Source organism: Pseudotamlana haliotis, assembly GCF_008806375.1.
GTDB lineage: Bacteria > Bacteroidota > Bacteroidia > Flavobacteriales > Flavobacteriaceae > Pseudotamlana > Pseudotamlana haliotis.
In genome coordinates this window covers 46,290-90,288 of the sequence record NZ_WAAT01000044.1, presented here as the reverse complement: position 1 = coordinate 90,288, position 43,999 = coordinate 46,290, and the positions used below count along the sequence as shown (strand labels likewise).

25 protein-coding genes are annotated in these 43,999 nt (G+C 32.7%); 1 reads left to right on the top strand and 24 read right to left on the bottom strand.

The genetic code is table 11. The features are described from left to right. The 24 genes from F6U93_RS09015 to F6U93_RS08900 form a co-directional block, all read right to left on the bottom strand. Positions 1-674, bottom strand: a 674-nt coding sequence (locus F6U93_RS09015) for a S1 family peptidase (RefSeq protein WP_150939286.1), incomplete at its 3' end; no start/stop codon positions are given. A 52-nt stretch (positions 675-726) separates the two neighbouring features. Beyond that, complete coding sequence (locus tag F6U93_RS09010) at positions 727-2,712, bottom strand: protein-disulfide reductase DsbD family protein (protein ID WP_150938992.1); 1,986 nt, start codon at positions 2,710-2,712, stop codon at positions 727-729. A 234-nt stretch (positions 2,713-2,946) separates the two neighbouring features. Then, positions 2,947-4,323 carry a TlpA family protein disulfide reductase gene (locus tag F6U93_RS09005; RefSeq protein WP_150938990.1) on the bottom strand — a complete coding sequence of 459 codons (1,377 nt, stop codon included), beginning with the start codon at positions 4,321-4,323 and terminating at the stop codon, positions 2,947-2,949. Positions 4,324-4,463: 140 nt separating this feature from the next. Then, positions 4,464-5,525: a DUF4465 domain-containing protein gene (locus F6U93_RS09000; RefSeq protein WP_150938988.1), complete on the bottom strand. Its 1,062-nt coding sequence runs from the start codon at positions 5,523-5,525 to the stop codon at positions 4,464-4,466. Positions 5,526-5,540: 15 nt separating this feature from the next. Continuing rightward, complete coding sequence (locus tag F6U93_RS08995) at positions 5,541-7,040, bottom strand: RagB/SusD family nutrient uptake outer membrane protein (RefSeq protein ID WP_191963490.1); 1,500 nt, start codon at positions 7,038-7,040, stop codon at positions 5,541-5,543. A 12-nt stretch (positions 7,041-7,052) separates the two neighbouring features. Next, complete coding sequence (locus tag F6U93_RS08990; RefSeq protein WP_191963489.1) at positions 7,053-10,472, bottom strand: SusC/RagA family TonB-linked outer membrane protein; 3,420 nt, start codon at positions 10,470-10,472, stop codon at positions 7,053-7,055. Positions 10,473-10,611: 139 nt separating this feature from the next. Further along, positions 10,612-11,763 (bottom strand): FecR family protein, encoded by a 1,152-nt coding sequence (locus F6U93_RS08985; RefSeq protein WP_150938983.1) that lies wholly within the window; start codon positions 11,761-11,763, stop codon positions 10,612-10,614. 123 nt (positions 11,764-11,886) lie between these two features. Further along, positions 11,887-12,447: an RNA polymerase sigma-70 factor gene (locus F6U93_RS08980; RefSeq protein WP_150938981.1), complete on the bottom strand. Its 561-nt coding sequence runs from the start codon at positions 12,445-12,447 to the stop codon at positions 11,887-11,889. A 486-nt stretch (positions 12,448-12,933) separates the two neighbouring features. Beyond that, on the bottom strand, positions 12,934-13,635 hold the full coding sequence (locus F6U93_RS08975; protein ID WP_150938979.1) for an ABC transporter ATP-binding protein: 702 nt from the start codon (positions 13,633-13,635) through the stop codon (positions 12,934-12,936). A gap of 3 nt (positions 13,636-13,638) precedes the next feature. Continuing rightward, a complete protein-coding gene (locus tag F6U93_RS08970) occupies positions 13,639-14,946 on the bottom strand; it encodes an ABC transporter permease subunit (protein WP_150938978.1) in 1,308 nt (435 codons plus the stop codon). After that, positions 14,943-16,328 carry an ABC transporter permease subunit gene (locus F6U93_RS08965; protein ID WP_150938976.1) on the bottom strand — a complete coding sequence of 462 codons (1,386 nt, stop codon included), beginning with the start codon at positions 16,326-16,328 and terminating at the stop codon, positions 14,943-14,945. Before F6U93_RS08965 ends, F6U93_RS08970 begins: the two co-directional genes overlap by 4 nt. A gap of 429 nt (positions 16,329-16,757) precedes the next feature. Then, positions 16,758-17,528 (bottom strand): T9SS type A sorting domain-containing protein, encoded by a 771-nt coding sequence (locus tag F6U93_RS08960; protein WP_150938974.1) that lies wholly within the window; start codon positions 17,526-17,528, stop codon positions 16,758-16,760. 923 nt (positions 17,529-18,451) lie between these two features. Then, on the bottom strand, positions 18,452-20,563 hold the full coding sequence (locus tag F6U93_RS08955) for a M43 family zinc metalloprotease (RefSeq protein WP_191963488.1): 2,112 nt from the start codon (positions 20,561-20,563) through the stop codon (positions 18,452-18,454). 932 nt (positions 20,564-21,495) lie between these two features. After that, a complete protein-coding gene (locus F6U93_RS08950; protein ID WP_225312630.1) occupies positions 21,496-24,615 on the bottom strand; it encodes a M36 family metallopeptidase in 3,120 nt (1,039 codons plus the stop codon). Between the two features lie 48 nt (positions 24,616-24,663). Continuing rightward, a complete protein-coding gene (locus F6U93_RS08945) occupies positions 24,664-25,572 on the bottom strand; it encodes a S1 family peptidase (RefSeq protein ID WP_150938968.1) in 909 nt (302 codons plus the stop codon). A gap of 280 nt (positions 25,573-25,852) precedes the next feature. After that, on the bottom strand, positions 25,853-28,324 hold the full coding sequence (locus F6U93_RS08940) for a T9SS type A sorting domain-containing protein (protein WP_150938966.1): 2,472 nt from the start codon (positions 28,322-28,324) through the stop codon (positions 25,853-25,855). Between the two features lie 468 nt (positions 28,325-28,792). Next, complete coding sequence (locus F6U93_RS08935) at positions 28,793-31,264, bottom strand: T9SS type A sorting domain-containing protein (RefSeq protein ID WP_191963487.1); 2,472 nt, start codon at positions 31,262-31,264, stop codon at positions 28,793-28,795. Positions 31,265-31,918: 654 nt separating this feature from the next. Beyond that, on the bottom strand, positions 31,919-32,668 hold the full coding sequence (locus tag F6U93_RS08930; protein WP_191963486.1) for a T9SS type A sorting domain-containing protein: 750 nt from the start codon (positions 32,666-32,668) through the stop codon (positions 31,919-31,921). A 229-nt stretch (positions 32,669-32,897) separates the two neighbouring features. Continuing rightward, positions 32,898-34,310, bottom strand: coding sequence for a TlpA family protein disulfide reductase (locus tag F6U93_RS08925; RefSeq protein WP_150938960.1), 1,413 nt, complete (start codon positions 34,308-34,310; stop codon positions 32,898-32,900). A gap of 121 nt (positions 34,311-34,431) precedes the next feature. Further along, entirely contained in the window at positions 34,432-35,472 is a 1,041-nt protein-coding gene (locus F6U93_RS08920) for a DUF4465 domain-containing protein (protein ID WP_150938958.1), read from the bottom strand. Positions 35,473-35,488: 16 nt separating this feature from the next. Then, positions 35,489-36,991, bottom strand: coding sequence for a RagB/SusD family nutrient uptake outer membrane protein (locus F6U93_RS08915; protein WP_150938956.1), 1,503 nt, complete (start codon positions 36,989-36,991; stop codon positions 35,489-35,491). Positions 36,992-37,002: 11 nt separating this feature from the next. Then, positions 37,003-40,422: a SusC/RagA family TonB-linked outer membrane protein gene (locus F6U93_RS08910; RefSeq protein WP_225312628.1), complete on the bottom strand. Its 3,420-nt coding sequence runs from the start codon at positions 40,420-40,422 to the stop codon at positions 37,003-37,005. Positions 40,423-40,556: 134 nt separating this feature from the next. Then, positions 40,557-41,708, bottom strand: coding sequence for a FecR family protein (locus tag F6U93_RS08905; protein WP_150938952.1), 1,152 nt, complete (start codon positions 41,706-41,708; stop codon positions 40,557-40,559). A 197-nt stretch (positions 41,709-41,905) separates the two neighbouring features. After that, the gene (locus tag F6U93_RS08900) at positions 41,906-42,469 is read right to left on the bottom strand and encodes an RNA polymerase sigma-70 factor (RefSeq protein WP_150938950.1); all 564 of its coding nucleotides are present in this window, start codon (positions 42,467-42,469) and stop codon (positions 41,906-41,908) included. Positions 42,470-43,093: 624 nt separating this feature from the next. Here F6U93_RS08900 and F6U93_RS14655 point away from each other — a divergent pair. Continuing rightward, positions 43,094-43,999: leucine-rich repeat domain-containing protein (locus F6U93_RS14655; RefSeq protein ID WP_191963485.1), on the top strand; the 906-nt coding region annotated here is incomplete at its 3' end.

Below are 43,999 nucleotides of genomic sequence, written 5' to 3'. Positions count from 1 at the left end.
CTAGAAATGATTCCTTTGGTCATAAAGAAGGTGTTTTTAAATGGATGCCCCATCATATACACATCTTCTCCAACAAGTTCTGTTTCTGCCAATGGTAAGGCATTCAATTTATCTCCTTTTGTGTCCACTTTCAGGATTGCTAAGTCGTTAGCTTTACTTGCAGACAATACTTCGGTCACCACATAAACAGTACCTTCATGGTCTATTGCAAAAAGACCATCATATTTAATAGTATCTTTAGGTGCGATAACATGATAGTTTGTTATAATTATTCCATCTTCACGAATAACGAAACCTGATGCCGCGCTTAAATGCACGTTGGGGCATTTATCGCATAAATACGACGACCCTATGTACATGGTGCTTTTTTGCAGATGATGATACATTTGGTTACCTGTCTTTTTATCAGATTGAGTATACGCAATTTCAACACCTGAATTGACTTCAAAGTTCTTGTCTCTATCTTCCTCAAGTTTTGTAAAAGGCGTATGCATATTGGCAGCTACCAACTTATCGACCCCTGCACTTGCTGCACTAACAAACTCTGAAGCATTTTCGGATTCTTCTTCTATTATTTCTACTTCTGTTTCTATCGCATTTGAAGTGTTTTTAGTAGAATTACAACTATTTAAAACGCATATTAATGATAGGTAAAGAATATAATTGATTTTCATTTTTTCTTTTATTTTGAATTGTTCGATTATGAAATATTAAGGGCTTACAGGTTTAAAAGTTTGAAATCCCTTCTTTCAACCAATTGTAATATGCATCGGCATCAGGCATATAAGCTACTGGATCTAAAAGATTCTCTTCGTTATGATCCATCAACACATAAAAGGGTTGCGAATTGGTTTTGTATTTAATAGTTTGTAATTCACTCCATTTTTGTCCGATGTATTTAAGTTTTTTCCCTGGTTTTAATTTAGACTCAACAACATCATCATCTTCTAACTTACGTTTGTCATCTACGTATAAAGAAATTAGGATGACATCATTCTTCAAAATATCAAGCACCTTAGGTTTAACCCAAACATTTTGCTCCATCTTACGGCAGTTTACACAAGCGTGACCTGTAAAATCGATCATGACCGGTTTCCCCACTTTTTTGGCGTAGGCTAAACCTTTATCATAATCGTTAAAAGCTAAGATATTGTGAGGAGGCATGAGGTGTGCGCCTTCTGGAATTTCGTTATGTTGGCCTCCAGGAACTTGACCGCTACCTAGTTGGGTATAGCCTACACCATAAGGCGACTCACTGTAATGTTGAGGCGGTGGGAAGGCACTAATTAAATTTAATGGTGCACCCCAAAGCCCTGGAATCATGTATATAGTAAAGGATAATACGATAAGCCCTAAACTTAAACGCCCTACTGAAATATGTGTTAAAGGTGAATCGTGTGGCAACTGTATTTTCCCGAATAAATAAAATGCTAATGCTCCAAAAACAGCAATCCAAATCGCGATAAACACTTCACGCTCTAACCAATGTAATTGTAAAACGAGATCGGCATTCGATAAGAATTTAAAAGCTAATGCTAGCTCTAAAAATCCTAAAACTACCTTTACGGTATTTAACCAGCCTCCAGATTTCGGTAAAGAATTTAACCAACCAGGGAAGGCTGCGAATAAGGCAAACGGCAATGCTATAGCACATGAAAAGCCTAACATACCAACAATTGGTCCTATTTGGCTTCCTCCAGCAGCAGCTTGAACTAATAAGGTACCTACAATAGGTCCAGTGCATGAAAAGGAAACAATAGCTAGTGCTAAAGCCATAAAAAAGATGCCTATTAATCCGCCTCTATCAGCTTGACTATCTACTTTATTAGCCCAAGAATTAGGTAACATAATCTCAAAAGCTCCTAAGAAAGACGCAGCAAATACTAATAAAAGTAAAAAGAAAATGATGTTAAACCATACGTTAGTTGATAACGCATTTAAAGCATCAGCACCAAAAACTAAACTCACTAAAATACCGAGTAGCACATAAATAACGATAATGGATAGGCCATAAATAATAGCATTTTTAATTCCGGCTGCTTTATTTTTACTTTGTTTGGTAAAGAAACTTACCGTCATCGGAATCATTGGAAACACACAAGGTGTTAATAAGGCTGCAAAACCAGAAAAGAAAGCGATAAAAAAGATTCCCCATAAACTCTTATCGGTTTGTTCAACCGGGTTTGAATTAGCTTCTTCGTTTGAGAGGTTTTCAACAGTGTTAACTTCTTCTTTAGTTGAAGACTCAGAGTCTACAATTTCTTTTTCCAAAAGGGTAAAAACTAAATCAACTTCAGTTGGAGGCAAACATCTGGTATCATCACAAACCATAAATTCTACAACCCCAGAGATGGTTGCAGTCTCTTTTGAAACTGTTATATTTTGAATAAATTTTGCTTCACCATCAAAATATTTAATTTCCATTTCGAAAATAGGATCTTGAACGGTATGCCCTTCAGCCTCAACTGTATTTCCATTTAAAGTGACATTTTCTTCCGAATTATCAAACGTAAATGTAGTAGGGATTGGCCCACCTTCAGGTACGGTTTGTGAATACAAATGCCAACCGGCATCTATATTTGCAGTAGCAATTAAATTATATTCTGTATCAGATATTTTCTCTACAGAAGTCGACCAGCTAACAGGATCTAAGACTTGGCTATTTAAAAAGCCAAAAGTAAATAAAGCGAGTGCTATTAGTATGTTTTTCATTAAATAGATATTTAATTTATTGCTTTAGTTAAAGAACTACTTGATTATTTTTAGTTGGTATGCTTAACATGTTTTGATAAACTAAAAAGGGTTATTCTTTCAAATAACCCCTTAACCTTTCTAAACTTTGGTCTTGACTAACTCAAATGTTTATATAAGAAAGAATAGAGTAACTATGTTAAAATTACTTTTTACTATAAACCTATCGGTTACAAGGATTACCTCAATTAAAATTTAAATATCGAGTGCATTAAAAACTTCAATTAATTTAGGGTCAGATGGTCTTGGAGCATTAGCATCAACAATGTTTCCATCTGGACCTATAAGGATAAAACGCGGTATTCCTTTAATTTGATACTCTTTTATAAAATTACTTTTCCAAGCGGCATCTGCAAGCAATTGAACACCGCCAAGTTCTTTTTTAGTGACCATTTTCTTCCAAGATTCATGGGCTTTCTCAACATCTATAGAAATACTAAGAAATTCAATATTTTTATTATGATATTGTTTTTCAACTTTTTTAAGTGATGGTATTTCCTTTATACAAGGAGCGCACCAAGTTGCCCAAACATCAATGTACACATACTTTCCTTTAAAATCACTTAAAGAACTTGTACCTCCGGCATGATTGACATAATCTGTAAAAACAGGTGAAGGCTGACCTTTAGCCAACTTCATTAAATTTTCATATTTCTCTGTAATTCTTTCATTATTTTTTTGAGAAGTAGAAACAGAAAGGAAGGTGTTATAATATGCTTCTATTTTATCGGTATTACCTAGATCACGGTTGGCTGCTGAGAATAACAAACTATTCTTTATAGTCTCTTTAGGGATTGCTCCGAACACTTTTAATTTAGCAAAAGATTTATCTAAACCTTCTTCTTCAGCTAATTCTTCAGCTTTACGACTAAAATGCAGCGCCACTAAATCATCATAAGATCCGCCTGCTTTATAGGCAGCTTCATTGAGATAATCTAACGACTCTATTTCATTAAAGAACTCTTCTGAAACCTTAAAATCAGCTTGCTTTGTATAATACCTATGCATGCTAGGGTATTTAGCAATAGTTAAATAGTGATAATACTCTAATTCTTTTCGTTCAGATTTTTTAAATGCTTCTGGCAAATTTTGAAAACTATCTAAATAACTAACATACTTTTCTTTAAGTTCGGCTTCTCTAATTTTAAAATCAGATTCACTCAACGAATTAAACACAGAATAATTCCCTCTAACTTTTTTGATGTTATCTACTTTAGTGAATAGATAATTTGAGGCGTCCACATCTGTTCCTGTTAACTTTGCTGTTTTTTTAAAATTTTTCAAATCTGCAGTCAAGTGATATTCTCCTCCGTTAGTAAAATAAAGGTCGAATCTATTCCTAGAGTCAAAAAATATGTAACGACCTTCTCCTGTTCGCAAGGTGTCTGAGAATGATCCATTTTCGTCTAATTCGATAGTTGTTGCCGAAAGATTAGTACCACTTAGCATGAATTTTTTGGAGGGCACATTATCAATAGTTCCAGAAAATATTATATAATCTTTAGTTTGTTTTTTGTCTGTGCAAGACGCTATGGATAACGCTAAAAGCAATAAAGCAATACATTTTTTCATTATAGAAAATTTAGAAATTTGAAAATAAGAATCTGTTAAATATTGAAATCTACATACGACATGTCGTTTTAGTTAAATTTCTATACTCTTTTTACGAATGGAAAAATTAATTCCCTGTTTTATAATTAAATCATCAGTTTTTACTGAAGTCGAATGCCATCAAGACAGAATATACTTGGGTAAATCATTTTTCCCTGATCATCAACATAAGAAGATGTTAAATTAAATAATACTTTGTCTACCTCACCTAAAGAGGTTAAATCTACTTTTTTCCAGTCATTTAAAATATAATTGTGTTCTGGATTTTCTAAATCAACACCTTCCCTAACTGCTAAATAATACTCTACTTGGCCTTTAGTACTTCCTCCTAAAGAACCTTCGATAATTAATTTTACAAAACCTGTAACAAACGTTCCATAAGCCTCATCATAGGCATCCTCATAAGCAACTTCTGCTTCTTCTTCAGTACCTCCAGCATTTAAAACGGCTTGTTTAGCACGTTCACCTGCAGCTTCACCAACCTCACGTCTAGCCAATTCTCCGTGACCTCTTAAGCTTACAGCATCAACATTACCCGGTGCAGGCAAAGAAAATGTACTAAAATATTTTGGGTTTGGGTTTGATATTTGGTGGTTTTGTATACTTAAACCATCAAATTTATAGGCTTGAGTATCAGAGTCATATGACCTAGAATAAATAGATCCGTAACTCGATAAAAGATAATTATAAGAAGTATTTGCTACTAACACATGCTCTACAATTCCTGGTTGTGCTAATGTAAAATAAGCATTATCTCCTGAGGTATTTCCTACTAGATAATTTTCTGTTCTATTTATCTCATCTGTGTATACGCTAAAAGCCGTTGAATCTATGGCTTGCTGCTTCTCTTCAGGTGTTAATCCAGCAGCTGGAGCAAAATCTCTACTTAAACTCCAAGGGTAAGAACGGAAATTTTTATTAGATAATGCAAAACCACTAAACTGCCCATCATTGGAATTAGATACATTCACAGTGATGACTCCTGACTCCTCATTACCAACTTGAAATGGTTCGTCATAAATTTCATATGTAAAACGATCTAAATCTATCGCATTAAAAGTGATATCATTTGGGTATGGTATTTTCACCTCTAATTCATCATCGCAAGCATAAAATAAAGTTATACAAACTAGAGTAGCTATATATTTTGGAATAAATTTCATATAATATAAATTAAGTTATTGTAAACCAGTATTTTGCGTTATTAATTTATTGTATTGCATCTCGACAGCAGGGATAGGGTAACATAAGCGATTTTCATCAATAGGCTTTCCTTTTATAGATTCCATCCAAAGTTTTCCTGAACCATCTTTAAATCGTAAAGACGCAAAGTATTCACTACCGTTCTCAACAAATGTTTCTAAAAAATATTCTTTAAATATCATGTCCATCAATTCTTGTTGTGTAGTAGGGTTTAAGCTTTCCAAAACAGGATTTGTTCTTTTAGAGCGCATCTCATTAATTGGAGCAATCGCTTCTGAAACAGAAGCTCCTGTTCTAGCTAATAATTCTGCTTTTAGAAGATATAATTCTGAATATCTAAAGAAATAGGTATTATATTTAAGATCTTCTGGACTCACTAGTTGCCCTGCAAATTGGCCTAACCTTGCAACTTTAGTAAATGTAAATCTTAGATCTGTATCCCATGCAATAGGCGCTCTCGCCTCTCCCGTAACAATATCCCAACGCGGATCACCTTTAAACCAATCTAAACCAAAATTTAATCCTGCATCTAATTGATCATACGGAGCAACAGGTAACTTGGTTGCATAGTACATGATCATAGAAAATGAGTATGTATAACTTATGTTATCAATTCGATCCTCATTATCAGATACATAACTACAAAATAAATTTTCCTCAGAATCCCAAGAATCTTGATAGACCTTAGCTAAATCGCTTTGCATGGAAAAACCTGAAATAGGTGTATATAATACCTCATCTATTAACTTAATCGCTTCATTTAGATCTGCTGTTCCGTCGTTATATCCATTTCTGTATAGTATAATTTTAGCCTTTAAAACTTTTGCAAATTCTTTAGACATATATCTATTATTGGTAAAATTCTCTAAGTGTTCAATAGCGAAATCAAGATCTTTAAATATTTTATCATAACTATCGCCTACATTAAGGCGTTCTTGTTCAACCTCTCCTAGAGTAATTGGTTCTTCACGGAAAATTATACCATTTGGGTTACTATCGTCACTAGACCACCAATGTCCATAATTCCAAAACACAAACATATTTGCAAATGCTCTTATACATCTTGCTTCTGCTAATAAAACATCCTTTTCCTCAAGGTTTATTTGATCTATAGTTAATTTACCAATATTGCTTATTGCAAAATTTGCTGCATTTAAAGTCTTATAATAGTCTAACCATCTATCTGATATGTTTGAAGTAGTCTCGTTTGATTGTGAGTACTCCATATCGAAATCGCCACTAGACCAATCAACAAATCCAGACTTAGAAGCTAATGAAACAAAAAGCCTACCCGAGAAATGATCTGAATTCACTATGGCTGCATACGCTCCATTAACAGCTGCATGTGCATCTTCAGCATTAGTTATAGCGTTTAACTCATTTAAAGAATAATTAGGTGTTAAGTTTAAATCGTCTTCACAAGAACTCATTACAAGCCCAACAACAATTAACGTTATATAAAATATCTTTTTCATGTGTGTCATTTTTTATTGTATATTCATTCTAACCCCAAGGCTGTAAACTTGTGCTGAAGGATATCTACTAGAATCTATTGACATTCCTGAACCAATAGACGTAGTCGTCCAATTCCCTTGAGGATCGAACCCTGGATACTTTGTAATTGTAAATAAATTGGTTGCCTGCAATGTTAATTCTATTCCTTTTATTGCCGAAGCAGAAAGCACTTTACTGGGTAGCCTATAGCCAATATTTAGAGCATTTAAACGAACATAAGATGCATCGTGTAAATAGAAATCTGAAAATTTGTTATTTTGTCCAAGTCCACCTGGAGCCATTCTTGGATAAAGTGCATCATACGGATTGTTTAGAATAGTACTTTGTCCTGCTATTAAATTACTTTGGTTATAATTTCTAGTGTTTGCAACATCTGTATATGGTAAATTCCAGAATCTTTTATGTCCATAAGCATAGCTAAACGTTGAATTGAAACTAAACCCTTTGTACTGATAGGTTAAACCAAAACCCCCAAAACCTTTTGGTGTTGAGCTTCCTATATTTACACGATCCTCATCGTTTATTTGACCATCTTCATTTTGATCAATGAAAATAAGATCACCTGTTGTTTCTGTAGATGTGTTAAAATATGATGGTTGTCCCGTAGATGCTATATTTTCAACAAAACCATACGTATCTTCCGCATTTACATAAAAACGACCTGCAGTTTCTAATCCATACCATTGTCCAATTTCGCCACCTTCAACTAATCTAATATAAGGCGAATAACTTCCTGGATAATAAATTTCCTCGAGTGAACCATTAATCTTAGTTACTTTTGTTAGATTTTTAGAAAAATTGAAATCAAAAGCCAAGCGATTATTTGTAGATTGAATGATGTTGTATGTAATATCAAATTCGAAACCTTTATTACTAATAGTCGCGACATTAGATGTTACATCTTTAAACGATGAACTCCAAGCAATAGGCCTATCGTAAATTAAGTCTTTACTTTGTTTTTCATAGAAACCAACAGTGCCAGAGATACGGTGATTTAGCAATCCAAAATCTAAACCTAAATCAAACATCTGGGTTTGTTCCCATCCTAAGTCTGGGTTTCCAATTGTTGTTGGAGATAATCCAGGACTATCATCATAAATTGTAGAGCTAATTATCGTTATCCAATCAAAATTTCCAAGATTTTGAGAACCTGTAACACCTAAAGATGTTCTTAGTTTTAAATAAGAAATGTAATCTTTAATTTTATTGTCTTTTATGAAATTTTCTTCTGAAATCAACCATGCGAAAGCTCCAGATGGAAAAATTCCAAAACGATTATCTTCACCAAAACGAGAAGAACCATCTCGACGAACTGTTCCAGAAATAATATAACGGTCATCAAATTTATAATGAAAACGTGCAAATTGAGAAATCAATGCATTCTGTGTCCCAGTTTCTGTTACATCGGTAATATCTGCTGCAGAACTAAAATTAACAAGAACATCGTCATCAGGAAAATCTTCAGCTCTTATAGAATAATTACTACTCTTGCTTCCTTCTCTAGAATACCCGAATAAAAGATTAAAATCGTGTTTGTTAATGACTTTAGCATAAGACAACGTCCCTTCCAGGACATTAAACGTTCTTTTAGTACTAAACCAAAACCTGTTATTAAAAGGATTATTATCACTACTCCCTAAACGGTGATAGCTTAATGATTCATTATCAGAATAATTATTTGTATAAGCTCCTCTTAACGTTAAACCTTCAATTATTTCATAATCTAAATACCCTGTTGCATTAAATATAAAATTCTTTCCTGAATTCGTATTTAGGAGTGTAGTATAAGGATTTTCAGTATATATATCTGCCGTAAATATTGAACCATCATCATTGAAAGGCGGAAGGTCTGGACGCGTATGTTTCAAAGAAGTTAACATGCTATCCTTATTGTCTGTTGTACGTGAACTCGCATTTATATTTAAACCAAATGTAAATTTATCGCTAATTTTTGTATCAAAATTCATACGACCACCATATACCTCACTCTGCCCAGATTTAACAATCCCATCTCTATCATTATAGTTAAACGAGATAAAATATGTGTTTGCTTCTGAACCACCACGAATAGAAAAATTATATTGCATGGCTAATGGGTTTTGTGTCATTTCATCTTGCCAATTGGTATTGGAATCATAAAAAGCACCTGGTAACACTTGTAAATCTGAAGCGTCATATTCACTAGTATTTAAATTGAAAAAGGCCGATTCGTCTAAATAGGGTTCCACAAAATAATTAAAGTGACCATTACTAATAACCGACTCCTTACTCGCTGCTATAGTAAAGTTTTTATATGCATCAGTTTCAAATAATTGGTAATCGTTAAAATCCATTATTGTTTGTCCAACTCGAGATGTTAGTTCAATAATAGGTTCTGAATTATGTTTCCCTTTTTTTGTTGTAACAAGCACTACACCATTAGCTGCTCTTGAGCCATATACAGCCGTTGCCGAGGCATCCTTTAATATATCGATACTTTTAATATCGTCCATATTTAAATTATTTAGAGAATTGTAAACATCTCCAGAAGTTGCAGTAGTATATTGTGGCACACCATCTATAACCCATAGAGGTTGGTTATCTCCAGATAATGAAGATTGCCCCCTAATAATAACACTAGTAGGCGATGTTGGTGAAGCTGATTGCATTTGAACACTTACCCCTGCAGCTTTACCCTGCAGCGAACTTTCAATAGTAGCTTCCATGGGAGCATTATCTATGTCTTCAGATGTTATTCTAGCAATTGACCCCGTAGCATCTCTTACTTTAGAGGTTCCATAACCAATCACAACCACCTCATCTAAATCATCAAGATTTGGAATCATTTTTACATTAATGAATTGTTTAGAACCAATGACTACCTCAATTTTTTCATACCCCATATAACTAAAGATCAATGTTGTATTTTCGTTCTTTCCATTTAATTTGACAACAAAATTTCCATCATAATCTGTATACACCCCGGTTTTAGTGTTTTTTACTAGCACACTTACTCCGGCTAGAGGTACTCCATTTTCATCAATAACACTTCCGCTTACTGTTTCCTGTAATGCTTCATTGTTTTTTGAGGCTAAACTTTTAGACTCCTTGCTACTAATAACAATAGTATTTTCATTAGAGAATTTATAGTCAAAGTCTCCTTTTGACAAGGTCATCTCTAAGAGTTCACCTACTTCGATTATGCCTTTTTTTAAAGTTGTTTTTGGATAGTTATCAAACAAACCTGTTCTGTAAATGAATGCATAATCTGTTTGGTTCTTAATCATTTTAAAGACCTCATCTACTGAAACAACTTGATTATCTTTAATTGTAATTTTAGCATTTTGCGAAAATCCGTTTTTAGGAGACAAACTAAAGACGAACATCGAAAAAAGAAAAATAAATGTTTTCATGATAAGGATTAAAAAACTCCTCTTAGGAAAGAGTAGTCGGTTAGTAATATTTTTTTTCATAAATTTATCTTTTGGTTTTTCAATCAATTACACTGGGGGATATCACTGGCGGTCAGAGGTTTAGTTTTATCCCTTTTTTTTATTCAATAATTATATATTCATTTTCAATTTTATAATTCATATTATTAGTACTTTTTATAATTTCTAGTATATTCTCTATAGACTGTTGTTTATTTAAAACTCCAGTAAAAGCAATATTCTCCATGTCTTCATTAGCTATTAGAATACCAACATCATACCACCTTGACAAAACTTTCATAATATCTTTTAAGGGTTTATTCGCAAAGCTAAATACACCTCTATGCCAAGAAATATAATCTTCTACTTCAACTGTAGCAATTTCAAAATCATTGTTGGCTTGCGTTAATTTTGATTGTTGTTTTGGTTTTAATATGACTTCATTAATTGTATTGCTTACCGAAACACTACCCTCTACTAATGTGGTAATAATTTCAGTTTCATCTTTATAGGCCTTAACATTAAAAATGGTACCTAATACGGTCAAACTTTGTGCATTTGTTTTTAAAGTAAAAGCATCACCATTATGTTTTGAACTTTTTGAAACTTCAAAATAGGCCTCTCCATAAACTAACTCTACCTCTCTTGGGTTTCCTCTAATAAAACTAACAGGATATTTAAGTTGTGATTCTGAATTTAACCAAACTTCGGTACCATCAGATAATTTCACATGGTACTGTCCGCCTCTTGGAACTGTTAAATAGTTAAATTCTAATTCATCTATATTCTGTTCTGCTATTTCGTAAATAACTTCCTTTCCGTTTCCTTTTACGTTCTTACCTTGATAGACATTTGTACTATCTAATAATACAGTAGTCCCATCAGCAAGTGTTAATACGGCTTTATCTGTACCTATTTCAATTTTAGTATCAACTAAAACAGGTTCGGTATAGTCATCATCATTGTTATTTAATAGGAATGTTAAAGCCACAATCAATGCTATAGATGCTGCTGTAGCATATTGCCAGTAATACGTTTTCTTAGGCACATGTAACTTCGATTTTAAAGATTCCCAATCTTTCTTCTTGTCAATTTCAATTTTTGATTGCAATCGAGATTCAATTTCTGTGTTATCTGTTAATCTTTTTAAAATATTATCTTTTTCTTCTTGAGAAAACAGATCTAAAGGTTCTAGCGACTCTACCTTTTCATCTTTTAAAAGTGACGCAGCTATTTGCTTAGATAATAATATAATTTTATTAAAATTGATCATTAGATGTTGCTGGTGTTTATTATGAAGACGACAAAACTCTTTGATAGGGTTAAAAAAATCTTAATTTTTTATTATAAAATCTTAACCACTGTTATAAATAGATGTGTCGTGTAATTATTTTTTTTAATCGGAAAAATTGAAAACAAAGGCTATAAAAACGAAGTAATCCTTTAGTAATGGCCTTAACCTTTTATATGCTATCTTTTTTTGTGCCTTAACCGTATTTACAGAAATCTCTAAATGCGTAGCTATTTCATTATTTGAATATTCTTTTATGCTTAACCTGATAATTTGAGCACATTTATTCGGGAGCGTATTGATGGCCTCTTCAATTCGAGATGACGCTTCTTCTATAACGACTTCCTTTAAATAAAAGGATTCTTTATTTAGAACGTCCAATTCAATAACAGACATATGGTCTGTTTCTTTATACCGTTTACTTTTTAAATAATCTAAGGCCCTATTTTTAACAGAAGTGTATAAATAGGATTTAACAGCGAGTTCATTTTTAAATGCTATTTTATCTTCCCAAACTTTTATAAATACATCTTGAACTAAATCTTTCGCTATATCTAGGTTATTAACATAGCTTTTTGCAAAAATGCATAATGAAGCATATAATGAATCGAAGACATCCTTATATGCTTTTAATGATAAATTATGTACCTCTTTCGTTTGAGACAATGCGCTTTTACTTAATTTAGGAATCCAAATCTACTTAAAAAGTAATCAACAGAAAAAGAGAACTTCCCTTTTTGTATTTTAACTAAAAAATAAAGTCAAAAACCATATTATTCATTTTTATTTATAATTATTTCCTGATTCCAATCTGCAATTAAAAAACCAATGATAAAATAGTCATAAGCACTAAGCGTACCTTGTATTAGATAACTGACATGGCCACCTTCTAAAACGGTTAACTTACAACAACAAACTACCATTTTTTACATGTGCTACTACCAATACTTCCCATTAATAAATTAAATAGCAAACACTGTAAAACTTATATTTCTATTTTAAAAAAACAGTATAAAAAAAGCTTACAACATCAATGACTTGAATTTGTAAGCTAAAAATAATATTGTCTAATATTTTTGAAGTATAGACTTGTTTTTATCTCAGTTCTCTGTATTGAAAGTAATTTGACTTTCAGAGTTCCGTGTATTTTGTTTAAGAATCTATAGTTTCTAAGTATAAATCTTCCAACGCTTTTAAGGTAATATCTTCACTTCTAAAAGATTCTACCAAATTCCCTTCTTTCATAATTCCAATATGCGTTGCAATTTGTTTAGCTCGAAAGATATCGTGAGTAGCCATAAGTGTTGCTACACCTTTCTCTTTAAGCCTTAGAAGTAAGCTTGAAAATTCATTACTTGCTCTTGGGTCCAGTCCAGATGTAGGCTCATCTAAAAGCAATACCTTAGCATGTTTAGCTAAAGCAATGGCAATACCTACTTTTTGACGCATCCCCTTAGAGTAGGCAGATACACGTTTCAAATGTGCATTTTTTTGTAGTCCTGCTTCTGTTAGAAAAGCAACAAACTCGTCTTTAGTATATTTTTTATTTGCTAAACCTACAAAATACTCTAAGTTTTCTAAACCTGTTAACGTAGGATAGAGCATCAAGTTTTCTGGAATATAAGATAAGTATTTTTTAGTTTCCATGTTCTTTTTACTAACATCTAAACCGTTTATGCTAACATGTCCACTTGTGGCTTCAATAAATCCCAAAAATAAATTAATAGTAGTCGATTTACCCGCACCATTGGCACCTAATAGACAATAAATATCGCCCGACTCCACTTTAATATTTAAACTATTAAGAGCACAAAAGTTGTTATATTCTTTTCTTAAATTAATGGCTTCTAACATATCTTAATTATTGTTTTGTTTTGGAAAATTATTAAAATCTTCTACTGTTAATTTTTGATGATTCTTGTACTTATTATAAAAATAACTGGTCCATTCTTTTTGAAATACTTTTGCTTCATTTTGAAAATCTAAATAGTGTTGCGTATCTGTTTCAGCAATGTTATTCATGGTGTTTTGCAGTATAATTGACGGAGAAAACCAACTCAGACTATTGGCTAAGTTTCGCTGATTTATAGATTGGTTTTCAAACTTACTTTCAAACGCTTCCATAAACTTAGTTTTTTCATTTAATAGAATGAAATTTTTGTTCCAATACCTTCTAAATCGATCAGGTGCTTCAGCGCCATTGGTATTTACTGATGGATGTTCTTCATAATACTTTTGTAAAATAGCTTCCTCTTTCTTTTCAAATTCTTTTTCAATGTCTCTTTTTGCCGTAACATATTCTACCCTTGAAGGTGAAGGGTATATGCTACTTGATACTATGTTTATTATGCTTGGTATAATAATTACAAAAAGCAACCAAATGCCTAATAGTAAGATAATATTTTGAGAAGACGATTTGTCAAGTAAGTTTACCAAAAATGCTATTCCAAACCAAAACAGGGTATACAGTGCTATACTTAATAACAACAATAAATATGATAAATTAGAAAAGTTAACACCTGTAATAACAAGAGATAAGGTAAGTAAAATGCTTATTAACACCACGATAAACACAAAACGGAATACTATTTTTTTTAACAGCCATGTCTTAATATTAATTGGCATAGATAATAGTAATCTAAGCGTACCTTGCTCCTTTTCTGATGACAGAATGTTATAACTAAACGCAATTATTAAAAGCGGTAAAATAAATACAAATACAAAGGCCAAATCAAATCCGCCGGTAGCTATATTCATTGGGTTTTCAAAATTGTCATTATCCTTCCCCGCATTGGTGCTATTAATATTCACTTTAGTGTAATATGGAAAAATATCACTTTGCCCATTACTAATAACAGCAAGAGGCGCTGGAGTTACAGTTAAATAAACCCCACCATAATAATTACCCATTGCAACCGGGTTTGTAGGGTCTTCAAATACCCTACTAGGCGCATTTGCTTCACCTTTCTCTATAGATATTAAGGTGTTTTTGTGGTTTGTATAAAAGGTATTTTCTTTATTTTTTACTAACGCAATACCCTCTATTTGTTTATCAACTCTTGATTTCCCATTGTAAGCAGCAAACAAAATAAACAGAAAAAGAAATAGTACCAAAATGACTACTACAGGGTTTCTTACTATATTTTTAAGTTCTAGTTTAATCATTTCAATTTATTTTTTTGAACAGATAGCATTACCAACATACCGCTTAATAACCACCATAAAATTAGATACAATAAGTTACTAGCACTTTCTTTCATAGTTTGAGCGAGCGTGATGGACTGATATTCAAACTTGATATTTTCTTTGAAGAAGTCAGAATCTACCGCGCCTCTTGGCCCACTATTTAAACTGCTAATTAAAGCCCCTCTATATTCTTCGGCTTGATAGGTAAAGTTATAATGTGATTGTAAATCACTTTTCGCAAATTCCATTGAAAGCATTCTTATTAAAATTGTAGGCGAAATAAACGCATTAAGTTGGTGTACTTTGAGTTGCTCAAGGTAAACGTTATTTAAACGCGTCATAGCATTTTTATATACCGTGGTTTCGTGTTTTTCGCCTTCTTGCATAAGCAATTGACTATAACTCACAGGAAGTGAGTCAATGGTTTTTACTTGGTAGGCTTTTAGCAAACTATCTTTAAAAGCAATGGCTTTTTCAGATGTAGGATCATGGCCATTAATACCATTCTCTAAATCATTTTTTATATTTTCCTGATAGGCAATAGCAGAAGGTGTTTTATGCGTGTTTTTAGAAATGTCTGCAGTTAGTTTTGGCATAAGCAAGGCTGAAATCATCCAAAAACTTAGTAAAATAATTAAAGAAAAATTACTGCTTTTAGCCCATACCGATGTTGCTATAGACAGATGTATAAAAACACCATAATAGATTAATAAACTTATTATAATTAAAGCATAACGTAAAAGGTCTCCATTTTCATAATCTGAAAAAGCGATAAAGCAAAAACCTAATAAAAAAACTGGCACTAATAATAAAAGTAGTGCAAACCATATGCCTAAAGTTTTTCCTAAAACCAATTTACGTTTTGATGCGCCTTGGCTAAGTATGAGTTGAAGCGTGCCACTTTCTTTCTCTGTAGTAAAACTATTAAAGCCTAATAAAATAATAAGTAACGGCATTAAATATATAAAAACAAAAGCAGGGCTTAAATCGGCAAACCTTGCCAAGTCATTTTGATCTGTAATTTGTTTGTATGATGCCGAATTTTGACGGTGTGCTTCTAAAAAGACAGAAACTCCTAGATATTTATTCAGCCCATTATCTATTAAAGACAAAACCGGTATGGGCTTAAAGGCAAACGTACCATAGTGCCCCGCAGCATGGGCACTTTTTTTACCTTGACTTTCCCATTGCGCTCTTGCTAAATCTTGAGCTGCTTGATGCTCTAGTTGAACCTTAGTATGGGTATTCCAACTAATAAACATGGAAAAAACCAATAGTATTAAAAGTGTGATACTGACTAAACGAAACCTATTATTTCGTAAAAGCTCTTTTACTTCTTTTTTTGCAATTAATAGTATCATAGAAGAATTTTGAGAATATAAAATTTTAATGAATGAATACCTATTTAGCCTCTCGCTTAAAAAAAGTGTCTTGTACTAAATTTAGGTGATCAATGAATATTATAAATTTGGTGTTTTTAAAGTCTAAAGTTAAATGTAATCTTATACGTTTTATTTGTTTTTTACCTTTTTTACAATTCTCACTGCATGAGTTACGGTATCAAACATTTGGAAGCGCATAGGTACTAAATAACACTTCAACACGTATTGATTTTAACTTTTTTTTTAGGTTTATATCCTTGTTTATTTATAGAGGTAATGGCTTGTATGCAACAGTTAGCACCGTAATATGGTCATGACATTAAATTCAAAAAAAAAGCAGAAAAGAACTAAAATAAAGTTTAGCTCCTTTCTACTTTTTTCAATAGCAGATTACCAAAAGGTAATCGTTTATTTTTTCACAAATTTAATGGCATTTCCTTTTTCAAGTCTCAAAACATAGATTCCATTTGTTAAATGGCTTACTCCAATTTTTTCGTTAGCAGAAATTTCTCCAGAACCAACCACAGCACCTACTGTATTGTATATGGTATAATTTTCTTTTGCTGTTAATCCTGAGATTGCAATAAAATCTGAAGATGGGCTAGGGTATAACTTAAGAGCACCTTTTGCGTATACGTCATTTACTCCTAATGTAGGCCCGTCAAGAAGTGCGAAACCCCAATTCCCACTATTAGTTCCACTAGTTCTAGTAAAAGTTAATGTGGTAACAGGTTCAGTAAATTCTATAATTCCGTCGGATACGGTTACATTTAATGTGTTCTCGTTTGCAGCTGTTATTTCATAATTTGATAAAATGGTGAAATCATGATTGTATTCTATTGTAGAAAATACCCAATCTGCTATGTAAAACTTTAAATTTGGTATAGCTTGATCAAACGTGATGGTACAAGTAAAGTTATCAACAGGTTTCATTTTTATAGCTGGTGTAGCCCAACTTCCTTCATACGAAGCATAAGAATTTCCTTCCATATTCGCAGTTCCCACTTTAGGGGTATGCTCGGGAGCGATAGTCAAAGTAAAACCTACACTACCTAAAGTCCCCCCAAAGTTGCCAGCTACCGCTGTGTTACTATAAGTCGCGAAATTTTGCCCGTAAGACAAACCTGTTGTTGCTACTGCAATAAATGCTAATAAAATGTTTTTGTAAATTTTTTTCATGTGTTTGATAATTTAAAGGTTAAATGGTTAAGGTTAAATATTAATTTCAATGTTTTTAATCGTATTTTGTATAAAGCATGTCATACATTTATGAACCCAAAATATCTTCTTTTAATAGCAAAACCGCTATTTCCTAGTATCATATTTTTACAAAATCTATAATACAAGTGACTACTTGTTATATTTAAGACGACAAAACTCTTTAATAGGGTTAAAAAAAAGTTAACTTTTTTTAAGAAGTAAAAATCCGAACACTTTTAGATGAAAAAACAAGTATTATTCTAACTGTTTTTATTTATAGAATAAAAAAAAAGTTGCCTCCGTATTGAAATAGCAATAAAGAAATCTATAATTAGATTATTTATAAAGGCTACTACAAATGAGATACAAAACTATCTCTTGCGTCACAATCTCTATAAAAAAAACCTACTTAATTCAACCTAACCTAGTCTTAATCACCCAAATACCAGCAACATATAAAACACGCCTAATATATAACATCAAATACTAGTTACTTTAAACCTAAATTTTATAATTAATTAACACCATTAACCAATTGAAATTATTTCTTAACAATACGAGTCATTGATCTACGAGAACCATTGTTCATGTTTAATAAGTAATGGACTTGCAACAAAAAACTGGACAATTATTTGAACGACTATCATTCCTCTGTATTTGGTCTCTGTTTAGAGACGTGCATAACGCATTTTGAGCGAACCCAAATATTGATAATTGCATTAAAGAACCTACTAAAATACTTTTAAATACATGTTTCATTTTTTATAATTACTGAAAACAATTTATCAGTGTCCGCTATAACCTTTTAAAATTCAGATTTACAATCTAAATTTCCCGCTTTTTATGTAATGATTTTATTTTAAAATATAAATACGAACAAAAGTTGTGTTTTTTAACTATAACTAATTCATTACTTTTTTAGTCAAAACAGCACCTGTGTTTGTGGTCATTTTATAAATTAATATTTGGTTTCTTTTAAACTCGTTTATATTATATTCGTTTACATTTATTTTTTTAGAATCGAAAATTTTTCTTCCTACAAGATCATACACCGTAATGTTTTGAATCATAAAACCATCTGACTTTACAGTTGTAGTTGTTCCTTTTTTGAAAACCTCCCAAGAGGTAGATTTTTCTATGCTATTTATAGCCAATGTAGATTTATCCAAAACAACCACTCCATAATCTTCAATATCGAATCTTTTGGTATTGTTATCTGTAAAACAACCATCATTAGGGACGGCATCATCTGAACTAAGATCTAGCGTTCCAGAACTCTCGACTTGGCTCATCACTCTCATTAAAAGTATCTTATTTGTTACTACATCCGTTGTAGGGATTATAATATTTTTTATTAACCTACCGGATGTAAATGACCCTGTGGCAGTTAATTTATCAGCAAAAACCATTTCAGAAATATCGAACGCTCCGTCATTATTGAAATCGATCCATGCTTTTACATAATTTGTTCTAGTGCCCGCACTATTAGCAGTTATAGCAAGTTCATACGAATCGCCAGAATAAACCGTAGTCAATTTTTCACAACGAAAATCTTTTATATCATTCTCCCTTACACCTGTATCATTACTAATGGAATTAAACTCAAATTTACTTACGGTATAATTGAAAGTTACTTTATCAAAAGTTCCAAAACTACAAGTTGATGGTGTTCCTTGTTCTCCAACTGTGATATAGTTTTCTTTTGTTTTAGTGAAGGTGCCTAAACCATCAACTGTTAACGTTAGCGTTACATTATATAATCCTGTTGATTTTGGTGAAAATTTTGGGTTTCTTTCTGTGGAGGTAAACACATCTGTTCCGTTTGTAATCGTCCATAATGCTGTTGTCCCATTGAAAGTAAAATCATCTAAATAAGTATTTGGAATACAAGAACTATTGTCAAGCAAAGTCAATTCAGTGCCCAAACAACTTGTGGTATTTTCCATTGTAAAATCTACCGATGGCGCAGATGGAGGGGTTAAACTGAGGTTTCCGTTTTTAGTTAATAATGTCGAACGTTGTCCTTCTAATGTAGCGATCATACGGTCTTTTTGATCTGTTGTAAATAGTGTACGACAGGCTACATAGGAATATGACATTAAATTAGTAATATAATATTTGTTGGTACTGAGTTCAATTCCATAAGGGGCATATCCGATAGCGCAGTTGTTAATTAATTCGGATTTGGCACAATCTTTTTCAAGAGACGGTCCTAAATAAGGCGGTGTGTCTGCGCATTTATCTCCGTCTGTATAAAGGGTTGATGGGCAAGTTTTTGAATCAGTTCCTTCAAAAGTGTGGTACAAATTTAGGGCATGACCTAATTCGTGCGCTAAGTTAGTGTCAGGTTCTGAAGTAAAGGCATTAGGCTTTAAAACCGCACCATCTAAAAAAGCACCTGGGTAATAGGCAAATCCTGCACTACCATTATTGTAAAATTTATTAACTATATAAATATTATAGTATTTGGATGTGTCCCAAGTTAGACTGTCCATAAAAGGTTTAAGTAGTATACCTCCATTTGGGTCAGTTACCCGAAGACCATTATTTACATATTCTGTATTTGTCGAATAATCTATCCTATTTATTCCTGAGGTACAATCGCCGTTTTCATCACGAACGGCTAATACAAACTCAATTTGTGTGTCATAACCATAACGTGAATCAAATTGAAGCCCAACATTTTGTGCTCTAAAAAGAGCATTTGTTTGTTTTAACTTACGCTTTATGTCATCGTCTGTGAAATTAAATGACGGATCATTTCCGGGGTTAACAATGTGTATTACTATTGGAACTTGGTATATTTCAGTTGCAACTTTTTTATTTACTTTGGATGTTTTTTTTGCGCTAATTGCCAACTGTAATTGATGCTCGTGCTGTTCAAAAGTGGGATTGGTTTGTTTTTCTCTAGCCCATATTAAATCAGTAGCACACTCCACTTTTAGGGATGTATCTGTTTGAGCGTAAGAAAAACTAGAAATGCAAAGTAATAATGACAAGTATAGGTATCTCATTTGTTGTATGTATTTTTTAAAATTTTTATATTTCATTTGTTGTATGCATTAAAAATCTGATGAAATTTTACTATTAAAACACCCTGAAATATTGTCTAATTTTTGGGAGCAGTTTATAAATTAGGTTTTGTTTTTTATTACTTAAAATAGTAACCAGTTCGTTGGTTTGGCAATAAAACACCTTTTTTAATTTTAAAATAGCTTACTTGATTACAATCTTAAGGCATTCATATCAACACCATCAGGGTACAGGTAAAGCCGATATAGGACAGCATTACTTGTCCATTAGGAATATCTCTTACTACAAAAACGAAAGGGTTATTGAGCGCTAACGTTCCACCTGGATGAATTTCTGTTGGTTGACCAATGAATTCAAAACTAGCTTAACCAAAAGTCATTGCTATTAGACTTAAGAAAATAATAAGTGATAAATTTTTTAATAATTTAAAGGTTAAATATTCAATTAAATGTTTCTAATAGTATCGTCTATAAATCCTGTATTCTTTTTTTGAACAAAAAACGGCCTCTTTTAAAGGCAAAACGGCCATCTCTTTATTTGACGATAAAACTCTTTGGTAGGGTTAAAAAAAAGTTATTTTTTTAAGAAGTGAAAATTCGAACACTTTTAGAAGAAAAAACAAGTATTATTCTTACTGTTTTTATTTATAGAATTAAAAAAAGTTGTCTCCGTATTGAAATAGCAATAAAGAAATCTATAATTAGATTATTTATAAAAGCTACTATAAATGAGATACAAAACTATCTCTTACAGCACAATCTCTATTAAAAAAACACTACTTAATTCAACTCAACACAGATTTAACCATATAAATTTCAATGATATATAAAAAAAATATTTAATATAGGTTCTCAAATACTGGTTACTTTAAACCAAAATTTTATTATTAATTAATACCAGTAACCAATTGAAATTATTTCTTAACAATACGCGTCATTGATCTACGAGAACCATTGTCAATGTTTAATAAATAAACACCTGTAGCAAACCCTTTAAGACTTACTGTCTTTTTGTTAGAGCCATTAGTATGAACCGGAACATTGTTTAATACTCTGCCCATAAGATCAATTATAGATACTTTTGCATTTTCTAAAGATTCTGAGCTTTGTATGGTAATGACATCGGTTGTTGGGTTAGGAAATACTTTTAAACCTTTTATTTCATTTTCCTGAGTCGATAATGTATTATCGCCTCTAACTACAAAGTCATCTATAATTGCACCTTCTTCGGCAGTACCTCTTTCATTATTTATTAACACAAATCTAAACAGCATATTTTCTTCAGCCGAACCATTCATATCAAAGTCTTCTAAGGAATGCTTATATAATTTCATTTCAGCATTTGTTCCTCCTGCACTATGTGTACTTAAATCATCTCCTCTTCCTGTCCATTGGCCGCCAACACATAATTCACAAAAAAATGTATTCCAAACTTCTCCATTATTAAACCAATCTTCATCGTCTGCACTGCCCAGAATTTGCCAGGTTACGCCGCCATCTGTAGAGTATTGAAAGGTTATAAAATCATATCTATTCTCTGTGTCAAACCCCATTTTAAACTCTACGCTAGCATTTTCTATGTTAGACAAATCATAACAAGGTGAAACCAAGTAACCTCTTGCACTTCTTTCTGTATCACCATCTAAGTTTGTTCCGTAGACTTTAGACCCCGTATCTTTTAACAACTTTCCACTTGCCGTACCTCTTTCCCATAAGGCTTCTTCTCCTGATATATTATATGCGATTAATTGGTCTGAATCATTTTCAAAAGTATTAACCTCGCCAAACTCGCCTGAATCATTTATATATAAGTTAATTGAAGAAGTTGTTGCTGGGTTTAATGTAGTGACCTCTAATTTATGAATACCTCTTGGTATGCTTCCTGAATCTAGAATAGTAATAACACCTGTTTGGCAAGGACCAATGTTTCCAGTCCAAGTTTCACTTACTGGATTACCACCATCTATAGTATAGCTATAATCTAAAGAAGATATTGGTGTATTTGTAAAGTTAGATACAGACATTTGGGCAATTCCATTACCACACGCCCCTTTAATTTGTGTTATTGAGAAAGCTGCTTCTGGTAAATCAAATGATTCTAAACCATCTGCCGCAGAATTAATAGCGCCTTGCTGTGCTCCAAATCCTAAACCTCTTTTAGCAAACACCTGCCAAATCAAACAGGCATTTTCTCCTCCTGTAGTTGCCCGATCTGCAGCCAAAATGGCATCTCTAGAGTCTACAAAACCAGCACCACAAGGTTGTAATTTTAATCCGTCTAGCACTAATTGTAATACTTTATTGTTTCCTGCATCTCCATAATATAAATCATCAGAAAACCCATACTTATCTATATAAGCCCAAGTTAAATCCCATAGCATGGTTGCCCAGACAACGCCTACACCGTGAGGTACCTTTGCATATTTAATATCATCATAGGTATAATCGTTTATGCTAAAGTCTGTAGAATATGGTTTAGCTCGAAGCCCATTTGCTCTTATTGATTCACCTTTAGCAAAAGAACCAATTCCTCTTCTGGTTTCAGAAAGATCTCCAGAATTCATGGTCAACATTAAACCGAACCAATCAGACCACCCCTCTCCTTGTTGCGCTTTTACATAATTCTGATTTAAGCATGATGCATTAAAGGCGCCACCTACTAACCTTATTGAGACGCCATGACCATATTCATGAATTATAATTTCATTATCAAAAGCACTATCTCTTGGTGTATCAATCTCATCATATAAGTACATTTGCATTATTGGATTAACGCCATCTGTATCTGTACGCATATTGGCATTATTTGTTCCTGCAGCATCCTGAGCTTCTGCATTTAAACCATCAGATTTCCCTATAACGTTAGTGTAATTGTTTTCTTGAAAATTTCCAGATGCCTCATCAAAACCATATCTATAAAACACATCATGAGCCATGTTAGTAACATAAAACAAGTTGGTTACTGCGGCATCTCTATATGTTTTTGGATTCTCATTATTATAATCATAAGGGAAATCGAATTCTAAGTTACTCCTGCCATTTGGTGAGTCGCCATCTTCTGAGTCTTTGGTGTCTAAGTAAGCATATACATTATTACCTCTTGTATTAGTATATTCTGCACCAGGTACTCCATCAATATCATGCCAGCCAAATGGTGATGCTACAACATTAGCAGGATTATTAATTAATACCCTATTACCATGTATTGGGTTTGAAGTCCCTGGAGTACTACCATCTGATAATATTGGTAAAACTCTGTAACTAGATCCATCGACTAGTATTGAAGCATGCTCCGTAGATTTAAAGAATTCAAATTCGGTTTGGTTTTTTTCTATAGGTTCAGAATGGTTGTGATCGTGAACATGGTCATACTGAGGGTTTTCAAAAGAACAACTAATCGTATAATTATGAATGTTTCTTTCATTAATTTTCCCTGTAACAGCATCTACTCGGACACTCCATGCATCACTACTTCCAATAACATCAACTTCAACATCTTGATACAATCTCAAGCTTCCGTCTGCTTCTTCAACATACTTTAACACTACAGGAATGGTATTTCTAGAAGAAATATTACCGTTAGAAAACTCGTTTTTTTTCTTTGTGTTACTTAGCCTTTTTAAGGCGGTAGGTTCCCCTAGTTTAAAATAAGAGGCTACGTTTTCTATAGCTTGCTCTGGTGTTATAGCAGGTGTTAGGGTATTAATTTTTTCCGCTACATTTGTGACAAATCGACTGGCGATATTAAAAACTTCATCATCTTTAATGGCTACAGTTGTAATAGCATTATATATAGGAATACCTTGATGTTCTTGCCCTACATATACAAGGGTCACATCCATTCCTTTAGAATAATACTCATTGGTTACGGTTAATCCTTGAATATCACTTTGAGATAAATTAAACTCAGCACTACTAACATGATCCTGTATTTTAGCTCCGTTTGGAGAGGTGCTTAACGCGTTTTGAGCAAACCCAAATGTTGATAATAGAATTAAAGAACCTCCTAAAATACTTTTAGTTATGTGTTTCATTTTTATAATTACTGAAAGCTGATTATTAGTGTCTGACATAACTTGATGTTAAACCGCCTCTTTAACATATTTATTAAGCTGACTTACTGGTACCACTATTTTTAATAATAGTTGTAAATCTCCATTTTGTCTTGTACGACCTCCTGAATAGTTTGCATACGTAGAACTTACGACTCCAACAACTTCGCCCGAATCATTTACCACAGGGCCACCACTAGCACCTAAACCAAATTCTGCTGTAATAGTCATTCTAGTCTTCGACTCATCAGAATTTGTATATTTTCTAGAAATGATTCCTTTGGTCATAAAGAAGGTGTTTTTAAAAGGATGTCCCATCATATACACATCTTCTCCTACAAGTTCTGTTTTCGCCAATGGTAATGCATTCAATTTGGCACCTTTTGTATCAACTTTCAGGATTGCTAAATCGTTAGCTTTACTTGCTGACAATACTTCGGTCACCACATAAACAGTACCTTCATGGTCTATCGCAAAAAGACCATCATATTTAACACTATCTCTTGGCGATATAACATGATAGTTTGTTACAACGATACCATCCTCATGAATGACGAAACCTGTTGCCCCACTTAAATGCACATTTGGACATTTATCACACAAATACGATGAGCCAATATACAAGGTCCTTTCTTGCAGATGATGATACATTTGGTTACCTGTTTTTTTATCTGACTTGGCGTACGAAATATGAACACCTGAATTAACCTCAGAGTTCTTGTCCTTGTCTTCTTCTAGTTTTGTAAATGGTGTATGCATATTGGCTGCAACTAACTTGTCAACCGCTGCACTAGCTGCATTAACAAACTCTGAATCATTTTCGGGATCTTCATGGAACACCTCTGTTTCTGTTTCAGTTGATTCTGAAGCATTTTTAGTGGTATTACAACTATTTAAAATGAATACTAGTGATAGATATAGGATAAAATTGATTTTCATTTGATTTTTTTGAATTTGTTTTTAAAGTATACTATTGCTAGTACAGCCTAACTAAGCTTGTTATTTGTTTATTAAGAAGTAATCAAGAACAAAAAAACATTTCTATAACATTATAATGTGTTATAATTTTCTATTTGTGCTCTCTTTTAACTTTAGTAATATGGTTTTTATCTTTATAGTAAAATGATCGAATTATTAGTATCGGTTTAAACTAAATTATTCATGAAAATTAAGTTTGCAAACGTTATTGCCCTTTTCCAGAAAACTCCAAAACAATAAATTAATTAATCACAATCTTTAAATTGCCTATACCTGCATTATTTTCTATAGTAACAAAATAGAACCCACTAGCTAAAGAGGACAGATTAAAAGTCATATTGTTTAATTGTTCACTAGAGTCAACAGTATAAGACTTTATAATTTCTCCAGAAATAGACACGATATCCACTAAAGATTTACCAAAATCACTTGTAGTCGTTATTTTAAAAATTCCATTTGATGGATTTGGGAATACGCGTAATTTATAATTCGCTGAATTATCAACTGCTTCAATACCCAAAGTTCCTTGTACTAATGGCGAGTTACTAAAATTAATAAGTTGCCCATCAACAACATACCTTGCATTACCCGTGTCATTACAATTATCACAGGTAGTCCCAGAAATACAATCAGGATTATCTGGATGACAATAATCTACATATCTGGTATCAAACCTATATCCAAAATCTACAGTCCCTTTGGCTATTTGAGGCGTCATATCATAAATATCTGGCGGTGAAATGGCTCCAGGACACCATCCTGATCTATTATATGCCCATTCTCCCCTCTGTCCAATACAATTATCAGGATTTGGATTACATATTTTCCACGTATTTTGGAGGGTATTCACCAAGCCATCAACATCAATAAAGTGATAAGCCTCATAAAATTCAGCAGCATTTTGAGAATTATTTGCACCCCAACCATGACCCGTAGTAGATAAACGCAGATGAGATTTTAATACATTACTATCATAGGTGTAATTATTTACAGGAATTGGCTGTAAATTTGTAGGGTTTCCAAATTCCCAAGTTCCATCCCATAATTCGTCAACTTTTGAATATAAGTATTCTGGTGTTCCTTTTTCATAATCGAAATCTAAGGATATTTGCCATCCTCCAGTTCCGAAAGTAGCAATATACATTCTCAATTGTACTTCCCCTTGAAGCAGACTTGCATAATCTGTTAAATCAATAGTATGGCTACACCCTACTCCATATGGAGTCGCATAACGAATAATTTGAATCCAGTTACCATCAGGCCCCATAATATCAATATAAGCTAGACGATCCCAATCATCGCAATTTCCTGTAGCTGACGGACATTCTACCAACATGGTTGCTATAATTTCATTATAACCACCAACATGTTGAGGTAAAGTATATGTGCCGTAATGCCATAAATCTGTTAGACCATATTCTATGACAACTTCATCCATAGTTTTTACACTTTGAGTACTTAAAACATCTGTTACTTCAATATTTTTGGTCATTGTTGTGCTCGTTCCATTAGTAGCATACGCAATGATTTTCACAGTATGAGACCCATATGAATCCGGTGTCCATAACCCAAAAAACGAACCATTTTCGCCACCTGTGGTAACGGGTACATCATTAACAGAAATTTCTACACGATCTATACTTAACACGCCTGGTTCTTCAATACTTGGTGTTACATAAATAGGGTATGCATATAATGACGGCATCTCTAGAGGATAATCTTCAGTAAGTCTTGTGGTAATAGTAGGACTATAAATACTTAGATCTACAACCTCAAATTGTAAGTAGTTTTCTGAAGCATTGTAATTTGAATCTCCTGCATGTGCTGCTTCTATGGTTACAATACCACCAGAATTACCATCTAATGTTACGGTATTGCCACTAATAGTTGCAGGTCCAGATACCACACTATAAGTTATATTGGCTAAACCCGAGCTAGATGTTGCAGAAATAGTAAAAGGATCAGCGGTAGAATATTTTTTTATTATTTGGTTTGTAAATGATATAATTTGATTTTGTTTCCCTGAACCCGTGCCATCATCATATAAATCAATTGAAGCGTTAGCAGCAACGTGAGGATGTTCACCACCTCCTGTAGTTGCATTTTCTTCTGGAGGATAATAACTAAATGCAAAACTAGTTGTAATATAATCTGGGCTTCTATCTAAGCTTTCTTGATCGACCTCAAATGGATTATCTCCTGTTGCCATTTGTCCTGAAGAATCAAGAATTTGTGCATTAGCCTGAATGATCCTTACAATTGGTGCATAACTTACACCATCTGTCATTCCACCATTTTTAGCTGTACCACCCAATGTAACATCTCTACTAACATTAGATATTGTATACGTTTTTGTAAATGTGCCATCGCTATTGTCTACGGTTTCCGTTTTAAAAAAACCATTATTTACATCTGGGTCATTTAATTTGCTCAAAGTCATCCTAACCTTATCAGAGCCACTTTGCCAGCCATGTCTAAAGGCATTCATATTAACACCATCTGGGTAAGGATATAAACTAAAAAGTATGGCATTATTTTGCCCATTTGGAACATCTCTTACCACAAATACAAACGGATCGCTAGGAATTAAGGTTCCATCTGGATGAATTTCTTCTGGTTGACCAATAAATTCAAAGCTAGCTTGACCAAAACTCATCGATGTCTGGATCAATAAAATCGTAAACAATACAGTACTAAGTAAATTTTTCAACATAAAAGTGTTCTATTAATTAATAATATTATACATAAAATGGAATACTATTTTATTAAATGAGGTTCCAAAAAATTGAAATAGACTTTTCTCTAAACCTAATTTACTATTATATTTTTAGGCTTTTTTTGAGTACAGGTTCAACAGGTATTAATTCCTCATTTAATGGATTCGTTTGTTTATTGTTTCCACAATACAGTAAACATCAATTTCATTTTATAATAATTTGATACCATAACTACATTTAATAAGTGTCAAAATTGAGTAGTACCCCCCAAAATAAAATCAACTATTTCACCTTTCTATTATAATAATTTCAACAAAAACATCTTTTTTTTTACAAGAACCAATATACTAGCTTAATCAATGTATAAAGTGCAATATGACTTAGTTACTAAATTTGGAATAACACTTATTTGTCGAATTTTAAAGTGTCCTAAAAAGAGGAAGCCTACAAATTAACAATTTAACTTATTTGATTATAATCTTTAAATTTCCTAGACCTGCATTATTTTCTATAGTTACAAAATAGAGTCCTTTTGCAAGAGATGACAAATTAAAAGTCGTATTGTTTAATTGTTCACTAGAATCTATAGCATAGGATTTTATAATTTCTCCAGAAACAGATATAATTTCCACTATAGATCTACCAAAAGTTCCTGTAGTAGTTATTTGAAAAATTCCATTTGATGGGTTTGGGTATGCGAGTAATTTATAATGCGCTGTATTATCAACTTCTTCAATACCTAAAGTTCCTTGTATTAATGGGATATTACTAAAATTAATAAGTTGTCCATCAATAACATACTGTGCAATAAAGGTATCATTGCAATCTGGACAAGTAACTTGTGAAATACAATCAGGATTATTAGGATGACAGTAATCTACATAGGTAGGATCAAATCTATATCGAAAATCAACAGTTCCTTTAGCTACCTGAGAGCTCATATCAATAATGTTTGGTGGCGCAATGGATCCCGGACACCATCCTGCTCTACTAGTTCTATATGTCCCATATTGGGCATTGCAATTATCAGGGTTAGGATAACAGTTGTTCCAAAGATCTTGAGTGTAATGTTGCACACCATTAACATCAATATAATTATTCGCACGAAAAAATTCAGCAGCATTTTGAGAATTATTACTTCCCCAACCGTGACCAGTAGTAGATAAACGCAAGTGAGAACTTAATATATTAGAATCATAGGTGTAATTTATCACAGGTGTAGATTGTAAGTTTGTAGGGTTTCCTAATTCCCAAGATCCATCCCATAATTCGTCAACTTTTGAATACAGGTATTCAGGAGTTCCTTTTTCAAAATCGAAATCTAATGATATTTGCCAACCTCCCGTTCCGTAAGTTTCAATGTACATTCTAAATTGCACCTCCCCTTGAAGCAGACTTGCATAATCTGTTAAATCAATGGTATGACTACACCCTATTTTATATGGAGTAACATAACGAATAATCTGTATCCAATTGCCATCAGGCCCCTTAACATCAACATAAGCTAAACGATCCCAATCATCACAATCTCCAGTATTTGATGGACATTCTACAATCATGTTTGCTATAATTTCATTATAACCTCCAACATGTTGTGGCATCGAATATGTACCGTAATGCCATTGACCTGTTATTTCATATTCTATTAAAACCTCATCCATAGTTTGTACATTTTGAGAGGCTATAGTATTAGTAACTTCAATATTTTTGGTCATTGTTGTGCTGGTTCCATTCGTAGCATATGATACGATTTTAATCGTATGAAATCCGTATGAGTCTGGCGTCCATAACCCAAAAAATGCACCATTTTCTCCACTTGTGGTTATAGTTTCATCGTTAACCGTAATTTCTACACGATCTATACTTAATAAGCCTGGTTCCTCAATACTCGATGTTACATAAATAGGATAGGCGTACAATGCAGGCATTTCTAAAGGATAATCTTCAGTAAGTTGGGTTGTAATACTAGGACTGTAAATACTTAAATCAACAACATCAAATTGCAGATAGTTTTCTGAGGGGTTATAATTTGCATCACCTACCTGTGTTGCTTTTATGGTTACCACACCACCACTGTTACCTTCTAATGTTACTGTATTACCACTAATAGTTGCAGGTCCAGATACCACACTATAGTTCATATCCGTTAGGCCAGAACTAGATGTTGCTGAAACGGTAAAAGGGCCAGCGGTGGAATACTTCTTAACCACCTGACTATCAAATAATATGATTTGATTTTGTTTACCAGATCCGGTATCATCAGTATATAAATCAATTGAAGCCGTAGAAATAACATGAGGTAATTTTCCACCTCCAGTGGTTTGATTTTCTTCTGGAGGATAATAACTAAATGCAAAACTAGTTGTAATATAATCTGGGCTTCTATCTAAACTTTCTTGATCGACCTCAAATGGATTGTCTCCAGTTGCCATTTGACCTGTTGAATCAAGGATTTGTGCATTGGCCTGAACAATTCTTACTACTGGAGCATAACTTAATCCAGCTGTCAAACCTCCACCTTTAGCGGTACTACCAAATGTAGCGTCTATACTAACATTAGATATTGTATACGTTTTTGTAAATGTACCATTTCCATTGTCTACGGTTTCCGTTTTGAAATAACCATTATTGATATCTTCATCATTTAAAGTAGATAACCTCATCCTAACTTTATCAGACCCACTTTGCCAACCGGGAGCAGTTGCTCCCAAGTCAACTAAAACACCTCTTGCATAAGGGTAAAGACTAAAAAGCACTTCATTATTTTGCCCATTAGGAATATCTCTTACTACAAAAACAAAAGGATCACTCGGAATTAAAGTGCCATCTGGGTGAATTTCTGCTGGTTGACCAATAATTTCAAAACTAGCTTGACCGAAAGTCATTGCTGCTTGAAATAAGAAAAGAGTAAAAAGTAACTGTTTGAATAATCTCATAATCATAATAGTGTTCAATTGATAAATAATATTACATGTATTCACAATATTTTTTATAAATAAATAATCGAAAATTAAAATTGCTTCTTTCTCAAAACAAACTTTCCATTTTACAATGATATTTATAATCTTGTTTGATTACACGTTTAATATTAATGCACTCATTTTGGGGATTCATTTGTTTATTATTTCCACATTTCAATAAACTTAAATCTTATCATTTTTTAATAGCTCTATACGTTGAGTATATTAAATAAGTGTCAAAATTGAGTAGTACCCCCCCCAAAATAAAATCAATTATTTTACTATTCTATTATAATAATATAATAAAAACACCAAAACACTTCATACAAACCAACAAACTGGATTAATCAATGCAGAAAGCGCAATATCACTTTTTTCCTAAATTGAGACTATTAATTTAAAACTTCAGAAAAAGTATTATATAAAACTTATTCCAAAAATGCGATCTACAAGAAATGGCCTTTGTAATAATTACGAATTGGCTTAGTTAGCATTTAAAAGTGAGGCGTTTGTGCTTTAGCATCTAAGAAATACTATGGCCTTCTGTTTAAAACTAAAAATAGCAGTTAAGAACCAAACACTGTTCTTAACTGCTATTTTTATAACATGGTTAGCAAATAGTAATACTATTTATTTCTTAATAAATTTAATTGTGTTTCCACTTTCAAGTTTCAAAAAATACATGCCATTCACTAAATTCGCTACCTCTATTTCAGTGTTTTCAGAAATTGTTCCTGCACCAACTTCAGTTCCAATTACATTATAGATGCTATAATTTTCTTTTCCGGTTAATCCTGAAACTTGAATAAAACCTGAAGCAGGACTTGGATACAACTTAAGGTTCCTAGCTTTGGCAAACCTGTCATCTAATCCTAGGATTGAAGCACCACCATCAAATGTAATAGCCTGATATCCAGCACCAGGAACAGAAACTGGAGTAAAAATTAACGTGGTTACAGGTTCTGTAAACTCTACAATATGATATCCTGGGTATGTAACATTTATTTGATTTACTCCGTTTGCACTTACATCTGTTACATTACGACCAAGGTTGTCTACTAGCTTAAATGGATGATTGAACTGAAGCTCTACAGGTCTCGTTGCGTATAAGTATAATTTTAAATGTTCAATAGGTTGATCAAAATTTACAGAAAGATTACTAGCCACAAAATATGGAAAACTAAAAACATCTACAGGATTACCTAAATGATGTCCTCTATAATCCCATATATTTAAATTTTTAGATTCTATTTTACTCAAATAAGTAGAGTTAGGTTGTTCTGAAAAATTAATGGTAAACGGTACTCCATCTAGCGTTCCATTACGGTTGTCAGTATAAACTGCTGCATTTTGTGCATACGATAAGCACGTTATTGCCAATACAACGATTGTTATTAGATTTTTTTTGTAAAGATTTTTCATAAATTCAAAGATTTAATGGTTAATAATAACGTTTTTAATATTTTCTAATTTTGTTTATTATAGAAAGCTATTTTTTTGTACTTGCCTCTCCTTAATTAATAAATAATTGTAAGCAGTTATTCGTATTGTATTAGCTTATCCTTTTACAAATAATTAATCCGTCCTATTTTCAAAACGGCTAAGTCATTTAAATTTTGAGTTCATCAAATAATGAAATTAATTGAGGGTTTGATGGTCTTGGAGCATCTGCATCAACAATATTACCATCTGGATCTATCAAAATAAATCTTGGGATACCACGGATTCTGTAGCCTTTTATAAAATCGCTATCCCAGTTTTTATCTGCAATTAACTGCAAACCTGTTAGCTGCTCACTTACAACCATTTTTTTCCAAGTATCGTGCTTCTTTTCTACATCGACAGAAATACTAACAAATTCAATATTCTTACCATGATATTGTTTTTCAACTTTTTTAAGCGATGGTATTTCTGCTTTACATGGCGCACACCATGTAGCCCAGACATCAATATAAACATACTTACCTTTAAAATCACTTAGAGACGTTGGTTCACCTTTATGATTGAGATAATTTGTAAACTCTGGAGAAGGTTGCCCGCGTTCTAGCTGTCCTAAAAATACAAATTTCTCATTAACCTTTTCATTATTCTTTGAAGAAGAAGACACTAAAACGAAAGCGTCATAATACTCTTTTTTATTTTCAACCTTAGCAATGTCCTGAAGCCCTATTGGACCTAATAGTCTATTTTTAATATATTCGTTTGGGATGGCTCCATAAAATTTTAGTTTATCAAAATATACATTTCCACCACTATTTTTTATGAAATCTTGCGATTTTAACTTAAAGTGTTCTGCAACTAAATTATCATAAGAGCCGCCAGTCTTATAGGCTTTTTCATCTAAATAGTCAACTTTTTCAAGTTCACTAAGAAAATTTTCTGAAACTTTAAAATCAGGTTGTTTCGTAGAATTTCGATGTAACGTTTGGTATTTAGTTAACATTAAAAGACGTAAATATTCTAATTCTCGACGTTCTTCTGCGATAAATTCATGTGGAATTCCAAGAAAACTTTCTAAATAATTATTATAACTTTTGTTAATGTCTGATACTTTTGCTTTAAATTCATTTTCATTTAAAGCGTATAAATCAGCATTTGACCCTCTTATTTTCCGAAACTGTACTCCTTTTGTCATTAAGTAATTAGAGGCATCAAGATCTGTTCCTGTTAAATTTACCGATTTTTTAAAACTTTTCATATCAGTTTTCAAATGATATTCTTCCCCTTGAACAAAGTAAAAATCCAATCTATGACGAGAATTATAGAAAATGTAATGACTAGAGCCGGTAGTAATGGTCTCTGTAAAAGATCCGTTTTCATCCAATTGAATAGGAATTGACTCGCCTGCTTTGTTAACCAGCATGAATTTTTGAGAAGGCGCATTTAATATCGTTCCAGTAAATAATATAGCCTCATTATTTTGATTCTCTAATGCTGTATTATTGTTATTTGAATTTTGTTTTTGATCAATACAAGAGCTTAAGTAAAGCATTAAAAACAATAAGTATATAGCTTTTTTCATTTTTTACATTTTTAAATTTAAATCAGTTAAAAACTGAAATTTATTCACCGAATAAAGTGTATTAAAATTTCAACAAACCTGCTTAAACGCGAAATTTAATTTACGTTATATGCTGTTTTGACTATTTTTCAAGTCGAACGCCGTCTAAACAAAACAAAGTTGGGTACACCATTTTACCTTGATCGTCAACATAGGACGAAGACATTTTAAATAATACTTTATCTACTTGCCCTAAAGACGTTAAATCCACTTTTCTCCAATCATTTAATGTGAAATTATATTCAGGATTTTCAGGGTCTACACCTTCCAATACCGCCAAATATTCCTCTACAGCACCCGTGTTGCTTCCATTCAAATAACCTTCAATCGTTAATATAACATAACCAGTAAAATAGGAATTATAAGCTTCAAGATAGGCCGCACGACCTTCGTCCTCTGTGCCTCCTGCAGCAATAACAGCTTCTTCAGCAATAATTCCTAATTCACGTCTTTTCAAAATTAAATCCCCACCAAGTCTCAAGGCATCAACATCACCTGGAGCAGGAAGTCTAAAAGTAGCGAAACGATCAGTGCTTGGATTCGGAATATTCGGGTTTTTTATTGGCTCACCATCAATCAAATAACTTTGTGTATCTGAATCTATTGTTTTAGAATACACAGACCCTACTGACGTTAAAAGGTAGTTATAACTCGTATTTGCAACTAATACATGCTCTACAACACCTGGTTTTGGCAAAGTAAAATAAGCATTATCTCCAGTAGTATTTCCTACAAGAAAATTTGCTGTTCTATTCACTCCATAGCTGTAAACACTATAAGCTGATGAATCTATAACTTGTTGCTTTTGAATTGCCGTTAGGCTTGCTGGTGCAAATTTTGGACTTGTATACCAAGGATATGAACGCAAATTCTGATTAGATAATGCGAATCCACTATGAGTGACATTGTCACCCACACCCGCATTAGCGGTAATGACTCCCGATGCCTCATCACCAGCACTAAATGGAGCATCGTAAGTTTTAAAAGTAAACCTACCTATCTCTAATTCATTAAAGGTGATGTCGTTTGGATAAGCTACTAAAAGTTCCTTATCCTCTTCTTCACAACTCATCATTAATGCTAAACTAAGTACAGCAACTATATATTTTGATTTAAATTCCATATTATTATTTTATTAACTACTCTAAATCAGTGTTTTGAGTCATTTTACTATTAAGTTCCATCTCTTGACTAGGAATAGGATAACATAAGCGATTAAAACTTATTGGTGTACCATTTCTAAAACTTTCAATCCAAAGTAAACCCGCATTATCTTTAAACCTTAAAGAAGCAAAATATTCACTTCCATTTTCTAAGAAAGTTTCCAAGAAATACTCTTTAAAGATCATATCCTTTAATTCCTGTTCATTTTGAGGATTTAAACTAGGTAATACCGGATTTGTTCTTTTAGAACGCATCTCGTTAATTGGCGCAATGGCCTCTGTTATAGAAGCTCCTGTTCTTGCTAATAATTCCGCTTTTAAAATATACAGCTCTGGATATCTAAAAAAATAGGTGTTGAATTTTAAATCTTGAGGACTGGCTTCTTGCCCAGCAAGTTTACCAAGTCTTGCTACCTTAGTGAAGGTAAATCGTTCAACCTTATCCCATAGTATAGGAGCGCGCGCTTTACCTGTTACAATATCCCATCTCGGATCTTCTGAAAACCAGTCGAATCCAGCATTTAGACCGGCATCTAATTGTTGACCAGTAAAAAGAGGTAAACGATTTGAATGACTCATAATCAATGAGAATGAATAGAAATAACTAACGTTATTAACTCGGTCTGCATTATCAGAGATATAACCAGAAAACAGGTTTTCTTCAGAATCCCATGAATCCTCATAAACCTTTGCTAAATCCGGTTGCATTGAAAAACCAGCGACACCATTATTTAATACATCATTTACCAAAGTTAATGCCTCGGCAAAATCACCTGCGCCGTCATTAAACCCGTTTCTATAAAGCAGTATTTTAGCTTTTAAAACTTTAGCAAATTGTTTTGAAACAAATTTACTACTCGTAAAAGATGGTAAATTATTAATAGCAAAATCAAGATCATCAAATATTTTCTGATAACTATCTCCCACGTTTAACCTGGCGCCTTCAATGGTCTCAGCAGTTATTGGTTTATCACGGTACAATATACCATTGGGGTTGGAATCATCGGTAGACCACCAGTGTCCATAATTCCAAAAAAGATTCATATTAGCAAATGCTCTTAAACATTTAGCCTCTGCGAGCAAAGTGGTTTTATCTTCATCCTCAATTTGTGTTTCAGATAATTGCTCTATTTTAGTAATTGCAAAATTTGCCGCGTTTAGGGTGGTATAATAGTCTAACCATCTATTTGTTATATTAGTGGTTGTTTCGTTGGATTCTGAGTAAATCATTTCATAATCCCCAGTTGACGAGAGAAAAAAACCCGATTTAGAAGCTAGAGCTGAATACAGTTTACCCGAGAATTCATCTGATTCCACTATAGTTTGATAAATACCATTAACAACAGATCGTGCTTGAATATCATTAGTTACTGCGTTCTTTTCATTTAAAATATATGTAGGTGTAATATCTAAATTGTCTTCACATGAAATCATTCCAAAACTTAGACTAATTAATGATATATAAAATATTTTTTTCATATTAAATAAATTTATTGAAAGTTAAAAACAACTCCAAGACTGTATATTTGTGCAGCAGGATAACTACTAGAATCTACAGACATTCCTGCACCAAGTCTTGAAGAAGAAAAGTTCCCTTGAGGGTCAAACCCTGGATACTTGGTAATCGTTAATAGATTTGAGGCTTGAAGCCTAACACTAATCCCTTTAACACTTGTATTCGCAAATATCTCACTAGGAAGCCTGTAACTCATATTTAGCGCATTTAGACGTAAATATGACGCATCATACAAATAGAAATCAGAAAACCTAGCATTTGGTGCCAATCCTGGTCCCATTCTTGGAAAAAGCGCATCATACGGGCTATTTAAAATCGTACTTTCTCCTGCAATTGCATTACTTTGGTTATAATGACGCGTGTTACCAATATCAGTATATGCTAAATTCCAAAACCTCTTATGGCCATAGGCATAAGTAAAATTAGCATTAACATTAAAACCTTTAATTTGATAGGATAGACCAAAACCTCCATAACCTAAAGGAGTTGAACTTCCTATATTTACACGGTCATCATTGGTTATAACCCCATCACCATCTTGATCCATAAACATAAGATCCCCCGCTGTTTCTGCCGCCAAGCTTAAATAGGTGGTTTGTCCAGTCTCAGTAGAGTGACCTCTCATAGCAAACATATCTTCTGCATTAACATAAAATCTCCCGGAAGTTTCTAATCCATACCATTGACCGGTTTCCCCGCCTTCTGTAAGTCTGATGTATGGCCCCCAAATTCCAGGAAAAAACAACTCATCAAGTGTTCCATTAATTTTTAACACATTCGTAACATTTTTAGACCAGTTAAAATTGAATGTTAATCGACTATTCGCTTTTTGAATGATGTTGTACTTAATATCAAATTCAAATCCACGATTACTTATTTTTGCAACATTGGATTTAACATCTGTAAATGAAGAACTCAACGCTACAGGTTTGTCATAAAATAATTGGTCACTAATCTTTTCATATACTCCAACGGTACCTGATAGACGATGATTAAACAGTCCAAAATCTAGGCCTATATCTAACATTTGCGTTTCCTCCCACTGTAGATTTGGATTTCCAATTGTTGATGGGACCATTGCAGGGCTATCAGCATAAATTGTAGAATTAACTAAGGTTATCCAGTCAAAATTCCCAAGATTTTGAGAACCTGTTACGCCTAAAGACGCTCTTAGCTTTAAGTAAGAAACATATTTATCAAGGTTAGTGGATTTTATAAAATTTTCTTCAGAAATTAACCATGCTGCAGCTCCAGAAGGAAAAATACCCCAACGTGTTTCTGGTCCAAAACGTGAAGAACCATCCCTACGAACTGTTCCTGAAATAATATAACGATCATCAAATTTATAATGAAAACGTGCAAATTGGGAGATCAACGCATTTTGAGAGTACTCCTCTTGCACGTCAGTAATCTCTGCTGCAGATGAGAAATTATTAAGATTATCATCATCAGGAAAGTTTTGACCTTTTATAGACATATTTCCTCTATTGCTATTCTCATAGGTATATCCTGCCAAAGCATTAATATCATGTTTTTTATTGATTACTGTATTATATGATAACGTCGCTTCGTAAACATTAAATGTTGATTTAAAACTGTACCAAGACCTGTTATTATAAGGATTATTATCGCTGGTACCTTCTATATTATATTGCAATGTTTCCGTGTCTGAGTAATTAATAGTATACGCCCCCCTTAAATTCAAACCTTTAATTATGGTATAATCCACATAAGCGGTACTATTAAATAAAACTCCTGTTCCAGCATTGGTGTTTTTATACGTAGTAAGCGGGTTTTCAGTGTAGACATCTGCTGTAAATATAGATCCATCTGGATTATATTCAGGAAGATCTGGACGTACACGTCCTAAAAGTCTCAACATAGAGTCCTTACTATCGGTAGTACGCGAACTGGCGCTTATGTTTAATCCAAACTTAAAATGTTCACTTATATTTGTATCAAAATTAAGACGACCACCGTAGGTCTCACTACTTCCTCCTTTCATTATTCCATCTGCACCATTGTAGTTGAAGGACACGAAATAAGTGTTATTGCTTGATCCTCCTCGAATTGAAGCGGTATGCTGTGAAACTAATGGACTTTGCGTCATCTCATCTTGCCAATGGATATCATTATCATAAAAAGCTCCAGGTAAAACTTTCAAATCAGAAGCATCATATTGTGTGGTATTCATATTTAAAAACGCATTTTCATCTATAACCGCAGCACTATAAGTACCAAAACCATTAGTAAGAACTGATTCCTTACTAGCAGCTATCGTAAAATTTTTGTAATCCTCGGCCCCAAAGAAATTAAAACTATTAAAATCCATAACCGTAAGCCCTGTACGTGTAGATAGTTCAATTACAGGTTTCTGATTAGACTTTCCTTTTTTGGTTGTTACCATCACGACACCATTGGCCGCTCTAGAACCATAAACAGCGGTTGCAGAAGCATCTTTTAGTATATCAACGCTTTGAACATCATCAAGGTTTAAATTACTTAAGGGATTGTCAACGCCACCACTACTGGTATCTCCGTATTGAGGCACACCATCAATAACCCATAACGGTTGGTTATTTCCAACTAATGAAGATTGCCCACGAATAATTACACTTACAGGAGACGTTGGAGAGGCCGATGCAATTTGCACATCAACTCCCGAAGCTCTTCCTTGAAGCATACCTTCAACAGTAGCTAACATTGGAGCTTCTTCAATTTCTTTAGCGGATATACTAGAAATAGAACCCGTGGCATCTTTTACGGTAGTAGTTCCGTATCCAATTACTACCACCTCATCTAAACTATCAAGGTCTGGAAGCATTTTAACATTAACAAACTCTTTAGAACTAACTACTAACTCCGTTTTTATATACCCTAAATAACTAAAAACTAACACGATATTTTCGTCGGCATTTCTTAAATTAATTGAAAAATTACCGTCAAAATCAGTAAATACTCCATTTTTTGTGTTCTTCACTAGCACACCTGCACCTGCAAGAGGCACTCCGTTTTCATCAGTAACATTACCATTTATTGTTTGTTGAAATACATTATTACTTTTTAATACTGAATCTTTCTTAGCGACCTTCTTTTTTATAATGATGGTATTTTCGTCAGAGAACTTATAATCAAAAGCTCCTTTTGACAAAGTCAAACTTAAAAGTTTATCTACTTTGATTATTCCCTTTTTTAAATTCGCCTTTGGATAATTATCAAACAAATCTCCTCTATAAACAAACATGTAATCGGTCTGGCTCTTAATCATTTCAAAGACTTCATCTACTGAAACAACCTGATTGTCTTTAATTTCAATTTCTGCATTTTGCGAAAATCCGTTTTTAGGAGACATACTAAAGACGCACACTGAAAAAAGAAAAATAAATGTTTTCATGATTTGGGGTAAAAAACTTCTCACACAAATGAGAAGCATTAATAATGTTTTTTTCATAAATTTACATTTTGGTTTTTTTAATCAAATACACTGGGGATATCACTGGCGGTGAGATGTTTAGTTTTATCCCTTTTTTATTCTATAACTATAGATTTATTTTCGATTTTATAATTCATATTATTCGTGCTTTTTATAATTTCCAGTATATACTCTATAGACTGCTGTTTACTTATAACACCTGTAAAACCTACGCTTTTTAATTCTTCATTAGCTATTACAACATCAACATCATACCATCTTGATAAAACTCTCATAATATCTTCTAAAGGCTTTTTTGTAAAACTGAATTCGCCTTTACGCCATGAAATAATATCGGCGACCTCTACTTCGTAAATTTCAAATTCATTTTTAAACTGAGATAGTCTAGACTGCTCACCAGGCCTTAGTACTCCATTAGTAACACCGTTACCAACTGCTATGCTGCCTTCCACTAAAGTGGTTAAAATCTCTGTTTCATTTTTATAGGCTTTAACATTGAACTCCGTTCCTAATACGGTTATAAGCTGATCATTTGTTTTTACTGAAAAAGCATCTCCATTATGCTTGGTACTTTTTGAAACTTCAAAATAGGCTTCTCCATAAACCAACTGAATTTCCCTTGGATTTCCTTTAATAAAGCTCACAGGGTATTTTAACTTTGAATCTGAATTAAGCCACACTTTTGTGCCGTCTGATAATTCAACAACAAACTGCCCCCCTCTAGGAACGGTTAAATAATTATAAACCAGCTCGTCTTCTGATTTTCCTGATTTATTATAAACTACAGATTTACCATTGCTTTTTAGCTTAGCAGACTCATAGGTAGTTTCTTTTTCTAGCGCAATATGGCTTCCATCCTCCAAAGTTAAAGTTGCCTTATCTGATCCGCTTTGAATAGTATTATTAGTTACTACAGCATTAGCCGTTTTATTATATTGTAATTTGTATACAAAACCTAAAGCTATAGACGCTATTAAACATGCGGCTGCTACATATTTAAACATAGATTTCTTATAAAAAGGAATCGTTTTAACCGGGCGATCTTCTTGGATTGACTCCAGAATATTAATAAGCATTTTATTTTTTATCTGACTTTCCGACCCTAACTCTTCAACCCACTCATTGTTCTCCTGAAAACTTTCATAATAGTTTACAAGCATTTTAACTTCTTCAATCGAAATTTTGCCATCTAGATATTTCTCAATCAAGGCTTGAAAATCTTGATTTGTATATTGGTTATGTTTCATAAAATCTACCAGTATGTTACTTTATATTAACTAAGTGTCAAAACTAAGCTGTACCCCCCAAAAAAAAATCATTTTTTTTTCACTTTCTTTGAAAATAATATCACAAAAAAAAGAGGAGCACACCATTTAAACTAATGAATGAGTAAAATCAGTAAATAAAACGCAATGTTGTTTTACTGTACGAAAGAAATGGAAATTTATAAATTTAGAAAAAGTGCAACAAATAAAACCTGCCCTAAAGAAGTACGTAGTACGCGAAGTGCGTTTGTAATATGATTCTCTACTGTTTTAACAGTAATATCTAATTGTTCGGCTATTTCTTTATGACTTAGCTGCTCATGTCTACTGAGTTGATAGACCTTCTTGCACTTTTCCGGCAAACTTTCAACCACAAGATTAACATAGTCTTTAAGCTCACTATGTATCAATTTAGTTTCTGGGTTCGTATAATGTATGCGCTCATTTAATTGTTCAAATAACTCAACGCGTATCTTTTTATTGGCTCTAAATTCAGCAAAAACTTTATATCTCACACATGCATAAAGATAGCTTTTAAGAGACACTTTAATTTGAAGGCTTTTACGTTTATTCCAAAGATCAATAAACACATCTTGAATAATTTCTTCGCAAACCTCTTTATCTTTTAATAAATTATAAGAAGAAATATACAGCACTTTCCAATAGTTATTATATAATAAAGTCAAGGCTTTTTTGTCATCAACCTTCAATCGCTCTATTATTTCATTATCGGATTTACACATAATTTATAAGAAAATTTAATCTACAACCTTAAAGTATTAAATTAAAGTTAAAGTTTGAGCAATATATTAAATAAATTGATAATGATAAAACTAGAGGAAATAAATAAAAATGAAAGGTTGATTTTTACTAATTCAATAAGTTGAAAGGCAAATTTCACTAATCACAATAAAAAAAACATTTATTTTCTCTTAAAACAAAGAATTCTTCACACAACACTAAAAAACGACCTAGAGCAACTCAAAATAGTTGAAAAACTCGGAAAACATACCCATTATATAATCCGGAGTTTACAACAACAAAGACCTGTGTTAATCGTTTATTAGAAACTGCTAAAAAGCGCAAAGTTTTTGCTCATTGGTTGTAAATAAAGGTTAAGGCATCTGGCTCACTCAACTCCAATAAACAAAAAACACACAAAATTAGCTTAAACAGAAAGACTCCAAATCTTAATTTCATTTTCAACAATCTATATGCTGTTTCACTAAATAATATGAATGTTTTTTTTTGGTTTATTCATATTATTATTACAGATATAGAAAAATAATTGAGTTTTCCCTAGGGGGTCTTACACAATTTTGACACTTAATACATATACGCTAATTTTTTAATCAAAAACTTTTTTTATGAAAACAAAATTAACATTACTCTTATTTGTATTCGTTTATATGAATATAGATGCACAATGTACAGGCAATGTAAACATACCTGACGCAAACTTTAAAGCTGCTTTGCTAGCCGATACTGCGATAAATACAACTGATGATGGCGAAATTTCTTGTGACGAAGCTACTGCTTTTACAGGTAGGATCACCGTTTCTAACAAGTCAATTACTGACTTAACAGGGATAGAAGCTTTTACAAACTTAACAGAGTTAAATTGTTATAATAATATGTTAACAAGTATAGATGTTTCTAAAAATACGGCATTAACATATTTGTCTTTTTCAAATAATAATGTAACTAGTTTAGATGTTTCGCAAAACCCTTTATTAGAAACTTTATCTTTTTCTTCTAATAGTGTAGCTAGTTTAGATGTTTCTAATAATACAGCGTTAGCTACTTTAACTTGTGGCACTATGAGTTTAACTAGTGTAGATGTTTCTAATAATACAGCATTTATTAATTTAACTTGTCATACTAATCAATTAACGAGTTTAGATGTTTCTAATAATACAGCGTTAGCTACTTTAACTTGTGGCACTATGAGTTTAACTAGTTTAGATGTTTCTAATAATACAGCGTTAGCTACTTTAACTTGTGGCACTATGAGTTTAACTAGTTTAGATGTTGCTAATAATACAGCATTAACTAAATTAGATATTGTAGAAAATAATATATCATCTATAGATGTTTCTGCTCATCCAGTATTAAAATATTTATATTGTGACAACAATAATATAACTAGTCTAGATGTTTCTAACAACCCAGCATTAGTATATTTTTATTGTAACAATAATCAATTAGCAAGTTTAGATGTTTCTAATAACCCAGCTATATATTCATTAAAATGTAACTTTAATAATTTATTC

Excerpts from the sequence above, each read along its gene's own strand:
- F6U93_RS09010 (WP_150938992.1), bottom strand. The coding sequence starts at position 2,712 with ATGAAAAACATACTAATAGCACTCGCTTTATTTACTTTTGGCTTTTTA.
- F6U93_RS09005 (WP_150938990.1), bottom strand. The coding sequence starts at position 4,323 with ATGAAAAAATGTATTGCTTTATTGCTTTTAGCGTTATCCATAGCGTCT.
- F6U93_RS09000 (WP_150938988.1), bottom strand. The coding sequence starts at position 5,525 with ATGAAATTTATTCCAAAATATATAGCTACTCTAGTTTGTATAACTTTA.
- F6U93_RS08995 (WP_191963490.1), bottom strand. The coding sequence starts at position 7,040 with ATGAAAAAGATATTTTATATAACGTTAATTGTTGTTGGGCTTGTAATG.
- F6U93_RS08990 (WP_191963489.1), bottom strand. The coding sequence starts at position 10,472 with ATGAAAACATTTATTTTTCTTTTTTCGATGTTCGTCTTTAGTTTGTCT.
- F6U93_RS08985 (WP_150938983.1), bottom strand. The coding sequence starts at position 11,763 with ATGATCAATTTTAATAAAATTATATTATTATCTAAGCAAATAGCTGCG.
- F6U93_RS08975 (WP_150938979.1), bottom strand. The coding sequence starts at position 13,635 with ATGTTAGAAGCCATTAATTTAAGAAAAGAATATAACAACTTTTGTGCT.
- F6U93_RS08970 (WP_150938978.1), bottom strand. The coding sequence starts at position 14,946 with ATGATTAAACTAGAACTTAAAAATATAGTAAGAAACCCTGTAGTAGTC.
- F6U93_RS08965 (WP_150938976.1), bottom strand. The coding sequence starts at position 16,328 with ATGATACTATTAATTGCAAAAAAAGAAGTAAAAGAGCTTTTACGAAAT.
- F6U93_RS08960 (WP_150938974.1), bottom strand. The coding sequence starts at position 17,528 with ATGAAAAAAATTTACAAAAACATTTTATTAGCATTTATTGCAGTAGCA.
- F6U93_RS08955 (WP_191963488.1), bottom strand. The coding sequence starts at position 20,563 with ATGAGATACCTATACTTGTCATTATTACTTTGCATTTCTAGTTTTTCT.
- F6U93_RS08950 (WP_225312630.1), bottom strand. The coding sequence starts at position 24,615 with ATGAAACACATAACTAAAAGTATTTTAGGAGGTTCTTTAATTCTATTA.
- F6U93_RS08945 (WP_150938968.1), bottom strand. The coding sequence starts at position 25,572 with ATGAAAATCAATTTTATCCTATATCTATCACTAGTATTCATTTTAAAT.
- F6U93_RS08940 (WP_150938966.1), bottom strand. The coding sequence starts at position 28,324 with ATGTTGAAAAATTTACTTAGTACTGTATTGTTTACGATTTTATTGATC.
- F6U93_RS08935 (WP_191963487.1), bottom strand. The coding sequence starts at position 31,264 with ATGAGATTATTCAAACAGTTACTTTTTACTCTTTTCTTATTTCAAGCA.
- F6U93_RS08925 (WP_150938960.1), bottom strand. The coding sequence starts at position 34,310 with ATGAAAAAAGCTATATACTTATTGTTTTTAATGCTTTACTTAAGCTCT.
- F6U93_RS08920 (WP_150938958.1), bottom strand. The coding sequence starts at position 35,472 with ATGGAATTTAAATCAAAATATATAGTTGCTGTACTTAGTTTAGCATTA.
- F6U93_RS08915 (WP_150938956.1), bottom strand. The coding sequence starts at position 36,991 with ATGAAAAAAATATTTTATATATCATTAATTAGTCTAAGTTTTGGAATG.
- F6U93_RS08910 (WP_225312628.1), bottom strand. The coding sequence starts at position 40,422 with ATGAAAACATTTATTTTTCTTTTTTCAGTGTGCGTCTTTAGTATGTCT.
- F6U93_RS08905 (WP_150938952.1), bottom strand. The coding sequence starts at position 41,708 with ATGAAACATAACCAATATACAAATCAAGATTTTCAAGCCTTGATTGAG.
- F6U93_RS08900 (WP_150938950.1), bottom strand. The coding sequence starts at position 42,469 with ATGTGTAAATCCGATAATGAAATAATAGAGCGATTGAAGGTTGATGAC.